Origin of the sequence: Aquimarina sp. EL_43 (assembly GCF_943422735.1) — a bacterium.
In the GTDB taxonomy this organism is placed as follows: Bacteria; Bacteroidota; Bacteroidia; order Flavobacteriales; family Flavobacteriaceae; genus Aquimarina; species Aquimarina megaterium.
The window spans coordinates 1,730,143-1,787,813 of sequence record NZ_CALSBR010000001.1; the positions used below are offsets into that span (position 1 = coordinate 1,730,143).

The window sequence follows — 57,671 nt, forward strand, 5'->3', positions numbered from 1 at the left end:
AAGCGGTTATGTATTGGATTATATTAATTCGAAAGATTTTATTCCTGGATTCATGAATAATCTTGAAATTTCTTATACATACATGCATTCTAATAATGCTGTAGAGCGGATTATCAAAGAACCTGATCTTTTGGCTTATGGAGAAACTATTATAAAACCTCTGTTTATCTTTATACCAAGGAGCATTTATAAAAATAAACCAAGAAGTATACTACATCAATATACTTATGCATTTTCTAAAGAGTATAGGAATAAAGGAGGCTCTTGGACAATCTCTTTTCAGTCGGAGATGTTCTGGAATTTTTCTTTCTTTGGAATTTTTGTTGGAGGTTTCTTTTTTTATGTGTTTAATATTATTTATCGTCAAATCTTAAAACTTATTAATAATAACAACATTATTAATTATATCCCATTGTTATATTTTTACGAAATACTATTAGTGTTATTTAGAGGTTCGGGAATCGATATGTTTTTAATATTCGTGATCATTTCATCAACTTTCTTCATGTTACTGAAATTAAATTTAAAATTGATACATGGTATTGTTAGAAAAGAATAATATAATTGTAACTACTTTATTATGCTTAGTGGCCTTTACATTACCTTTTGGATTTGTTAAAAATATCAATTCTATTTCGATAATATTATTGTCAATTTACGCGATATATATATCAATAACACAAAAAAAAATAGTAATTAATAAAAGTGCATTACAGGTATTGCCTATAGTATACTTCGTTTTCTTAGTTTTTTCTTTGACATATTCTGAGCATATTTATCAAGGAGTAAAACAAATAGAAAAAAATCTTTCTTTTTTGTTATTTCCTTTGATATTTTGGAGATTAGATAAATTTATTACTCAGACTACAAAAGATAGAATACTTTTGTCATTTGTAATAAGTAATATAATAGCCTTATTGATTTGCATATTTTATGCGACAATGGTTTATTATCAAAAGTCAGATATTAATCTTCTTATCAAGGGTTCTTTTTACTTTACAGAAATACTAGATATACATCCTACATATTTTTCGATGTACTTGGTGTTATGTATATGTGTTCTTAGGACATACTTATACAATACCAAATTAAAACTTAACATGGTTAGAAAAATTATTACAATTGTAATAATGATTTTTCTATTAGTCTCTATACTACATTTAAGAAGTAGAAGCGCAATATTGGGATTGATTTTAATAGGGGTTGTTTTGATGTGCAAAAGAATGATATATATGTATAAGAGTAATCAAAAAGTATTTTTAGGGATGCTTTTAGGAGGAATATTACTTTTCTTTTTCTTGCTCTTTTCTACTAGTGTTAAAAATAATTTATTAGAATATGCACAAGGGTATTTAAAAAGAGATACCAGTTGGGCATTAGAAGAAAGGTTAGATGGTTGGAGTGCTTCATTAGAGGCAGTTTCAGAATCGTATATTTTTGGCTATGGAATTGGAGATAGCCAAAAGGTTAGAGATAAATATTTTTATATTCATGGATTTGACGTTGGAATTGATAATGAATATAATTCTCACAATCAATATATTGAGATTCTTATTATTGGAGGAATATTTGGTCTTATCTTATTTTTAAGCATGTATTTTAAATTGATATTACTATACCTTAAGACATTTAATACGAATATTTTATGCTTTTTTCTACTACTCTTTGTGATTATGATCACAGAATCTATATTGGTGAGACAACATGGGATCGTCTTTTTTTCTTTTTTTTATATGTTATTTAATATAAGAATCGATGAGAAGAAAGGTTAAGTTTTATTTCATTTTATTTATTCATTTCACAATGTTTTCTCAGAAGAATTCTGAGGTAAAGAATTTGTTTAAAGAAAACTTTGTGATACGAGCTTTTGAATATAGTAAACAACACTATTTTGCTAGGTTAAGCTATAACAACCAAACTATTTATATTCAAAATTTAGTTCACCCCGATAAGAGAACTATAATTTTTTCTAATTCTAACAAAGGGGTTAAAACATTAGATTTTAGTTATGATGAAAATTATTTGATAAGCGGTAGTAATATAGGCACAATTGATGTTTGGGATATAAATAGTGGTAAGTTAAATAGAAGTATTAAGGTTCATCATGGTTCGGTAAATCGAGTTAAATTTTTACAAAAGGAATTATCTTTTATTAGTATCGGAAACGATGGGAAACTTTTTTGGACTAGCTTAAAAGAAGATGATAAACCATTTCTTATAGGAAGACATGAAGGTGTTATTAGAGATTTTGATGTTTCATGGGATGAAAAATATTTAGTAACTATTGGCAGTGATAATGTGTTGATTTTTTGGGATTTAAAAAATAAACAAATAATAAAATCATTAAAAATAACGGATGGGTCACCTTCAGCCGTTAGATTTTCATTAATATCCAATGATATTTTGGTTGGTAATGTTGAAGGGGTATTAAGTATATATAATAACGATCTACAAATTCAAGAAAAAATTAAAATACATGATAATGTAATTACGTCAATATGTTTACTTCCTAATGACCAATTCATCACTAGTAGTTTTGATGGTAGTATAAAAAAAATAAGGAAACAAGATTTTGACACTAAGGTTGTTTACAAAGCAACCTCATATATTATAAATGCAGTTGTTAAAAATAATATACTAACTTTTGCTAATAGAGAAGGAGAATTATTATCTCTAAAATTGACTTTGAATAATGATCTCAAAAATTAAAGAATATGTGACCTCAAAAGTTCTCTCAGATGATCTTTTGAGAAAATTTATTAGCGGTGCTTTTTGGTCCGTTTTAGGCAATGTTGTTGTTAAGGGCCTTTCTTTAACAGCTGGATTATTTGTAGCGCGATTTTTAGGAAGTATTAGTTTTGGTGAATTATCGATTATTAAATCAACATTGTCTGTATTTGGCCTTTTAGCTTCCTTTGGCATAGGATTTACAATTACTAAAATAATAGGTGAGAATGTTGAAAAAAATGTTGAAGAAGTAGGAGAAGTTATTTCTGCAACTAATATAATTATATTGGTTTCAGGCTTTATTTTTGGATTAATTTTGATAATATTTGCTCCATTTATATCAATATATTTGTATAAAAACGAAGCTATTATACTTCCATTGAGACTTTCAGGAGTCTTCCTTTTTTTTAATGCTATTAATATATATCAATTGGGTTTAATATCTGGTCTTCAATTATTTAAAGGCCTTGCTAAAATAAATGTTATTTTAGGTATTATTTCATTCCCTGTAATTTTATTATTTACTTATTTCTTTGGTTTACAAGGTACTCTTTTAGCAATGGTTGTTAATGCAACAATTGGGTGTTCTTTAAATTATTACCTAATTAAGAAAGAACAAAAAATCTTAGGAATAAAAATTCTTTATAAAAATTTAAGCAACAGAATAAGAAAAATTCTTAATTTTTCTTTACCACTAGCACTTAGAGAAATAATATATTCTTCAGGAAATTGGATCACGTATTATTTATTGTTAGAAAAATCGGGTTTTGGAGAAGTTGGGATTTTTAATTCTGCAAATCAATTATCCCAAATTATTTTGTTTTTACCCGGCGCTATACTAGGTGTTTCATTATCAATGCTCTCTACGCATAGAGGGAATGAAAAAAATTATGCTTCTTTAATAAAAAAGAGTTTATTGATTAATTTTGTAATCGTTGTTGTGGTTGGAATTTTTATCGCAATTTTTTCAGGATTGATTTATGATTTTTATGGTAATTCTTATGAAGGAGGGAGAGAAGTATTATATATTTTAATTTTATGTACTATACCAATGTCTTTTATAAGTGTTTTTGAACAAATTTGTATTTCATCTTCAAAACCAAACTTGGTAACAATATTTACTTTTATAGGGCAATTGTCCATTATAATTTCGGTAATTATTTTATTCTATTTTACTAAAAAAGCTGTATCCTTGGCGTACTCTTATTTAATTGGTTATTCTACATTTGCAATTGTAATGTATCTATTTTTAAAGAAGAAAAAAATATTAGTCTATTAATAAATTTAATTGACTGTTTTATGATTTAAATTTTATATAAATGTGTGGTATTTTAGGTGTACATAATTTAAGCAAACAAACAAATTATAAGCTTTTTGAAGAATCTCTTAGTTATATTAAGCATAGAGGGCCAGATTATGATCAGGCAAAACAAATTGACGAACATGTCATATTAGGACACACAAGGCTCTCGATTATCGATTTGTCTGAGGCTAATCATCAGCCATTTTCAATTGATGACAGATACACTCTTACTTTTAATGGAGAAATTTATAATTACATAGAAATAAAAGAAGAGCTTAAAGCAAAAGGCTTTGTTTTTAGAACCTCTGGAGACACTGAAGTTGTTTTACAATCTTTTATTTGTTGGGGAGAGGATTGTGTAAGTAAGTTTAATGGGATGTGGTCTTTCGCGATATATGATAAATTAAAAAATAAACTTTTTTGTTCAAGAGATCGATTTGGAATAAAACCATTCTGTTATTCTTATTCTGAAGATGAATTTATTTTTTCATCTGAAATTAAACCAATACTGAAATATAATCCGAATTTAAAAACACCAAATTACAATGTTATTGCAAATTATTGCTATAAGGGTTTAGGTGCACAATCAACACAAACATGGTTTGAAGGAGTTTATAGACTTTTACCAGCTCATAATTTGATTTGGGAAAACGGAAAACTTAATATCTATAAATATTGGGATTATCCAAAAGAAACAAATAAAACTTTATCATATGACGATGCAAAATTAGAGTTTGAAAAACTCTTTAAAGAATCTGTTAAACTAAGAATGCGTAGTGATGTAGAAGTAGGTAGTACTCTAACATCAGGTCTTGATTCTTCCTCTATAGTTGGAGTAATTAGTAAGATGGGATATAAAGGAATTAATACTTTTACCGCTTATAGTAAGTCTGACGAATTTACTCAAAATGATAAAAGTGTATATAAGGAAGGAATAGATTTAGATGAATCTAAGGTTGTAAAAAAATTAAATAAGGATTTTGAAACAAAACCTAATTTAATAAATGTTTCTTTTCAAAATTATGTAGAAAGACTTACAGATATAATTTACTTTTTAGAATCTGGACATTCTTCTCCTGCAACTGTAGCTATTCATCAAGTTTATAAAGATGCGAAAACAAAAATTAAAGTACTAATGGAAGGGCAAGGTGCAGATGAACTTTTAGCAGGATATGTTATAGATATTGCACCTTATCACATTATAGCTTTAGTAAAAAAAGGAAAGCTTTTAAGAGCTTTTAAGGAGTTTAAAGTTTTTAGTAATATTTATTCTGTAAAATATCTGTTTTTGTTGTTTTTAAGATCATTTGATAATAAAAGATTGAACTTTTTGAAAAATTTAATTCAAGGAATAGATATTTTTAATAATGATCGATTTTCATTCTCTTACTTGAAAGAAAATAAATCAAAAATTAATGAATTGGATGATAGTGTTAACAAAGTTTTGTATGGTCAACACACCAACGGATTAGTAAATTTATTGCATTATGGAGATGCTTTATCGATGTCACAAGGAATTGAAAGTCGACTACCATTTATGGATTATAGATTAGTTGAATTAGCATTTAAATTACCGTATGATTTTAAATTTAGTGGTATGAAAGGAAAACTAATTCAAAGAGAAGCTTTGGAAAATTATCTCCCAGAGTACATTTCAAAGTCCTTAATAAAAATTGGATTTGCAATACCAATGGATAAGATTATTAATACATCAAAAGAAATAGAAGATATTCTGGTAAATTATAATTATGACAATTTTTTTAACAATAAAAATATTTCTAAAATGCTTACTCTAAATAGAACAGGAAAGAAAAATTTTTCTTCAATGCTTTTTAAGATTTTGTCAGCAAAATTATGGTTTAAAATATTTATGGAAGAAGAAGGATTAAAAATACCAAAAAGTAATTAGGAGTATTTGATTGGTACAGTATATTATAAAAATTGGATGAAAAAAGTTCTGATATTACAAAACACAATTTTACATTATAGGAAAGCATTATATAATGAATTGTCCAAAAACTATGATGTAACTATTTTACATTCTGGAAAAGTTAGCAAAAACCAAGATGATTATTACAATGAAATAGTATGTAAAAACAAAAAAATAGGACCTTTCTATCTTCAAACTAAAGTTTTGTCTGAGGTTAGGAAACATAAATACGATGCTATTATTTCAATGTTTGATATAAGATGGATATGCAATATTGTAGCAATGTATACTCATAGAAGACAAGCAAAATTCATATGGTGGGGTGCTTGGATTACAGATAATAAATTAGCTAATAAAATAAGGTTATATCTAACAAACAAAAAACACAATAGCATTTTATATACCGAAGATGCTAAAGAAAGTTTTGTAAAACTTGGAGTTAATAAAAACAAACTTTTTGTAGCAAATAACACCTTCGATGTTGGAAAACGAAAGAAATGCTATTTGCATGAAAACAAAAATAGCATATTGTTTGTAGGAAGCTTGAACGAAAGAAAAGAAAATGATGTCTTGATAAAGGCATTTAATAGTATAAAAAATGAAATAAGAAAAGATATTAATTTGGTTTTTGTGGGAGATGGGAAAGAGGAAGATTATTTAAAAGCCCTTGTACAAGAATTGCAATTGAATGAAAGAGTTATTTTCATAGGAAGAATAAATGATGCAGATAGATTAATTGATTTTTATAAAGAAGCTATTGTATCAGTTTCCTTTGGCCAAGCTGGTTTATCGGTACTTCAAAGTTTTGGGTTTGGAGTTCCTTTTGTAACTAAGAGAAATGCCATTAGCGGAGGTGAAAAAACCAACATAAAGCATGGTGAGAATGGTTTTTTCTCCGAAGATAATATTACGTCCTTAGAAAGTATTCTGATTAGACTTATTAATGACATAGAATATTCAAGAAAATTAGGGAAGTTTGCGTACGAATATTATACAAATTTTTGTACTATTGAAAATATGGCAAAAGGAATGGTTTCAGCCATCGAAAATTAGCAAATAAGCCCTAAAAAATATTTTTTAACTTAAAAAACTTATAAATGAAGGTATTAATATTAGCAGGTGGTCTAGGGACAAGAATCTCTGAAGAAACACATCTTAAGCCCAAACCTATGATTGAAATAGGAGAAAAGCCAATACTGTGGCATATTATGAAAAGTTATTCCTATTATGGATACAATGATTTCGTAATTCTACTTGGATATAAAGGGTATATAATTAAAGAATATTTTATGAACTATTTTATTCATCAATCTGATATCACAGTAGATTTATCAGAGAATAAAACTGTAATACATAAAATTAATGCAGAACCTTGGAAAATAACTTTATTAGATACGGGATTAAATACGATGACAGGTGGAAGAGTATTAAGAGCTAAAGATTATATTAATGATGAACCCTTTATGTTAACATATGGTGATGGAGTTTCAGATGTTAATATAAAAGAATTAGTTTCCTATCATATGTCTCATAAAGGGAGTGTTACTATGACATCTGTACAACCCGACGGTAGATTTGGGGCATTAAAGATAGGTGAGAACAATGAAGTTAATGAGTTTTTAGAAAAGCCCAAGGGTGATGGTGCTTGGATTAATGGAGGATTTTTTGTTTGTGACCCCAAAGTTCTTGATTATATAGATAATGATGAGTCTATTTTTGAAAGAAAACCTCTTGAAAAACTTGCGAAAGATGGAGAATTATATGCTTATAAACATAGAGGTTTTTGGAAACCTATGGATACTTTAAGAGATAAAAAACAGTTAGAAGAGATGTTTTCAACAGGTAAAGCACAATGGAAAAAATGGTAGAACTTAAAAACCTTTTCAAAGGGTATTATCAAGGTAAAAAGGTTTTTATAACTGGTCATACAGGATTTAAAGGATCTTGGATGAGTTTATTGCTTAGTAAATTAGGAGCAGAAGTATATGGTTATGCATTAGATCCTTACACAGAACCAAATTTATTTGAAAGTGCTCAAATAGGTGAGTTAATTACATCTTATATTGGTGATATCAGAGATTATTCAAATTTATTTGATAAGATGAATGAAGTTAAGCCTGATGTTGTAATACACATGGCAGCTCAACCTTTGGTAAGAGAATCTTATAGAAAACCTTTAGAAACTTATGAAGTAAATGTAATGGGGACGGCGAATTTGCTTGAAGCAGTTCGACAAGTTGGAGGAGTGAAAGTAACACTAAACGTTACAACAGATAAATGCTACGAAAACAAAGAATGGTATTGGGGTTATAGAGAAAATGAAGCTTTAGGAGGTAAAGACCCTTATTCAAGTAGTAAGGCATGTTCCGAATTAGTTACCTCGTCATTTAGAGACTCTTTTTTTAATCCTGATGATATAAAACTTCATAATATGTCTTTGGTCTCTGCAAGAGCAGGTAATGTAATAGGTGGAGGTGATTGGTCTGATGATAGATTAATACCAGATTTTTTAAGGGCTATTATTAATAATAAAAACATTGAAATTAGAAATCCAAATGCTATAAGACCATGGCAACATGTATTAGAATGTTTGTCTGGATATTTAACTTTGATTGAAAAAACATCAAATAATCGTGAAAAATATTTTGGTGCCTGGAATTTTGGACCAGATGAATCTAATTGTAGGAATGTAGAATGGATTGTTGGTAAATTATGTGAGTTGTGGGGAAATTCTGCATCCTATAGTATTACTCCAGATAATATTTATCATGAAGCTAATTATTTAAAGTTGGACTGTTCTAAAGCTAAAAACGAACTTAATTGGTTTCCTAAATGGGATATTGATAAAACTTTAGAAAAAACTGTAGAATGGAACAAATCTTTTATGGAAGAAGGAGATGCAAGGAAAGTTTGTTTCCAACAGATTGAAGAATTTTTTATAAATACAAAATAAGATTTGAAGTTAAACCTCTTTTTAGAATAATACTAATGTTTGTGCCTGGTAAAGTATTTTTGTATGTGTAAAAATATTTGACTATCTAAAGTAACTTAGTAATTGAAATGTTTGAGTATTAATTGATTTACAAAAAAATCAAAATTAATGGTAAGTGATAATCTAAAAATGGAAAGATCTATTTTTATTATAGGTGCATCTTCAAAATTATCTCAATCAATAAGAGAAATATATAGCGAAGATAAAATATGCGATGTTTATCGGGATACTTATACAAGTTGGATTGGTGAGAATTCACAAAATATTATACAAACATTTTTTGAAAATAGGATTTCTAATAATAGTATAATATTTATTACTGCTGCCATTTTAAATCCAAAGACCCCTTTTCAAGAAGTGTTTGATATGAATTACAACCTACCAGTAAATATCATAGAGTCTTTAACAGAATATAATCCTAGAATTGTGACTTTAGGGACAATTTTAGAAAAGCTAGGTCCGTCAAATAACAACTACGTTAGTAGCAAAATAAAATTATCAACCAAAATAGAGTCTCTGATTAAGAAAAATTTACGCATTACCCATTTTAGATTACATACACTTTATGGAAAAGGTTATCCAAATGAGTTTATGTTTTTGGGACAAATTTTTTATGCTATCAAAAACAAAACTGATTTTCATATGTCTTCTGGAGAACAAATTAGGGAATATCATCACTATGATGATGTTGTTTCATCAATTAATACTTTTTTAGACAATGAAACTAGTGGTATTGTTGAAATTACATTTGGAAATGGAATGGCAATTAAAGATTTAGCAATTAAAATATTCGATTTTTTTGAAAAAAGTGAATTATTAAAAATTGGATCGAAAAATCTAGACTTTAAAGAAAAATTTCAAAATGATTACAAAAAAAATGAAGATATAAAAATTGATTTTAAAGAACCAATAAGTGGAATCACAAAATACTTAAAAACAATAATTTAATTGTGATATTGAAAATATGGATCAAACTAAACAATCAACAATAAATAAAAGCTTAACTATTGCTATTCCCACATACAATAGATGTGTTTTTTTAGATGAAAACCTTAAAAGAATTCAAAATCAATTCAATGATAATATTGATATATTGATTTGTGACAATGCAAGTACTGACCAAACATCAGAAGTTGTCCAAAAATACTTGGATCAAGGATTACCGATACGATATTTTAAAAACACTGAAAATTTTGGTTGGGAGAAGAATTTTGAACTTTGTTTCAAAAGGTCTATAGGAAAATATACTATGCTTATCGGAGATGATGATTTTATTGTTGAAAACGGAATAGACTTAATTTTGAGATCTATTGATAATGAAAAAATAGACTTGCTTTTTTGTAGAGCCTTTGGTTTTGATAAGCTTCCTCCAGAAAATAAAAATAAATTTAACTCTCCCGCAAAGCATTACGATCTCGAATCGTTTTTAGAAAAAACAATACTACAATTTAGATTATTATCTTCGTATGTTATTAAATCTGAATATATCGAATCTAGCGGTAGTTTTACGGGTAATTTTGCACATCTTCATGTTATTTTCAATGTGTTGCTTAAAGGATCAAATTTTTCTATTATAAATGACAAGATTATTGCCTGTAAAAAAGATAATTCAGATTTTGACCAGAGAACAAACTTCAGTGATATATATATGAAAGAATTTTTTGAATTATATAGGAGTTATTTATCGCAAAAAGTTTCGGCTCGTAATAACGAATCTGTAGAAAGAATAATGTTATACGAATATTATCCAAAATACATATTTAAAATGAGGATAAATATGCTAAAAAATGACCCGAAACTTGAAGAAAATTTCGTGAAAATTTTTAGTAATCATAAATCCTATAATTTTTTGAATTTTGTTTTTCTTAAGAAAAATATCTTAACCACTATTATACTATTTCTAATAATTCTCTATTATCAAATTATACGAATCATTAGAGGATACTAACTATATTAAAGACAACATGAGTTTTAAAAAGATTATACTGAAAATTAAGGAAAAAGGCTTAAAAGGTTTAATTAACGCCATTATTAGCAAGGTAAAATACAATATACATAAACCAAAAATCATTCTTAACAACACTTATGAAACAATTAGTTTAGGTACAGATTATGGAGCAAAAGTGTTTGTTGAAAGACCCGACCTTCAAAATTCAATAATTGTTAGTTGTGGTGTAGGAGAGGATATTTCTTTTGATATTGAATTTGCAAAAAAGTACAATGCAACTATAGTAATGTTAGATCCAACGCCAAGAGCTATAGATCATTATGATCAAATAATTGATAGAATTAGAAGCCAAAAAGATAATGGCTCTACTCAAGATATGACTAATAATGAATTGCTGAAAATTTACGACTTGTCAATGATTAATGAAGAACAATTGATTCTTGAAGAATTGGCATTATGGACTGAAAATACAATGTTGAATTTTTATCTGCCAGTGAATAAATCAAATGTCTCTCATTCATTAGTTAACTATCAAAACGACTATAAACAGGGCGATGAATATGGTCATATAAAGGTAAAAACTACTACCTTAAATGAAATAATGGAAAAATATAAAATTAATAATATCGAACTATTGAAACTTGATATTGAAGGAGCAGAAATAGAAGTTCTAGAAAACATGTTGGATAATAAGATTTTTCCAAACCAAATATGCGTAGAATTTGATGGTTTAAACGTCCCTTCTAAAAGAGCTAAAGAAGATTTTGAAAAAATTGATAAGATGCTTAGGTCAAATAGTTATGAAATAATTTATTATGATGGATTGGCAGATTTCACCTACTTACTTAATACTAAAAATAAAAATTAAATGAGTACAAATATTGTATGCACAAACTGTGTAATGGACACTACAGATTCAAAAATAGTTTTTGACGAAAATGGAGTATGTGATCATTGTAATACATACTATAAGGATATTTTACCCAACTGGCATACTGATGAAAGAGGAGATAATGCTCTTAAAGAAATAGTTTCTAAGATTAAAAAAGAAGGCAAGGGAAAAGATTTTGATTGTTTAGTAGGTATGAGCGGCGGTATTGATAGCTCTTATCTTTTATATATGATGAAAGAAAAATATGGCCTTCGCCCTTTGGTCTTTCATGTGGATGCAGGATGGAATTCTCAAATAGCAGTTAATAACATAGAACGTTTAGTTGATGGATTAGGGTTAGATTTATATACTGAAGTAATCAATTGGGAAGAAATTAAGGATTTACAATTAGCCTATTTTAAATCAGGAGTCTCACATATAGATACACCACAAGATCATGCTTTTTTTGCAACCATGTATAAGTTTGCATCAAAACATAAGATTAAACATATTCTTACAGGAGGTAATTATTCGACCGAATGTGTAAGAAACCCATTAGAATGGATGTATTATCAATCAGATTCAATTCAATTAAGAGATATTTATAAAAAACATGGTACCGGAAAACTAAAAGATTATCCGGTAACTAATATCTTATGGTATAAAGTGTATTTACCCTATGTAAAAGGAATCAAACTAATTAGACCATTGGATTATATTCCTTATCATAAAGAGGAAGCTATGCAGCTTTTGGTTGATAAATACGGATATCAAAAATATCCACAAAAACATTTTGAATCTCGTTTCACGAGATTCTATGAAGCATACTGGTTGCCCAAAAAATTTGGCTATGATACCAGAAAAGTGCAATTTTCTAGCTTAATACTTACAGAGCAAATGACAAGAGAAGATGCTCTAGAAGAATTAAAGAAACCAGCTTATAATCCCGAAACAATAAAACAAGATTTTGAATTTATAGCTAATAAATTAGGGATATCAGTAGAAGAGCTGCAAGGCTATATGGATGCTCCTAATAAAACGTATAAAGATTATAAATCGCAAGAAAGCATTTATAATATTGGAGCAAAGATAATGCGTCTAATAGGATTAGAAAGAGGAGGTAAAAGATGATTAAAATAGTTAATTATGGTTCAGGAAATATTCAAGCCATATTAAATATCTATAAGCAATTAAACATAGAATGTCTTGTAGCTAATACACCTCAAGAATTACAAGGTGCTACTAAACTAATCTTACCTGGTGTTGGAGCTTTTGATGAAACAATGGATCAATTAATCAAATCTGGATTTAAAAAAGAGTTAGATCGCATGGTTTTAGTAGAGAAAATTCCTGTAATAGGAATTTGTGTTGGTATGCAAATTTTAGCAAAAAAAAGTGAGGAAGGACAATTAGATGGATTAGGTTATATTGATGGAGTAGTTAAAAAATTTGATAGTAATAAATTTACAGAAAAACCATATTTACCACATCTTGGTTGGAATAGTATAGAACCAGTTAGAGAAAATGAAATTTTTGAGAATATAGACTTTGATCACGGCTTTTATTTTTTACATACCTATTATTTTTCTTGTAATTCAACAGAAGATAGACTTGCTAGTACTCAATATGGGGGTGAATTCTCTTCGGCCGTTAATCATGATAACGTTTTTGGGATGCAATTTCACCCAGAAAAAAGCCATAGTAATGGAATTCAGTTGTTTAAAAACTTTGCTAACTTGTAAACTATGTTAAGATCACGAATAATTCCATGTTTATTGGTTAGAAATAAAGGATTGGTAAAAACAGTTCAATTTAAAGATTCTAAGTATGTTGGAGACCCTATAAATGCTGTAAAGATTTTTAATGAAAAAGAGGTAGACGAATTAATTGTTTTAGATATTGATGCAACCAAGGAAGGGCGAGAACCTGATTTTCAAATGATTCAAAATTTGGCTAATGAATCCAGAATGCCACTTTGTTATGGAGGAGGAGTAAAAACGGTAGAACATGCCAAACAAATTATTCATTTGGGTGCAGAAAAGGTAGCGTTAAGTTCTGCTGTGATAAATAACCCAGATCTGGTTATTGATATAGCAAAAGCAGTTGGAGTACAAAGTGTAATAGTAGTTTTAGATGTCAAGAAGAAAGGCCTTTTTGGGAAATATCAAGTTTTTACCCATAATGGCACCAAAGCAACAGGAAAAGACCCAAAAGAATTAGCATTACAATTTGAAAAATTAGGAGTAGGTGAAATCGTAATTAATTCTATTGACAATGATGGGATGATGAAAGGATACGATGTAAAATTGATAGATTTAATTAGATCTGCCATTAATATCCCTATGACAGTATTAGGTGGAGCAGGAGAACTGACTCATATCAAAGAAATTATCAAAAAATATAAAATTATTGGTGTAGCTGCAGGGAGTATATTTGTTTTTAAGGGTAAATATAAAGCAGTACTCATAAATTATCCTAATCGTTCTGAAATTAAAGAATTATTAAAATAAATAACATAAAACTATACTATTGAAGTAACATTTTATCATGATTGCACATAAACCTGTGATAATATATTCATAATATTAACCACATAGAAATAATGAAAACAATAAAGCTACTCTTCGCAATTTTACTATGTATTAGTTGTAACAATGACGATGATAAGGTGGAAGTATCAAATAATAAACCACCCGAAGAAATAGAAACTGAGCAACCTCCTATTAATTATAGTTCTATTGTTAAATTGCGTAGAGAACATGTAGATACTATCGAACCTCGTTTTGCAATATGCAGGCAGTTGTATTATTATAATAATTTACCGTTTAGCGATACAACGTGTATAACCAATGATAGATATAAATATAAACCAAAAGAATTTGTTTATAATGAAAATAGATTATTTGTTGGCTATAAGCAATATAATAGTGATGTTTTGTCTTATGACGGATTAGGAAGGTTGATTGAATATTGGATACATTATTATTCTAGAGTAAATGAAACTAGCAGTAAATATCACCATAAAGTTTCTTATGACGATAATAAAAAAATAGGTTTAGATTCGATATGGGAAACTTACAGAGATCCTTTTAATTCAGGAAGCAATTACACTAATAGGTTAAAATATATTAATAAATATTATATGAACGACAAAGGATTAATTTATAAAATAGAGAAAAGATTAGTAGGATTTCCAAACTATCTTAGAGAAGATCTCGTATTTTATGATACTAATTTAAATCTTCAAAAAATAAAATATAGTGGAGGAAACAGTATAGAGTACACCTATTATGATGAGGAATATAGAAGACCTTTTTTTTATGAATTTCACTATTTAGGAGAAAACTTCAATAATTACTTTCTTATCAATGATTTTAAAAACATTATCCCAATGAAAAGAAAAGGGGATATGTATATAAAAACAATAAAACATTTACCAGCTGACACTGAAAACGGTGAAATTTTGACTTATGAATATAATTATGAATTTGATAGTCTGAAGTTTCCAACAAAGCTTACGTATTATGAATCTGGTGTTGGTGAGATTACAGAAGAGTATTTTTACAAGGAGTAAATTTTAATACTATTAACATTGTAGTCTTAAAAATAAATAAAGTAAAGGTATAACTTAAATCGTTATATCCTCTTTTTCAAATAGAGTTAAAGACAACAAACATCTAAGTTATTTAATAAATTATAGCCCGAAACGGGCTAGTTTATTTGATTAAACATTAATTTCGCCAAAATCTTTAAAAAGACTAGAAAATAAAGATGAAACAAATCATACAAGACCTTAAGAACGGAGAAACTATATTAGAAGAAGTACCAGTGCCAATGGTAAAATCAGGGCATGTGCTTATAAAAACTACCAAGTCATTAGTTTCGCTAGGAACAGAAAGAATGTTGGTAGAATTTGGCAAAGCTAATTTTATCCAGAAAGCGCGTCAACAACCCGATAAGGTAAAAATGGTCTTGGATAAAGTAAAGACAGATGGTCTAAAACCAACTATGGATGCTGTTTTTAATAAACTTAACCAACCACTACCTTTAGGATATTGTAATGTAGGTGAGGTTGTTGCTGTAGGTAGAGGAGTTACAGAGTTTAAAGTTGGCGATAGAGTGGCCTCTAATGGAAATCATGCAGAATATGTAAATGTTCCTAAAAACTTAGTAGCTAAGATTCCTGATAATGTAACCGACGAGGAAGCAGTTTTTACAGTAATTGGATCTATTGGTTTGCAAGGTATCAGGTTATTAAACCCAACTTTTGGAGAAACAATTGTAGTTGTTGGTTTAGGATTGATAGGTTTGGTGACCGCAGAGTTGCTTTTAGCAAATGGGTGTAATGTAATTGGTTTTGATTTTGATCCTGAAAAAGTAAAAATTGCCAAAGAAAAAGGAGTCATAGCAATAAATCCTAGTGAAGGTACAGATCAGGTAAAATTTATAGAATCATATACCAATGGTATTGGTGCAGACGGAGTGATCATTACAGCATCAAATAAAAGTAATGAAATTATTTCGCAATCTGCCAACATGTGTAGAAAACGAGGTAGAGTAGTACTTGTTGGAGTTATTGGATTGGATATAAGTAGAGCCGACTTTTATGAAAAAGAAATTTCTTTTCAGGTATCCTGTTCGTATGGACCAGGAAGATATGATGAAGAATATGAGCAAAAAGGAAATGATTACCCAATTGGCTATGTACGATGGACCGAGAAAAGAAATTTTGAAGCTATATTAAACTCGATCTCTAAAGGAACTCTGGATGTTAAACCATTGATTACAGAACGAATATCTCTCAAAAATTATCAAACCATTTATGGAGATATGAAAAATTCGAAGTCTATTGCTTCTATTCTTGAGTATGATAACACAGAGGAGCCTACATCTAATATTTCAATTACCGAGAAATTATTTGAAGGTAAAAAAGGGGTGATAGGTATTGTTGGAGCAGGAAACTTTACAAGTGCAGTAATACTTCCTAACCTGAAAAAACTGAAAGCTAATATGAAATATATAGCGAGTTCTGGAGGGTTATCGTCAACCATAATGGCAAAACGTTTTAGCATTGCTAATTCAACATCAAACTACAAAGAAATACTAGAAGATAATGACGTAGATTTAGTGTTTATTACAACACAACATCACATGCATGCTCCAATGGTCTTAGAAGCTCTTAAATCTAAAAAAAGTGTTTTTGTAGAAAAACCATTAGCACTTACAAGTATAGAGCTTGAAGAAATCATAACAGAATACAATGTTCAAAATGTAAATGTTTCTGTTGGATTTAATAGACGTTTTGCACCTTTAGCAAAAAAGATGAAGAAGCTTTTAGGAAACGATAATACACCAATTAATATTGTTGCTACAATGAATGCTGGTTTTATTCCCGCCGACGTTTGGGTACATGATATGGAAGTTGGTGGCGGAAGAATCATTGGCGAGGCATGTCATTATATCGATTTATGTACTTATTTTGCAGGTAGTAAAATAACTGCAGTATGTATGAATGCAATGGGCTCGAATCCAGAAGAAAATACAGATAATGCCAGTATTCTTTTGAAATATGAAAATGGAACTAATGCAGTAATCAACTACTTTGCAAATGGAAGTAAATCCTATTCCAAAGAACGTGTTGAAGTGTATTCTCAAGAGCGCACTTTAATAATGGATAATTGGAGAAAACTAAAAGCCTTTGGTTTTAAAGGAGGTAAAAATACTTCTTCAAAACAAGATAAAGGCCATTATAATCAGTTTAATGAACTTCTTGAGCAACAATATAATGGTGGAAACGCAATTATTCCTTTTCACGAGATTATAAACACAACAAAAGCTTCATTCGCAGCAATCGAATCTTTAAAAACAAATAACTGGGTTAAAATATGAACAAAAAATTAGTGAAGTTTTTGGATTCTACTTTTTATGCAAAAACAGAAGATAGGTGGGACGATAAAATTTTTAGAAAAGAGATTTTGGATGCTATAAAACCTAGTTACATAGTTCTAGATGTAGGAGCAGGAAGAGGAAGGATTTTAGAAATGAATTTTAAAGGCTTGTGCGAAAAAATTTATGGGATTGATCCTGATGAAGGAATATTTGAAAACCCGATAATTGACAAAGGGTATTTGGGTTTAGCAGATTCTATGCCTTTTTTTGAAGATAATTATTTTGATTTGATTTTTTGTGATAATGTATTAGAACATGTAGAAAACCCTACACCGTTCTACAATGAGATATATAGAGTGCTTAAGGATAAAGGTGTTTTTTTGTCAAAAACACCAAACAAATACCATTATATGCCAACAATAGCACGTTGTACACCAACATCTTTTCATAAGTTTTATAATAAAATGAGAGGGAGAGCGTATGACGATACTTTCCCAACATTTTATAGAGCAAATACCAAAAAAGCATATAAGAAATTTGCAAAAGCAAGTAAGCTTAAATTGACCTCTACCAAATGTTTCTCAGGACGTCCTGAGTATTTAAGAATATTTTTTATTACTTATATTTTTGGTATTATCTATGAAAGAACAGTGAATTTCCTTAAATTAAATTCCCTTAAAGCAATTGTAATATCAAAAATGGAAAAGTAGGTAAGCATAGTAATAGACAATACTTTTCTAATTTTTATTAATATCAATCTTAAAGCAGAGAAACATATATTTATTAGTTTGGGATCACTAAAACAAGGTAAACAAAAAGTAATATTATTTGCTCAGACAGTAAAACACCTTCGATTTAAGCAACTATATTACCAGGCATATTATTTAATATGCAATAGATTTTTTAAAAAGAACTATACCAAAAAACTACATAAAGAAATTCGAAGTTTACTTTGGGATGACACGTTTTTCTATCCAAATAGTTATGAAACTAAAAATAACTTTACTTTTCTCAACCTAACACATCAGTTTTCTGGTAAGATAGATTGGAACTATTCAGGATTTGGAAAACTTTGGACATATAATTTAAATTATTTTGATTTTCTAAATCAAGAACAAATTACTGTAAATGAAGGTTTATACTTAATTAAAGATTTTTTAAAAAATGATGTTGATTTAAAAGATGGAAAAGAACCATATCCAATTTCTTTAAGAGGTATTAATTGGATTAAATTTTTATCAAAAAATAAGATTTCTGACACACAAATCGATCAAACCTTATACAATCATTATGAAACATTAATTCATAATTTAGAATATCATTTACTTGGAAATCATTTACTCGAAAATGGATATTCATTATTATTTGGAGCATATTATTTCAAAGATGAAATTTTATATAAAAAATCAAAACAAATTTTGAAACAAGAGCTTACCGAACAAATTTTGGATGACGGAGCGCATTTTGAACTCTCACCGATGTATCATCAAATTTTATTACATCGTTTGTTAGATTGTATTCATCTTGTTCAGAACAACTTTTGGAAAGAAGATAACTTGTTACTTTTTCTGAAAAAAAAGGCAATTCAAATGACTTCATGGTTAGAAGAGGTAACATATCAAAATGGAAATATACCAATGGTGAATGATAGCACATATGATATTTCGCCTACTTCTGGGCAACTATTTGAATATGCTAAAAGACTTAATCTTCATTGGAATAAAGGTAATCTTATGGATTCTGGCTATCGAATGTTTAGGAACAATAACTATGAGTTGTTTGTAGATGTTGGTAATATAGGACCAGATTATCAGCCGGGTCACGCGCACTCAGACACTTTTAGTTTTGAATTATATGTAAAAAACAAACCAATACTAGTTGATCCAGGAATTTCTACTTATGAGAAAAATGATAGAAGATTAAAAGAACGAGGAACAAAATACCATAATACAGTAAAAATTGGAAATCAGGATCAGACACAAGTTTGGGATGGATTTAGAGTAGCAAAAAGAGCAAGAATTGTTAATCTAAAAGAAAAGGAAAATATGCTTGAAGCTACTCATAACGGTTATAAAAATTTTGGAATTACCCACACTAGAAGATTTTTGTCTAATGATTATAAAATCTTAATAAACGATATAGTTTCTAAAGAAATTAACAAAGAACAGATTGCTTTTTTTCATTTTCATCCAGATATAAAGGAATTAGAGATTTCAAACACCCAAGTATATTTACCAAAGGAAAATATTGATATAAAATTTGACAAAGAATTGCTCAAAATTGAAGAAGAAAACTACGAGTATGCTTTGGGGTTTAATAAAAGAGAAACAGCAAAAAAAATAAAAGTGTATTTTAAAACCACTTTGTCAACCACCATAAGCATATAAAATATAATGAAGTTACTTTTCCTAACTGATAATTTTCCTCCAGAGGTTAACGCTCCTGCAACCAGAACTTATGAGCATTGTAGAGAATGGGTAAAAGAAGGAATTGATGTTACTGTAATTACATGTGCTCCTAATTTTCCTTTTGGAAAAACGTACGATGGATATAAAAATAAACTTTATCAAACTGAAGAGATAGATGGAATTAAGGTAATAAGAGTATGGTCTTTTATGGCTCCGAATAAAGGGTTCATATTACGAATAGTAGATTTTATAAGTTTTTCAATAACTTCATTTATGGTAGGGTTATTTCAGAAAACAGATATAATAATAGCAACTTCACCACAATTTTTTACAGCCATGAGTGGAAGAGCATTATCATTTTTCAAAAGAAAAAAGTTTGTTTTAGAGATTAGAGATTTATGGCCTGAACAAATTTTAGCTTCTACCAATTTAAAGAGAAATGCTTTTATAAAATATCTAGAATGGGAAGAACTTAAATGTTATAAAAGAGCAAATCTAATTGTTACAGTTACAAATTCTTATGTAAATACGATAGTAAATAGAGGTATTAGTAAAAGTAAATTTGAAATAATTAAAAACGGAGTAGATAAAAATAAATTTAAACCCCTTAAGAAAGATAAAGAATTACTTAAAAAGTATAACTTGCATGATAAATTTGTTATTGGTTATATAGGCACTCATGGATTGAGTCAAAATTTATCTTTTATAATAGATGGAATTTTTGAATTTAATAAAACTACCCCTAAGACGAAACAAGACACGTGTTTTTTGTTTGTTGGTGAAGGAGCAGAAAAAGAAAAAATCAGAAAAAAGACTGAAGATCTTAATATTCAGAATGTTATTTTCGTTGATCAGATAAAAAAAGAAGAAATGCCAAAATATCTGTCGTTATTAGATATTTCTTTGGTACCACTTAAAAAAGCCGAGTTATATTTTTCAGTAATTCCTTCAAAAATATTTGAGCTATCTGCAATGAATATTCCTATTTTACTTGGAGTGGACGGAGAGGCTAGAAAATTAATAGAAAAATATAATTGTGGTTTATTTTATGAACCAGATAGTACCGAAAGTTTTTTAAAACAACTTAATGTGCTTATTTCTAACAAAAATGATATAATATCAAAATATAAACAAGGTTGTGAGATGTTATCTTTAGATTATGACAGAAAAAGATTAGCATTAAAACTATTAAATAGAATAGAAAAACTAAGATGATGAGAATAATAATATTAACGCAATCTGATCCATTTTATTTAGCAGAAAATATTGATTATTTAGTTAACAGTTTACCCAAGAATAGTGAAATTGTATCTACTGTTATATTTGATGTCTCTCCATTTGGGAAAAAAGAATCGTTTTTAAAAAAAGCAAAAAAGACGTTACATATTTTTGGGATTCGTTTTTTTACTTATTACAGTTTAAAATTTGTGCTGAACAAGTTTAATCCGAAAAAAGATGTTTATAAGGTTTTAAAGAAACATAAAATCCCTATTGTTACCTTAGATAAAGGGATAAATCATGAAGAATCTTTAGAAAAAATAAATGTACTTAACCCAGATTTGTTGATTTCGATTGCGGGTAATCAAATATTTAAAAGCGAATTAATTAATTTGGCACCTAAAGGATGCTTAAATTTACACACTGCATTGTTACCAAAATATAGAGGATTAATGCCTTCTTTTTGGGTACTGAAAAATAATGAAAAGGAAACAGGAGTTTCAGTTTTTTTCGTTGATGAAGGAATAGATAGTGGTCCAATAATTACTCAAAAAAGAATTCCTATTACAAAGAATATGACTCAGAGTGAGCTTATTACAATCTCGAAGAAAATAGGAATGGATGCAATAATTGAGTCAATTGAGAAAATAGAGTCAAATAATTATCAATTAATAGAAAATAGCGAGAAGGGCAAAACTTATTTTTCTTTCCCCACTAGAAAAGATGTAAGTGAGTTTTATAAGAATAATAAAAAATTCTTTTAAATGAGTATTATATTAACTTTTGATATTGAAGAATGGTTTCATGTTTTAGATAATAAATCAACTAAAACACAGAAAGAATGGGGGAATTTTGAAAATAGAATTCATGAGAACATGGATCGTATTCTTAAAATACTATCAGATAATAATTTAAAGGCAACATTTTTTTGTTTAGGTTGGATTGCGAAGAAATACCCTTCAATTATAAAGCAAATTGATGATTTAGGATATGAGATAGGAACTCACTCTCATATGCACCAATTGGCATATGAAATGAATAAAAATGAGTTTAGAGAAGATCTTAAAAAATCAATAGATTTATTACAAAGTATAACAGGAAAAAAAATTGAATCGTATAGAGCACCTGGTTTTTCAATTACTTCAAAAAACTTATGGGCATTTGAAATTTTGCATGAAGAAGGAATTAAAAATGATTGCTCTATTTTTCCTGCAAATCGAGCACATGGAGGTGTACCCCATTTTTCTTCAAAAGAACCTTGTATCATTAAATATGATGGAGTTTCTTTAAAGGAATTTCCAATAAATGTATCTAATATTTTAGGTAAAAAAATGATTTTTTCAGGAGGAGGATATTTTAGACTTATGCCATATTGGTTAGTAAAAAAAATGACGGATAGAGCGGATTATGTAATGACATATTTTCACCCTAGAGATTTTGATTATAATCAGCCGATGATTGAGGAGCTAAATTATATTAGAAAATTTAAATCGTATTATGGATTAAAAGATTGCGAACCTAAACTTAGAAAGTGGATTAATGATTATAAATTTGTTGATTTGAAAACGTATTCTGATGATATAAACTGGGAGGAGAAAGATGTTGTTGTTTTAAAATAAATGTAATGAATGAGATTTGTAAGAGAAGAAAATCTTCAAAAATTCACCAAAGACCTGATAGAAAAAAATGCTGATGTTTATTAAGAATTAAATTTTAATCTAAAAACTTTCTCTACTTTTACCATATTTTCAAAATCTATCATTGAGTTGAATTTTCTAGAAACAGCAATATTAATTTTTATAGGATCATTTTTAGTGACATATTTAACAATACCTAAAATCATTGGAGTTGTTTCTTATAAGAGGTTGATGGATGCTCCTAATGAAAGGAGTTCTCATAAAACCCAAACACCAAGTTTAGGAGGAATAGCCTTCTACTATACGTTAATAATAAGTTTGTTTTTTATTAATAGTTGGGATACTAATAATGAAATAATACATATCATTCCTGGGCTTACGATTTTATTTATTATCGGGCTAAAGGATGATTTGGTTGTTTTATCACCGGGTTCTAAATTAATTGCTCAACTTGCTGCAGTCTCTTTTGTTGTTGCTAATAGTGGTTTTACAATACATTCTTTAAACGGCTTTTTTAACATAGAAGAAATACCATATTATATTTATTTTCTTATTGGAGTATTTATTATGGTAACAATAATAAACTCATATAATCTTATAGATGGGATAGATGGTTTAGCCTCAATTGTAGGAATAGTTATTTTAATTATTTACACAACTATCTTTTATTTAACTAAGGAATATTTTTATGCTTTGATAACAATTAGCTTAAATGCCTGCTTACTTGCATTTTTTGGGTATAATGTGTCATCGACAAAAAAAATATTTATGGGAGATACCGGATCATTAATTGTCGGATTTGTGATTAGTATTATGACGTTAAAATTTTTAGCTCTAAAACCATCTTCTTCTGCAGAATTACCATTCTTTTTGGAAAATATTCCATTGATTGCAATAAGTATTCTTATTGTTCCACTTTTTGATACAGCCAGGGTTTTTGCTATTAGAATTGCAAATAAGAAAAGTCCATTTTCACCTGATCGCAATCATACCCATCATGTTCTTATAGATTATTGGGGTTTATCTCATAAACAAGCTAGTTATTTAATAGGTGGATTTAATATAATTTTTGTAGTATTATTTATTGTTTTAGGTAGTACGACTAAGAATTTATGGTTATTCATAACGTTGTTAGTTAGCATAATAATTTTGAGCTTTATTTTTTTCAGATTTAATTATAATTTTACTTCATTGAAGCAAAAGATTCTGTTTAGAAGAAAAGTAAAAGCTATGAAAGAAAATTTGAAACCCAAAACAAAAAAGGATAAAGACAATAAATGAAGATAGCAGTAATAGGTTCTGGATATGTTGGATTGGTTACGGGAACCTGCCTTGCGGAGACGGGAAATGAAGTTGTGTGTATCGACATAGATAAGAATAAAGTTCAAAAATTAAATAACGGAGTTGTTCCAATATATGAGCCACATCTTGATATATTATTTGATAGAAATATAAAAGCAGGAAGACTAAAGTTTACGACTTCTCTCGAAGAAGGCTTAGAACATGGTGAGGTTATCTTTTTAGCATTACCCACTCCAGAAGAAGAAGATGGCTCTGCAGATTTATCATATGTTATTGGTGTTGCAGAAGATATAGGTCGGTTGCTTAATGAGTATAAGGTAATAGTAGATAAGAGTACTGTTCCGGTTGGGACAGCAGAAAAAGTTCGAGATACTATTGCAAAGTATACAACATGCGATTTTGATGTAGTTTCAAACCCTGAGTTTCTAAGAGAAGGCTTTGCAGTAGATGATTTTTTAAAACCTGAACGAATTGTTGTGGGGTCAAGCTCTGATAGGGCAATAGAGCTTATGAAAAAATTATATAAGCCTTTTGTACGATCTGGTAACCCTATAATTGTGATGGATGAAAAATCTGCAGAACTTACTAAATATGCAGCAAATTCTTTTCTGGCAACCAAGATTACATTTATGAATGAAATCGCAAATTATTGCGAAAAGGTTGGTGCAGATATCGATAAAGTACGAATAGGAATAGGAACAGACTCTAGAATTGGAAAGCGTTTTTTATTTCCAGGTATAGGATACGGAGGTTCTTGCTTTCCTAAAGATGTAAAAGCACTTCATAAATCAGGTAAAAATTCGCAATATGATTTTAAAATTCTGGATGCAGTAATTAGAGTAAATGATAGTCAGAAAATTGCATTATTACCAAAGATCAACACATATTTTGATAATGATTTGTCTAACAAGACATTTGCAATATGGGGCTTAGCTTTTAAGCCAGAGACAGATGATATTAGAGAAGCACCTGCATTATATCTGATTGACGAATTGCTGAAAGAAGGAGTACAGATTAAGGCATTTGATCCAGAGGCAATGAAAAATGTAGCTCATAAATATGGAGATAAGATTGATATGGTCACTACTATGTATGAAGCGGTTCAGAACGCAGATGCACTAATCATTTGTACAGAATGGAGTATTTTTAGAACTCCGGATTTTGATAAAATAAAAGAAGGACTAAAAAGACCTTTGATTTTTGATGGAAGAAATCTTTATGACATTGTCGATATGGAAAAAGAAGAGATTTCCTATTTCTCTATAGGGAGGAAAGATATTAAATTATAACTATGCAAAAAGTTTTAATTACAGGAGCAGCTGGTTTTTTGGGATCTCATCTCTGTGATCGGTTTATTAAAGAAGGTTTTCATGTGATTGGTATGGATAACCTAATCACAGGTACGCTAAAAAATATTGAACACCTGTTTAAACTAAAGCATTTTGAGTTCTATCATCATGATGTGACCAAATTTGTTCATGTTCCTGGTACATTAGATTATATATTACATTTTGCATCTCCTGCTAGTCCTATAGATTACCTTAAGATTCCTATTCAAACATTAAAAGTAGGGTCTTTGGGTACGCATAATCTTTTAGGTCTTGCAAAAGAAAAAAATGCTAGAATTCTTATTGCATCAACTAGCGAAGTTTATGGTGATCCTTTAGTGCATCCACAAAGTGAAGATTATTATGGTAATGTAAACGCTATTGGACCTAGGGGTGTATACGATGAAGCAAAACGTTTTCAGGAGTCAATTACAATGGCATATCACACCTATCACGGTTTAGAGACAAGAATTGCACGTATCTTTAACACGTATGGCCCAAGAATGAGATTAAATGATGGTCGAGTAGTACCAGCATTTATCGGACAAGCATTAAGAGGTGAAGACTTAACTATATTTGGCAATGGATTACAAACTCGATCCTTTTGTTATGTAGATGATTTGGTAGAAGGAATTTATAGGTTACTTTTTAGTGAGTATGTATATCCCATAAATATAGGTAATCCTGATGAGATTAAAATCAAAGATTTTGCTGAAGAAATTGTAAAACTTACCGAGACACACCAAAAAGTAATTTATAAACCATTACCAATTGATGATCCGTTGCAACGACAACCAGATATTGGTAAAGCAAAAGAAATTTTGGATTGGCAACCAAAAATAAGTAGGTCAGAGGGAATGAAATTAACTTTAGATTATTTTAGGAGTTTCTCTACAGAAGAATTACAAAAGAGTGAACATAGAGATTTTCAATAAAACCTTTTTCGTCGATCCATTATCATAATAGAACTCTTTAAAAATCGTTAGCTATCTCATAATACATCTTATAAAAAGTGCAACTAGTTAAGATAATAAACCAAGCAACCAACATGTTTTATAAAGAAGATCATTGGGTTGTAATGATCTTTTGGAATAGCTTGTATATTGCCTTTTTTTTATTACCATTAGGGATCAATCTTCCAACTCCATTTTTTATAATTTCGATCATTTTTGGGATCGGTATGATGTTTAGAGCTGAAAAGAAATTTGTTCTGGATAAATCATTATTACTTTTTCCGTTATATTTTATTGTGATGTCTTTTGGATTGATTTATACTGATAATTTGATCAGTGGATTCGATTTGGTACAACGATCTCTTTCATTATTATTATTTCCTTTAATTTTTCTTTTTGTTAAAGAAGATGCTGCTACGGTAAAAAAACTATTTGACTTTTTACTTATGGGGCTAATTGTCTCATTTTTCATTAATGTTTTTAAGGCAGGTAATAGCTTAACATGGCATATTATTGATGAAAAAGAAAGCATAGAAATTCTTGTGTTTATAGAGGGAATTGTAAAAAATTGGCATTATTTTTTTGTAGGATCTCTATTTTCCAGATCGGTTAATGCTAATTATATTTCTATATATATATTATTGGTATTAAGTTATTACCTTAAAAACAAGTTGAAATCTCGAATACAGCTAGCAGTAGTTATTCTTTTATTTCTATATCTTTTTTTATTGGCTTCAATTGCGGCTTATCTTATTTTGTTTGTGATGTCGATATTATTGATTTTTGATATTAGGGATAAACAAAAGAAATATACCATGACCATTATTTTTTTGATGGGATTGTTACTGTTTTTAAATAATCCTAGGGTGTTTGATTTTTATTCCAGAATAAAAGATTTTAGTAATGTAAGAGAATATTATGATACCACAGCATCAGAAAAATCAAGACTGTTGGCATGGGATGCCAGTATCAAATTGATTAAAGATGCTCCTGTATTTGGTTATGGAGTTGGAGATGCAAACGATGTTTTGGTTCAAAAATATAAGGAGTTGAATTACATTCTTAATTACAAAAGCAAGTATAATGCCCACAATCAGTTTCTACAAACGTATTTACAAACAGGCATTGTTGGGTTTGGGGTTTTAGTGTGTATTTTTGTCATATTGGCAATGCGTATGAAAAGAAGTAGAAATGAATTTTCAGTCTTTTTGATTCTTTTTATATCATTAATATTCGAATCTATGTTAGTTCGATTTAATGGTATTGTATTCTTCTCTATTGTTACTCCTTTGCTTTTAAAAAAGAGAAGTATTTTAAGTAGTAGGATTATTCGCAATGATGGCAGTGAACAAAATTAAAATAAGATATGGTAGCATCTGATTATTAGATGCAAGATCGTTTTAATTTGAGAAGCACATAAAAAAATCATGAGTTTTTATATAGAAAGAATTAGCTATACAACTACGAATAAACTATTTTTGAGCTCATAAAAACAAGCCATAATACATCATGAATATTTTAGTACTCGGATCAGGAGGTAGAGAACATACATTTGCTTATAAAATTGCACAAAGTCCGATTTGCGATGCCTTATTTGTTGCACCTGGTAATGCAGGAACGGCTGGTATAGCTACTAATGTAGCTATTGCAGTTACAGATTTTCCTGCGATCAAAAACTTAGTGTTACAAGAGCACATTGAAATGGTTGTAGTTGGCCCAGAAGACCCATTGGTAAGAGGAATAAGTGATTATTTTGCTGAAGATAGCCAATTGAAAGATGTTGTAGTTATTGGTCCATCAAAAGAAGGAGCACAATTAGAAGGAAGTAAAGAATATGCCAAAGAGTTTTTAATAAGACACAATATACCTACAGCAGCATATCAAAGTTTTACCGCAGCTACTGTTGATGATGGAAAACAATTTTTAGAAACTTTACAGGCGCCCTATGTGTTAAAAGCAGATGGTTTGGCAGCAGGAAAAGGTGTATTAATTCTTCATGACATAGATGAGGCAAAAGCCGAACTTGAAAATATGCTAACCAACAAAAAATTTGGTGCAGCGAGTGAGAAAGTTGTGATCGAAGAATTTCTTGATGGTATAGAGCTTAGCGTTTTTGTACTTACCGATGGTAAAAATTACTTAACCTTACCAACAGCCAAAGATTACAAACGTATTGGAGAAGGAGATACAGGATTAAACACAGGAGGTATGGGGGCTATCTCACCAGTTCCTTTTGTAGATGATATACTTATGACCAAAATCGAAGAACGTATTATTAAACCTACTGTAAAAGGATTAGAAAAAGAAAATATAGATTATAAAGGTTTTATTTTTATCGGGCTTATTAAAGTAGGCGATGATCCAAAAGTAATTGAATATAATGTACGCATGGGCGATCCAGAAACCGAGGCAGTCCTACCGAGAGTAAAGACAGATTTAGTACAATTATTTCAGCATGTTGGAAATCAATCACTGGATAAGGTCACTCTCGAGTTGGATAAACGTAGTGCCGCTGCCGTAGTAACTGTTTCTGGAGGATATCCCGAAGCTTATGAAAAAGGAAAAGAGATTACAGGAATAGATACGATTACAGATTCTATTGTTTTTCATGCAGGTACATCTCTTAAAGGTAGTAAAGTAGTTACTAGCGGGGGGAGAGTAATGGCTATAACCTCATTAAATGAAGATTTTAGAAAGGCTGTTAAAACATCATATCAAAGTATAGAAAAACTTAATTTTGATAAAATGTATTATAGAAAAGACCTGGGATTCGATTTGTAACGAGCATCGCTTTGATATAAGACAATTAAAAAGGCGTTTAATTTATTATAAATTAAACGCCTTTTTAATATTAAATACCTGAGAAATCTTAAGAATTACTTCTTAATCACAAGGTTTTAGTTTAGAAATGAATGTGCAGTAGGATCTCTATTCTCCTCATTATTATCATTAAATTTCTTTAATTCCTTCATCCAATATATAAAAGCAGCAAAACCAATAAACATAAACGCCCAATTAAGCATATTAGCACCAAACCAGCTTTCTAACTCTAATGCTCTAAACCAGTCAAAAGGAATAAATAATATGTCTACAAAAAGGGATGCTATTGCTTCAAAAAAATCTTTCATAACTTGTTCTATATTTTTTTTGTAAAAAGTCTAAAGAGGTAAACTAAAAACTTTTTATAAATTAGTTCAATAATACCTAAAGACAATACCATACTATTGTCTGGTGCAAAAATATAAAAAATAGTAGTGTTATCAAGCTTTTTTAGTAAATCAAAACCCATTAATTACATTGCTGTGGCATTGTATATGAGTATACTGTTTGGTATTGCCCATTATAGAAAGGGTTTTGAGGTAGAAAGTAGTCATATCTTGCTAACAGCTACTGGTATTTTTTTGTATATTTTACCAATGTTAGCTCTTAATTTTGTGGCACAAAAAAACAACCTTACCAATAAAGGTACATTTACAATACTTTTATATGCTTTTCTTACCGCAATATTACCAAATTCTCTAACCAGTTTTCCTATTTTGTTAGCAAATGTATTTGTATTACTAGCGCTACAAAATATCCTACATCTGCGAAATGAAAAAAATATTAAGGCCAAAATTTTTAATGCATCAATCTTCATCGGCTTAGCTTCGTTAGCTTATTTTTGGAGTATTGGGTTTATCATTTTGGTTTTTTTAGGAATATTGTTTTTCGATCCCAAAAACTATAGAAATTGGATTATTCCTTTTATTGGGATTAGTATGATCTATGTGTTTGCAAATTGTTTTACACTGTTATTTTATGATTCGTTTTTTGCAATTGCAACTTATGTTGATCCGATATCATTTTCGTTTCATACTTATTTTATAAAAGAACACCTTTTCTCTGTAGGGATAATATCTATCTGTATTGTATTCTTTTTCTCAATATACCTTATCAAGTTTGGTAGAAAAACAGCGAATACAAAACCTATATTACGAGTTGTTATTATCTATTTGATTGTGGCGATTGTAATAGCAGCTATTGCACCAAGAAAAGATACTTCTGAGTTGTTTTTTATAGCAACACCTCTTTCTCTTATTGGTACTACATATCTCGAAATGAATTATCATCAATTTGCTAAAGAAATTAATATTTGGGTATTCATCTTGCTTCCATTTACAGTATTATTGTTCTAAATAATATATGATAAGAGCTTATAGCGTATTACAATCCTCGTTAGAAACATATTATACCTAACTCAACCATATAATTTTTGTTGAGGTAGATTGAATTATCATATGCTAAATACTATTGCAAAATATAATACCTTTGTACCTGCCGAAAAAATAAGGTTGCGCACATATGATTGTTCTGTATATTTTGAATTAATACAGTTAAAACTGATTTTGGAAGAATTGGCTTTAACAACAAATTGCGAGTAATTCGACGCTCATAAAACACAATATAGAAAACATATGAAGATACTTTATAGAATATTTACAATTTCAGAAAAATAATAGCACAGATGTTTACCGATAAAGCAAATTCCATTTTTAAAGAAGTTATAGAAAAATACCATGTGATCGATAGTGTTGATCAAGAGTTTTCAAATCCATATGATAGTAAATCACAAGCAATAGAGCATTTGCTATATCGAAAATGTTGGATTGATACCGTACAATGGCACTATGAAGATATCATACGAGATCCAGAAATTGATCCAATTGCAGCCTTAAAGCTAAAACGACAGATTGATGCTTCTAATCAGGATCGAACAGATATGGTAGAATATATTGATAGTTATTTTTTAGAATTGTATAAAGAGATAACGCCAAAGTCAAATGCTACCATTAATACAGAAAGTCCTGCATGGGGAGTAGATAGATTGTCTATTTTGGCATTAAAAGTATATCATATGCATGTAGAAACGATTCGCGAAGGGGCTACAGATACTCATAAAGCAGCATGCCAAAACAAGTTGAATGTATTACTAGAGCAACAAGTAGACTTGTCTACCGCTATTGATACATTGTTGAATGATATCGAAAACGGGGATAAATACATGAAAGTGTATAAGCAAATGAAAATGTACAATGATGATGAATTAAACCCAGTATTACGTGGCGGGAAGTAATCTAAAGAAATCTAAAAATTCTGAAACGAACGTTCTGGTGATTCGCCTCTCGGCTATGGGTGATATAGCAATGACAGTTCCTGTTTTAAGAGTTTTTAGAGCTACCTATCCCGATGTAAAACTAACAGTACTTACCCGAAAATTTTTTGAACCCATATTCTCTGATATTGAAAATCTAGAGGTGTATTATGCAGATGTAAATAATAAACATAAAGGCTTTATTGGGCTTACGCGATTATCCAATGAATTGCGTAAACAAAATATAAACGCTGTTGCCGATATGCATAATGTATTACGCTCTAATGTACTTAAAACTTTATTTTTGTTACGAGGGATAAAAACAGTTCAAGTAGATAAAGGTCGCGCAGATAAAAAAGCATTGACTCGATCAAAAAATAAGGTATTCAAACAATTAAAAACAACACACCAACGGTATGCTGATGTCTTTTCTGAATTAGGCTATCCTATTGATCTCACAACTCATAAATTCCCGAAAAAACAATCGTTAACACCAGAAATTCTTTCTATAACCCAAAATTCAACAAAAAAATGGCTGGGTATTGCACCATTTGCACAATATGATAGTAAGACCTATCCATTAGCATTAATGATTGAGGTAATCGAGACCTTGGATAAAGAAGATAGGTATGAAATTTTCCTCTTCGGAGGAGGTAAACGAGAAATGGATATTCTAAATAATATAGAAAGCAAGTATAAGAATGTAACCAATATCGTTGGGAAACTATCTTTTGAAGATGAGCTAAAACTTATAGGTAACTTAGATGCTATGGTATCAATGGATAGCGGTAATGCACATTTAGCAGCAATGTACGGAGTGCCAACAATTACACTATGGGGAGTAACGCATCCGTTCACTGGTTTTATGCCTTTTGAGCAACCTATGGAACGTGCTGTTTTACCAAATTTGGCAAAATATGACCAGATTCCAACTTCAATTTATGGTAATAAAGTACCTCCCGGTTATGAAAAAGTGATGCATACCATAAAACCAGAAACCGTGGTAGACGCGATTAACAAATTATGATAAAATTGCCGTTACGGGCATTTTGAATATCACATGACTACTTTTCTAATAAGGATTGTCGATTCTATTATACATCATCAAAATCAACAGTAATCGAAGCAGTGGTTGGGTGTGCCTGGCAAGCCAAAACTAGTCCTTCTTCTATTTCTCCATCGGTAAGAATGCTATTCTTTTCCATTACAGCATTGCCTTCGGTGATTTTGCAAATGCAAGAACTACACACTCCTCCCTGGCAGGAATAAGGAGCATCAATATCCTGGTCTAGCGCTGCATCAAGAATTGTTTTTTTCTGATCCATAACAAAACTAAACTCCTCATCATCTACCAATACTTTAATATTCGATTTTCCTTCAAGATTAGTATCTATTTCTGTTGCAGAAGCACTACTAGTAAAGAGTTCAAAATGGATGTTATCTTTGGTAATGCCGTTGTCTTGTAAAATTGAAGTTACTGTATTGATCATTTCTTCGGGACCACATAGATAGAATGAAGTAAAAGAAATGTCTTTAAATTTATTTTTTACGACATAATTTACAGTTGACTTTTCTATTCTTCCAAAGTGTGCGTTATCTTCCTGACTTCTACTATATATAAATTCTATAAATAGACGATCAGAATACTTTGCTTGTAATTCTAATAATTCTTTATGAAAAATAGTCTCTTCTGGAGTCTTATTTCCGTAAACCAAAACAAAACGACTATTGGGTTCTTCTTCAAGAACAGCTTTGATCATACTCATTACGGGAGTAATACCACTACCTGCTGCAAAAGCAGCATAAGAATTATTTGCTTGGGTATTAGGAGTAATTGAGAAATTACCTTCGGGAGTATGAACTTCGAGTACATCGCCCTCTTTTAATTTGTTATTCGCAATAACCGAAAATGTACCTCCGGATATTTCTTTAACAGTCACTTTAAGAATATTACTTTTTGGAGAACTACAAATAGAATATGCTCTACGTACTTCTTTTCCTTCTACTTCGGTTTTGATAGTAATGTATTGACCTGGAATAAAAGAATAGGCACTCTGTAATGTTGTTGGTACTTCGAATGTTATAGAAACTGCCAGGGGAGTTTCTCGAGTAATATGTTGTATGGGTAATTTATGAAAATCTGACATTGTATTGTACTAAAAAACCTAATTTGAAAACTTCAGTATTAAGAAGAATTCAAAGTAGACAGTTGTATGGGTCCGATAATATATCGGAATCTCATTTTTTAAATTTGTGACAAAAATAGTAAATGCAACCAGAGAAGATAGCCTTTACGAAAAAATTTAAGCAGTTCTTAATTGTTTTTTGTAACAAAATCTCATTTTTGATTACTAAATAGTTAAATACATCTTAACTATGTTTACCCGCTTCATCAATTTACAATGGAAATCTTTTTGGCGATCAGCTTCTTTAACCTCTGGATTATTTATGAAGTTCTTTATGGGGTTTTGGGCACTTTGGTTTATTGTGATGATGGCTTCGGGAGGAATCGGTGCCTTTTTTTTAATTAAAGAAGAGTTTAATCTGGACCCTCTAGAAACCATAAACAGGTTTTTAATATATTGGCTAGTAGTCGATTTATTGTTTAGATATGCCTTGCAAAAAATGCCGGTTATTAATATTAAGCCTCTGTTGATCCTTCCTTTCAAGAAAAGAAAAATCGTTTCTTTTGCTTTTGGAAAAACAGTATTTTCATTTTTTAATATTATTCATGCTTTCTTTTTTATTCCATTTTCTATTGTATTGATTGGAAATGAATATCCAGTATTTGATGTGTTATTATGGAATATAGGATTGGCTGCATTAATCTACAGTAATAATTTCCTAAATATTATTTTAAACAAAAAAGACAACCTTATATTTATCATAGGAGGTGTTTTGGCAATTCTAGGAGGATTACATTATTTTGAATATTTTGATATTACAACATATACAACTCCATTTTTTAAAGGATTATATGAAATTCCTTTTTTGATATTGATTCCTATAGCGATCCTGTTGTTTTTAATAACCATATCGTTTCGATCCTTTGTAACCGACCTGTATCTGGATGCAGGATTAGCTACTAAAACCAAAAATGTAAAAACAGAAAATCTGGAGTGGTTAGATAGATTTGGTAAAACTGCAACCTTTCTTAAAAATGACATAAAACTCATAAAAAGAAATAAGCGAGCCAGGTCTACAGTTTTGGTGAGTATTCTATTCTTATTTTACGGATTGTTGTTTTTCACAGGATCTGTAGAGGCATATGATGGACCCGTTTGGAGAATTTTTGCTGCCATTTTTGTCACCGGTGGATTTCTATTAAGTTTTGGACAGTTCGTACCGAGTTGGGATAGTTCGTATTACCCATTAATGATGAGTCAAAATATTCGCTATAAGGAATATTTATCTTCTAAATGGTGGTTAATGGTAATTGCAACATTGATCTCTACGGTATTAGCATCTGGGTATTTGTATTATGGATGGGAAGTATATCTTGCTATCGTGGTAGGGGCGATCTATAACATAGGAGTGAATTCTCATGTGGTACTATGGGCAGGAGCCTATGTAAAAACACCTATTGATTTAACCAGTAACAAAAATGCATTCGGAGATAAGCAAGCCTTTAATGCTAAAACCTTACTACTATCATTGCCTAAAATGGTTTTACCTATGATATTATATGCAATAGGTCATTATGCGTATAGCCCTTATGCAGGATATGCTCTTGTAACTGTTGCGGGTATTGCAGGATTCGCATTTAAAGATGCAGTTTTTAATAAAATAGAAAGGATTTATAGAACAGAGAAGTATAAAACGATCTGGGCGTACAAACAAAAAAAATAAGAAACATGATATCAGTACATAATCTAACTAAAACATATACCGGAAATACCGTACTTAATATTGAATCTCTAGAAATACAGAAAGGAAAGAGTTTTGGTCTGGTGGGTAATAACGGAGCAGGAAAAACAACTTTATTTAGTGCTATATTAGATCTTATTCAACCGACAACAGGGTATATCGAAAATAAAGGAATTAAAGTTAATGAAAGTGAAGAATGGAAATCGGTTACTTCAGCATTTATTGACGAGACATTCTTGATAGGGTATCTTACTGCAGAAGAATATTTTTATTTTATAGGAGAACTTCGTGGGCAAAATAAAGCCGATGTAGATGCGTTATTATCTGGTTTTGAAGACTTTTTTCATGGTGAGATTTTAGGGCAAAAAAAATACTTAAGAGACCTCTCTAAAGGGAATCAGAAAAAAGCAGGTATTGTAGCTGCACTTATTGGTAATCCAGAAGTAATTGTTCTAGATGAACCCTTTGCGAATTTGGATCCAACTACACAAATTCGATTAAAAAAAATAATTAAAGAACTATCTACAGATCCTAATATTACAGTTTTAGTGTCTAGTCATGACCTAATGCATGTTACAGAAGTATGCGAGCGAATTGTAGTGCTGGATAAAGGACAAGTAGTAAAAGATCTTTCTACATCAGAAGAAACACTTAGAGAGCTTGAGGCACATTTTGGTGAAGAAGAATAAGAAAACATGCTATCTTTTATTGTATTTAAAAGATAGCATGTTTGATTAGTTACATTTTACCCATCTGCCACTGCTGCCGGTTTCATCCCATTTGTGAGCATTTCCTCCTTCGCAATTAGGAAATCCAGTAGCGCAACGTTTTGTTTCTGTGATTGTAACAACATATTTTTTTTCACAAAGCCAAAGACAACTCCAATGTTTTTTACAAGATACATCTGTATAAGTACGCTCTCTGGTTGTTCCACAGTCATCCGTTCCTCCACAAACCCAACCTCCTGTATGATCTTCAGAAAACTCTACATTTACAAGTTTGTCTGATATTGTATTGTTTTTAAAACTAGTGAGCATAAAAACAAAAATTATAATTGCTGTTATGGATAACAAAGCGGGCTTAATTGTTTTTTTCATTTCTTGTGGTTTCATAATTATATTATTTTAAAAGTTAATAAAAGAAGTTTAGGGACAATTTGAAGATGAAGAAAACCCTATAAAGACGTTTCTATACTCATCGGTTGCTATTTCCATTCCTCCACAAAAATGGTATTTTCTATCTTCTCTATATTTAGTACAAACGCCAAGCAAACAAGAAGAACAAAATTCACGCTGAGGCCTCCAACCAGTGGTGCAATCCATATTTTCTAAGGTAGGTTTTTTTAAGTTGTTGGCATTTAGATTTTCTAATGGAGTCATTAAGAAAATGGATAATAAAATTGCACATAATAAGACAAGCGAAGTTTTTATGAATTTCACTTTTGATGCTAAGAAATACTTTTTCATGATTTGTTGTATTTAAGTGATTAATAAATTATTATTCAGCATAAAATTATTGACCAATCATGATTTATGACATATAAAAAACCTTGTAAAACGTTAACTTAAATTATTCTTTACTCTTTCTTTTATTTAAGTTTCGATATTTAGAGGGTGTTGTAGCGGTATGCTTTGTAAAGGCCTTATAAAAAGTGACCTTATTATTAAAACCAGACTCTGTAGCAATAGCTTCTATTTTATAAATGTTGTATGCAGTGTCTTTCAATAATTTTTGAGAATATGTTACCCTATGTTTGTTTACGTAATCATTAAAACTTTCTTGAATAAATTCAGAAAAAGTCTGTGAAATTTGATAAGGTTTCACATTAAGTTCTTCAGCCAAATACCTAATGGTGAGGTCATTTTTTAGAAATATCGAATCATAAATAAATAGATTGGTAATTTTCTTTTGAATTTGAACCATATCGTCATGATCCAATGTAGAGTTCGAATATTTTTTTTTAATCTCTTTCAGAAATTGAGGATTTTTATAGAGAATAATCCCAACAACAAAAATCATGATGTTGTTAAACAAATAATAGTAAGCAAATTGACGCCAGCCATCAGCGAATAGAGTAAGGAATGAAATAATCAGAGTAGAACAGATGTATATAATCGCAAGTGTAAATAAATATACTAATACGTTTGAAGAGAGTTTGGCCTTGTTTTTTTTGGTTATATAAATAATGGCAATTGCGTATAGTAGTTGATGAATGGCCCTGGCGTAATTTATTGGCATAATTTGATCTAAAAAACGTTCTCTCATATATTGTAAACGTTCTTCATTGGGTAACATTAAAATGTCTATTATGAGAATATATGTAATTACGAATGCTATAAAATGTAAACTATCAATTTTTGAATATCGGTTTTTGTCATAGATAAAAGAATGAAAATGAAACCATAAAAAAGGACCATAAAGAAAACCCATATCAAAATAAAACCACCCTAAAAACTCGGGATAAATTATAGATAGTTTACTGGTTCCATAAAGAAATACTAATATTTCCAAACCAAATATTCCCGAAAAAAAAGCAATTGTCCAGCTTTTTAGGTTTTTAGAATGTTTGAAGAAAACTCCACCAGAAATAAATAGAATTATGAATGCCTGTATGAGAAGAAAATACCTTATGATGGTCATAAAAAATGGATTAACTACTCTACTTTTTTGTTAGTACCAATACAACACTTTGGAAAAGAGAATAGCAAGAAGTCTTTCGATATTAAAAGAAAGATTATTAGAAGATGTGTTCTTTATTTTAAAGGGTACCAAAAAAAATTGTTTTCAGCACCCTGTTATTTTTGGATTAATTAGAAAAAAGTATTTAATTCCAACATGTGCCACCTGGCTGTAGACCTGGATAAGAATCTAAAAAGCATAATTCTACGGCATAACAACATCCCTGACCCCCAGGGCAATCTTGATGACTGGTACAAAGCCTGTGAGCACCACCCATAATTTTTTGCTGTTGCTTTTTGTTTAGTGCCTTACCTAAGTTTAACAATTTTGATTTCATAATAAGAGTTTTAAGAGATTTTTGCCTTAAACATTTATAGACACTTAAGACATGAGTCTAAAATTTTGATAGGATAATAGTCTATAAAAATCACAATGAATTTATTGAATAATTTTTACCTAGAAAACAAATCACGATCATATTTAACATTTTGATAATCAATAAAATGTTGATGTTGTGATTTCCTTAATTTTGGATATAATATTTTGATCAATAATCGATATAGTAAAAAAAGAGAGCTTAAGCCGAGAAAAAGATGTTAACAACCGGTTTTTTAACGAAAGAAATGTATTTTTACAACGCACACATAATTTTTGTGTACAATCAACACACTAAAAGTCAAGTTTTTTAGTTATCACACGTATAAATTTATCTGGTTTGGGCAGAAAATTATTAAAGATCGCACTGATATTGCTTTTGGCAATTGTAGGATTTGCTTGTTCTCGTAAAAAGGACAAGTTTATAAATCGTACATGGCATGATGTTACTACAAAAAATAATACGCTATATAATGGCCGATTGGCTTTTGATATAGGTAAGGAAGATATCATTCAGTCTTATAAAGACAATTTCTGGGAGTTACTACCCGTAGAAAGGATGATTGTAAGTGAAGATGTTAGACTTCCTAATGAGGTGCTTAATAAAAACTTTGATAAGGCAGAGGAAAAGGCTGTAAAAGCAATCCAAAAACATAGCATGCTTATTGATAATAAGGAACGTAACCCTAAAATCGACGAAGCATTTTTGCTATTAGGCAAAGCTCGTTATTTTGAACAACGTTTTGTGCCGGCATTAGAAGCTTTTAACTACATTTTATATAAATATCCCACAAGTAATACGATCAATCATGCCAAAGTATGGAGGGCCAAAACTAATCTTCGCCTTGATAATAACGATAAAGCGATAGAGGATCTTACTCGAATGATCGAGCAGGAGTTTATGAAACCTCAGGATTATGCCGATGCTGTAGCTATGATGGCTCAGGCGTATATTAACTTAGAAAGAAAAGACTCTGCTGTTACTTATATTACCAAAGCTGCCGTTCATACCAGAAAAAATGAAGAGAAAGGCAGATATTTGTATATAAAAGGACAATTATTAAATGAGTTAGGCTATAAGGATAGTGCAAATTACGCTTTTGATCAGGTTATTGAACTTAATAGAAAGGCGCCCAGAAAATATATGATGAATGCCTATATGGCAAAAGCTCGAAATTTTAATTATGAGAATGGCAATAAAGAAGAGTTTCTTGAATTATTAGCTGATCTTGAAAAAAATCGAGAAAATCGACCGTTTTTAGATAAAATATACAATCAAAAAGCAGTCTATTTTAAAACTTTGGATTCTATTGATCTGGCTGTAGCATATTATAATAAATCATTACGAACAAAGTCTGAAGATAAATACTTAGAGTCCCTTAATTATTATACTCTTGGAGATATTAGTTTTGATAGAAAAGAGTATGCTATCTCTGGAGCGTATTATGATAGCACACTTCAGCGAATGATTGTAGATTCAAAACGATATAGGGTACTAAAGAAAAAGAGAGACAATCTTGAAGATGTTATTTTATATGAAGGTATTGCCAAAACAAATGATAGTATTCTTACTGTTTTGGCCATGTCGCCAGAACAAAGAATAACGTATTATGCAGAGTATACCAATGCGTTAAAAACAAAAGCTATAGAAGAAGAAAAAGCTGCAGAAATTGCCAGAATAAAGGAAAACTTACCTGTAGAACAAAGGTATAGACAGCCAGGTTCTGGATTTGGAACAGATACTAAAGGGCCAAAGGTAGAAGGAGGAATCTTTTATTTCTATAATCAAACTACTGTAGCTTATGGTAAAACTGCATTTAAAAGAACATACGGGAACAGAGAATTACAAGACAATTGGAGAGTTTCAAGTATTTCTAATCCAGGTGCTGTTTCTGCAATAGAGGAAGAGAAAAAGGATGAATACTCTATCGATACCGATCCAACATTTGATCCGCAAACCTATATTGCTCAATTACCGACCGATCCTTCAGCTATAGATAGTCTTCAAACTGATCGTAATTTTGCCTATTATCAACTAGGAGTTATATATAAAGAGAAATTTCAGGAATATGGATTAGCTATAGATAAATTCGACAACCTATTGCAGAGCAATCCCGAAGAACGATTAATTATTCCTTCTAAATATAATTTATACAAAATCTATTTGGCACAAGGAAACACCTCGAGATCTAATGCAATGATGCAGGATATTATTAATAATCATGGAGAATCGAGATATGCCAAAATTCTTCAGAATCCTGATGAAGCATTAAAAGATGATGAAAACAGTCCTAAATCTATATATAATAGGTTGTATAGGGATTTTCAGAACCAAAAATATGCGTCTGTAATAAAAGAAAGCGATGAGATGATTATAAAATTTGGAGGAGATGAAGATTTTTTACCCAAATTCGAATTATTAAAAGCTCAGGCGATAGGACGATATAGGGGATTTGAAGCCTATAAAGAAGCACTTAATTATGTGTCTCTTAATTACCCTCAAAGCCCAGAAGGTAAAAAGGCACAGGTGATCTATCAGGTTACGATTCCGCAAATTCAGGATAATGCATTTTTGACTAATACAGACGAGCAGAATAACCATAAGTTGATTTATGCATTTTCTGCTTTTGGAGACAATCAAGCACAAGCATTAAAAGAACAAATAGAAGCCATTATCAAAGAACTTCGATATGAGAAGATGAAAGTTTCCTTAGATGTATATAATAAAGATCAACAATTTGTAGTTGTACATACAAACGGGAGTAGATTAGCAGCAGAAGGATTTGGAGAATTATTGTCTTTGGGTAAGACCGAAGACACCCGTGGTGTTGATTTAACAAAGTGGAACAGGAAAAAGAAATATTATGAAAAAGTAGAGGCTGCGTATTTTACGATAGCATCTCCAAATTATCGAGTACTTCAGATTCATAAAAATCTTGAAGAATATGCTCAATCAGAACCAGAATTAGAAACCGAATAATCATTTAATCCCCCTTATATATTATGTTTTCAGACAATAAAAAAGGAAGAGACTACGGCAGTACGACCGATTTCTCTCGTAACCAAAACAAAATCTCAGAAGGAACTAAAATCGTAGGAGATGTTATTTCTGAAGGTGGTTTTAGAATTGAAGGTACTATCGAAGGAACTTTTAAAACTACTGGCAAAGTAGTAGTAGGAACATCAGGCTTTATTAAAGGTACGTTAGAGTGCTCTGATGCAGATTTCGAAGGTAAGTTCTCAGGAACTCTTAACGTATCAAATACCTTATCTTTAAAACCAACGGCACATATCGAAGGCGAAGTTACTGTGGGTAAATTAGCTGTTGAACCAGGAGCAAACTTTAATGCATCTTGTTCTATGAAAGGTAATGTGAAATCTTTGAGCAAGCCTAGTGAACAGAAAACTTCACAATCGCAAACAGCACAAGGACAAGGAAAATCAGCTTAGATTAGAAGTTTGTATTTGCAGTATTAAGTTTTCTCTTGATTGAGTGAATACAAACTTCTAATATAAAAAATGTAACTATAGATAAAGGGCATGAAAAATATCAATTTCATAAGAACACTTACTAAAAAAATAGTTACAGGACACCAAAAAGGGAGTCTCCTTATAGAGCTGAAGGAGAAGAAAACTTCTCTTTAGTAAATAATCTCGAACGATTTAGTGATTACTTATTCTGGTCATGCTATTAGAGACGAGATCAGACAATAGATTTTCTGTATATTAGAATGTTTATTTAAAACGATGTTTTTTCTTAATAAAAGAAACCTTGAAAAATAATAATCGGGGTAAGAAAACCTTTAATAAATATATTGCCCTTACAGGAATAGCTTTCCAAATGGGAGCTACCATATTCCTATGTGCTTATGCCGGAAAAAAACTAGATGCCTACTACGAATTGGACAAACAATGGTTTACCATGGGGTTTATTCTTTTTGGGGTAACCGCTTCTATCTATCTGGTGATTAAGCAACTCAATCGGATTAATAAATCGGATTAATTACTTATTAGATTTTTAAATTTCTTAAATGTTTAGAAAATTTAGATATTTGAAGAGTTTATTTTTTTGAATAAAGAATTTTAATACGCTAATGGGAAAGAACGTATTCCGTTTTTTATTTCTTTTCACTATTGTAATAGCAGGCAGTTATTTGATCCATATGAGCATCATAAATGCCTTTTTACTCGAAAGAAATATTAATATTATCAAGCTTTCATATATATTCAATAGCACATTTACCTTTGTGTTTACTTTCATTATACTGTTACTAAGTAAAAAATTTAAAGACCAACTTGGTTTTATTTTTATGGCAGGTAGTCTTATAAAAATAGGAGTTTTTATTGCTATCAGTAAGCTTAGTGATTTCGAAATCAATAAAAATGTCTTTCTCGATTTTTTTATAGCCTATCTAATCTGTTTAATCCTCGAAGTCTATTATGTCTCGAAGATTTTGAATTCTGATAAATAATTGATTTTCAGAAACTTAATCATTTTACAATAATCTTAAACTTATTTAGTCAAAATAGTTTAAGAATCTAACATAATTATGTACATTTGCACCGAAATTTAGGAACCGAAATTTTACGCGTAATGCAAAAACATACTGTAGTTAAAATTTTATTGATTTTTAGTCTGGTCTTTACGACAGGAAACTTATTTGCCAAAGAATCCGAGAAAAAGGAAAATGAAGGAGAAGGAGGTTTAAAAGAACGAATCAAAGAATTTATAGATCATCACCTTCAAGACTCATATGATTTTACATTGTTTTCTGATGAAGAAGCAAACAAGCATTATGGCTTTCCTTTGCCTGTGATTTTATGGGATAATGGACTAAAAGTTTTTTCTTCCTCTAAGTTTCATCATGGTGAAACTGTTGCAGAAGTTGATGGTAATTATTATAAATTATACCATTCCAAAATATACAAAACAGATGCATCGGGAACGATCAGTTATGATGAAGATCATCATGCTACTAATGCAAAACCACTTGATTTTTCGATTACCAAAAATGTAGTAAGTATGCTATTAATTAGTTTACTTATGTTTTTTATGTTTAGAAGTCTTGCAAAATCATATAAGAAAAATAATGGTATTCCTACAGGTGTAGGACGTTTCTTAGAGCCTTTGGTTTTGTTTATAAGAGATGATATTGCTATCCCTAATATTGGTGAACATAAATATAAGAAGTACATGAGCTTTTTGCTTACCGTTTTCTTCTTTATTTGGTTTTTGAACCTTTTAGGAATGACTCCTCTGGGAGTAAATGTTACAGGAAATATTGCAGTAACTTTTGCATTGGCATTAATCGTGTTTTTAATCACTAATTTAACAGCGAATAAAAATTACTGGGGTCACATTTTCTGGATGCCAGGCGTGCCAACTTTTATGAAAGTTGTTTTAGCACCTATAGAATTGTTAGGAGTTTTTATCAAGCCATTTTCATTAATGATTCGTTTGTATGCAAACATGACTGCAGGTCACGTGGTACTAATGAGTATTATCGGAATGATATTCTTGTTTAAAAACTGGATCGGTGGTCCATTATCATTTGGATTAGCTTTTGCACTATCAATATTAGAATTATTGGTTGCAGCATTACAAGCTTATATATTTACGATGTTGTCTGCGTTATACTTTGGTATGGCAAATGAAGAGGCACATCACTAGAATTTGAACGTTTAATTTTTAATTATATAATTATGGAAATTCCAGGAATTGTTGGAGCAGGTTTAATCGTAATAGGTGCTGGTATTGGTATCGGTAGAATTGGTGGTCAGGCGATGGAAGCTATCGCTCGTCAGCCAGAAGCTTCTGGTAAGATACAAACAGCTATGCTTATTGCAGCTGCACTTATCGAGGGTATTGGATTTGCTGCGTTATTCGCATCTTAATTTACAAACAACAGCTATAACGGTTGGTTATAGCTGTTGTTAATTAGATTTTTTAAAATTAAACACTAAAGAAATTAATATAATTAATAATGGAGAAGTTAATAAATGATTTTTCGTTTGGTCTGTTTTTCTGGCAGATTTTAATCTTTGTAGGTTTACTATTATTATTAAGGAAATTTGCATGGAAACCTATTTTAGAGGCTGTTAGTAACCGTGAAGAAGGAATCAAAAATGCATTAGAATCTGCAGAAGAGGCAAGAAAAGAAATGCAAAACCTTCAGGCAGATAATGAGCGAATCTTAAATGAAGCGAGAGCAGAACGTGATGGGATGCTTAAAGAAGCTAGACAGCTTAAAGAAAATATGATTTCAGATGCTAAGTCTGAAGCGCAGGCAGAAGCCGATAAAATTGTAGCACAAGCACAAGCTACTATCGCTAGTGAGAAAAAGGCAGCAATTGCAGATCTTAAGAATCAGGTAGCAGGACTTTCTGTAGAGATTGCAGAAAAAGTAGTAAGAAAAGAATTATCTGGCAAAGGGAAACAACTAGAATTAGTTGAGTCTATGTTAGAGGATGTTACTTTAAATTAAACTAAATGAGTAGAGCAGCAATACGTTATGCTAAAGCAGTTTTGAGCTTGGCTCAGGATAAAAAAGCTACTGAAGATGTTCAGAAGGATATGCAAAGTATTATCGCGACAATTAGCGATAGCGCCGAGCTCAGAATGGTGTTAAATAGTCCGTTGATCAAAAGTGAAGTTAAACTTGCTTCATTGCGTGAGATTTTTAAGAGTACTGGTGAGATTACACAAAAACTTTTTGATGTATTAATCGAAAATAAAAGAGTGAATCTGTTAGACGATGTAGCTAAGCAATATAGTATTTTGTTTGATGAGTTAAACAATACTCAGGTTGCAAAAGTAACTACAGCAGTACCATTAGATAAAGGGTTAAGTGCTAAAGTTTTGGCTAAAATTAAAGAATTAACAGGTAACGAAGCTACAATAGAAAATGTAATCGATGAAAGTATTATCGGTGGATTTATTCTTAGAGTAGGTGATTTACAGTATAATGCAAGTATAGCAAATAAGCTTACAAACTTAAGAAGAGAATTAAGTAATTAATACATACGTTTATAAATTTAATAATAAGAGGATGAGTGTTTATACTCTTTCTTTCAAACTATTATAAAATGGCAGAAGTGAATCCTGCTGAAGTATCAGCAATATTAAAACAACAATTATCTGGATTTGAAGCATCAGCTTCATTAGAAGAGGTAGGAACAGTATTACAAATAGGGGATGGTATCGCTCGTGTATACGGATTGTCTAATGCTCAATATGGAGAATTAGTACAATTCGAATCTGGTTTAGAAGGTATCGTACTTAACTTAGAAGAAGATAATGTTGGGGTAGTACTTTTAGGTTCTTCAACCGAAGTTAAAGAAGGTGCAACTGTAAAACGTACACAACGTATCGCATCTATTAATGTTGGAGAAGGAATCGTAGGTCGTGTAGTGGATACATTAGGTAACCCTATCGATGGTAAAGGTGCAATCGAAGGAGAAACTTTCGAAATGCCATTAGAGCGTAAAGCTCCTGGTGTAGTTTTTCGTCAACCAGTAAATGAACCTCTTCAGACAGGGATCAAATCTATCGATGCGATGGTACCAGTAGGACGAGGACAACGTGAATTAGTTATTGGTGACCGTCAAACAGGTAAAACGACGGTTTGTATCGATACTATCCTTAATCAAAAAGAATTTTATGATGCTGGTGAACCAGTATACTGTATTTATGTTGCCATTGGGCAAAAAGCATCTACAGTAGCAGGTATCGCAAAAGTATTAGAAGATAAAGGAGCAATGGCATATACAACTATTGTAGCGGCTAATGCTTCAGATCCTGCTCCAATGCAGGTATATGCTCCATTTGCTGGTGCTGCGATCGGAGAATATTTCCGTGATACAGGACGTCCTGCTCTAATCATCTATGATGATTTATCAAAACAAGCGGTAGCATATCGTGAGGTATCTTTATTATTACGTCGTCCACCAGGTCGTGAGGCTTATCCTGGAGACGTTTTCTATCTTCACTCTAGATTATTAGAGCGTTCTGCAAAAGTAATTGCAGATGATACTATTGCTAAGGATATGAATGACCTTCCTGATTCTTTAAAAGATAAAGTAAAAGGAGGAGGATCATTAACTGCATTACCAATTATCGAAACGCAAGCAGGTGATGTATCTGCATATATCCCTACAAACGTAATTTCGATTACAGATGGTCAGATATTCTTAACATCAGATTTATTTAACTCTGGTGTACGTCCGGCAATTAATGTGGGTATTTCTGTATCTCGTGTAGGAGGATCTGCACAGATTAAATCAATGAAAAAAGTAGCAGGTACGCTAAAATTAGATCAAGCACAGTTTCGTGAATTAGAAGCATTTGCTAAGTTTGGATCTGACCTTGATGCGGCTACCTTAAACGTAATCGAAAAAGGAAAGCGTAACGTAGAGATTCTTAAGCAAGCACAGAATGATCCATATACAGTAGAAGATCAGATTGCAATCATCTATGCAGGTTCTAAAAACCTATTAAGAGATGTACCTGTAAATAAAATAAAAGAATTTGAAAGTGATTATATAGAATATCTTAATGCCAAGCATAGAGATACACTAGATACTTTAAAAGCAGGAAAATTAACAGACGAGGTAATCGATGTGTTAATGGCTGCTTGTAAAGAAATTTCAGCAAAATATAAAAACTAGTATTAAAGTACAGCGTATTAGATTCTAATACGCTGTACTTAATAAAATAAAGTTTACTATTTAGAATGGTGTTGATCTAGAAAGTGCTCATTACTAACTACTCAATACTCAATACTAAGAAAAATGGCAAATTTAAAAGAATTACGTAGTAGAATTACCTCTGTATCTTCAACGATGCAAATTACAAGTGCCATGAAAATGGTATCTGCAGCAAAGTTGAATAAGGCACAGATGGCGATTACTGCAATGCGTCCTTATGCAGATAAACTTACCGAGCTATTGCAAAGCTTAAGTGCTTCGCTAGAAGGAGATAGTGCAAGTACATATGCAGAAGAACGTGAAGTGAATAAAGTGTTGATAGTAGCAATTGCTTCTAATCGTGGTCTAGCCGGTGCTTTTAACTCTAATATTGTTAAAGCTGTAAGAGAGCTATATCAAAATGAATACGCAGGTAAACAAGTTGATTTTGTTACTATAGGTAAAAAAGTTAATGATGTTGTTTCAAAAACACATACAGTAGTAGCAAATAAAAGCTCGGTGTATGATGATCTTACTTTTGCTAATGTTGCGGATATCGCCGAAGAATTAATGGAGCTGTTTACTAATGGTTCTTGCGATAAGATCGTTATTGTGTATAATAAATTTAGAAATGCAGCTTCTCAGGATGTTACTACAGAGCAATTCTTACCAATTGTGCCAATAGAAAGTGATAAGAATGTAAATCTAGATTATATCTTCGAACCTTCTAAAGAAGAAATTGTAGAGCAATTAATTCCTAAGTCACTTAAGACGCAATTGTATAAAGCAATACGAGACTCATTTGCATCAGAACATGGAGCACGTATGACAGCGATGCATAAAGCAACAGATAATGCTACAGAGCTTAGAGACGCGCTTAAGTTGTCATATAACAAAGCAAGACAAGCTTCTATTACTAATGAAATTCTCGAAATTGTTGGTGGTGCCGAAGCCTTAAATAACTAATTGTAGTTTAATATTAATTCAGTCTGGCTAGAATTATTATAATAAAATACCAAGACCTCATAAGTTTTCTTATGAGGTTTTTTGTTTTTTCAACAGGTGTTTTGCCTATTTCCCTATCTTTAGTGAAACTAAAATTACCAGAACTATAGTTTTTGGTATCAATTTTGTTTTTAAATGCTTAAAATATCAAAAATGATAAATTTGAGAACAATAAGTACAACAATTGGTATTTTATTAATACTGATTACACATATACAATGTGCCAGCAGTCAGCAAATAGATATGAAAACACCGATAGTCATTAAAGATGTTTATTTTCAGAAATGGGTAGCTGGCGTTGAAGGCGGAGGTTCTGGTTTTATGCTATATATAGAAGTTAATTCGACATCAGATGTGCAATTAGAGTATGCGTATTTTAAAGGTAAAAAGATAGAACTGGGACATAAAACTAATGAACTTGTATATGTAGGTCATCATACTTATCCTTCTAGAAGACAAGATCTGATTATGAGTGACGATCCTAAGCAAGAGTTTAAGAACCAGTTGCCGGCAGTTGAAAAAAAGCCTCCTTTCGAACTTAAAGCTAATGAGTGCATTGTTGCGTATACCAAAAAGGGTAAAAAAGGGTATTTTAAATTAAATAATGTACCCGAAAAAGAAGAATAATAAGTTGAATTGCTGTACTATTTTTTTGCCCAGTACACCTATTTTTAATACTATTGGAAATTGTAAAGAAAAACTAGTCATGTATTGCATTTAAAATGACAATACGTAACTAGAAATACCATTTTTTGAATAAAAGAGAATAATCAACACTATAAATCTATAAATAGGAAATGAAAAAAGTAATTACTTTATTGGTGTGTACAATACTAATGTTAGGAAGTTGTGCCGACGCTAAAAAGGAAAAAACAGAATTGAAAAAGGAAGCTTCTTTGTCTAAGTATGAAGAAGAGTCACATTCTTTTGCACAGCCAAATAAAGCCGCAATAAAACATTTAGATTTAGATATAGATGTTGATTTTGAAAAAGAAATCATTAACGGAAATGCCACTTATCAAATAGAAAACAACAACGCTTCAGAAGTCATTTTGGATGTTAAGTTTTTGGAAATTGAAAATGTAAAGGCAGATGGGGTTGATACCAAGTTTGTATTAGGAAGTTTTGATGAATACATGGGGCAGCCACTAAAAATTGATATTCAAAACACTACAAAAACAATAACAATTCAATATAAAACTACGAATAAGACTGAAGCATTACAATGGTTAAGCCCACAACAAACTGCCGATAAAACACATCCTTTCTTATTTACACAGGGGCAAGCAATATTAACTAGAACTTGGATTCCTATACAGGATAGTCCTCAGATAAGAATAACGTATAATGCTACAGTAAGTGTTCCATCAGATCTGATGGCAGTGATGAGTGCAGAAAACCCAAAAGAGAAAACAGAAAATGGAGAGTATCGATTTAGAATGAAACAGCCTATCTCTCCGTATCTCATTGCACTAGCAGTTGGGGATATTGAGTATAAGGCGATTAGTGAGAGAACAGGAGTCTATGCTGAGAAATCTATGGTAGATGCCGTTCATAATGAGTTTTCGGATATGGAAAAAATGGTTGTTGCGGCCGAAAAATTATACGGAGAATATGCCTGGGAGCAATTTGATGTGATCGTATTACCACCAAGTTTTCCTTTTGGAGGAATGGAAAACCCACGTTTGACTTTTGCTACCCCAACACTAATAGCAGGAGATAAAAGTTTAACATCTGTTATAGCACATGAATTGGCACATTCATGGTCTGGGAATTTGGTTACTAATTCAACTTGGGATGATTTTTGGCTTAATGAAGGGTTTACAGTTTATTTTGAAACCCGTATTATGGAAGAATTGTATGGAGTAGACAGGGCAAATATGTTAGCATTAATTAGTAGACAAAGTTTGGATGATGAAATAGAGGGTTTTAAAGCAACACCAGATGAGACTAAATTAAAACTGAACTTAAAAGGGCGAAATCCTGATGATGGAATGAATAGTATTGCCTATGAGAAAGGATACTTATTTTTAAGAACATTAGAAGAAACAGTAGGGCGTGAAAAATTCGATAAATTCCTTAACAATTACTTTCAAACACATGCTTTCTCTACCATAAGTACAGAGAAATTCCTTGTTTTTTTGAATGAAAATTTATTGAGTAAAGAGAATATTAAATTTAATGCAGATGAGTGGATTTATAAAGCAGGTGTTCCGAATAATGAAGCGATTGCAAAATCAGACAAATTTGATAAGGTCTTAGAAGCGTTAACACAATTTATCGCAGATAATAAGGTAGATGTAAAAATTACCGAAAATTGGACAACTCAGGAATGGGTATATTTTGTCCGTAATTTTCCAAAAGATATAAATAAAAAACATTTAGCCATGTTTGATAAAGCTTTTGATCTAACGAATGCAACCAACTCTTATATTGCAATGGTTTGGTACGAACAATCCATAAATCATGATTACCATGGTAATCATGTAGATAAAAAAATTGAAGATTTTCTTATTACTGTAGGACGTCGTTGGTATGTTTCTACTATTTTTAAAGCGTATCAACGAAACAATAAAACAAAAGAAGCATTACTTATTTATGAGAAAGCGCGACCAAACTATCATTCTGTCACTGTAAATACTATTGATGATATTTTAGGTGTTAAGGAGTAGTGTTTAGTAACGAACTCGTTTAAGTTTTTTGGCCAATAGAAAAAAACTTAAACGAGTTTGTTGGTAAGAAAAACGGGTCAATACGTAAGACAAAAAAATTGTATTTTTACAGTTATAAGTACACCACCAATTGAGCATATTTCAAAAACTCTTTAAGCAAACTTTTATCTATGGGCTGGCAACAGTGCTTCCTCGTATGTTGTCTTTTTTGTTAGTCCCTCTGTATACAGATCTGTTGCCAACAGGAGAATACGGTAAGATTTCTATTATATTTTCGTATTTCGTATTATTCAATGTTATACTGGCTTATGGTATGGAAACCGCTTTTTTTAGATTTTTTAATAAAGAGTCTGATAAAGATGCAGTAGTAAGTACATCTGCAATATCTTTGGTGATCTCATCATTTTGTTTTTTTGTTTTAGCCTTGCTATTTAGAAACCAAATAGCAATACTTACCGATATAAGAGTTGATTACATTACTTTAGTAATTTGGATCCTTTTATTAGACGCTTTAGTAATTATCCCCTTTGCATGGCTAAGAGCAAATGAAAAGCCAATGCGCTATTCATTGATTAAAATTCTAAATGTAATCGTTAACCTGGGGCTGAATGTCTTTCTATTACTCTACTTAAAGACATTATCAAAAGATTTTTCGATACTAAAGAGTATCACAATAGAGAATTATGAGATCAATTATATCTTCGTTTCTAATTTGATTGCGAGTGGATTAACATTAGTATTATTGATTCCTTTCTATAGTAAGATTAAGTATCGTTTTAACCGAGTGCTTTGGAAAAAAATGATGAACTACGCTTTTCCGATTCTTATAGCAGGAGTTGCATACTCTATTAATGAAACGTTTGATAGAATTTTGTTGGATTACCTGTTGCCAGAAGATGTAGCTGATCATTTGGTAGGCGTATATTCTGCTTGTTATAAACTAGCATTGTTTATGACTTTGTTTGCTACAGCTTTTAGATTAGGAATAGAACCATTTTTCTTTAACTACTCCGAAAATAAGAATGCTCCCGAAACCTATGCCAGAATTACTAAATACTTTGTGGCTTTTGGGGCGGTTATTTTGCTTGGGGTGGTCGTTTTTGTACATTTATTAAAAGGTTTCATCATAAGAGATCAGGCATATTGGGAGGCCGTTAAAATTGTTCCGATAATTTTATTAGCCAATCTCTGCCTTGGGATATATCATAACCTTTCTGTATGGTATAAAATTACCGATAGAACTAAGTTTGGAGCCTATATTTCTGTAATAGGGGCTATAATTACATTAGTATTAAACTTTATTATGATACCAAAATATAGTTACCTTGGATCGGCTATAGCAACACTAGCAGCTTATGGATCTATGATGATGTTATCATGGTATTATGGCAAAAAATATTATCCCATTCCTTATAACCTTAAGAAGATAGGAATGTATCTTTCTATATCCATTACCTTTTCGATTTTATCATTTTATGTTTTTGATAGTAATTATATAATTTCTATCCCATTGTTACTTGGGTTTTTAGTAATTTTGTACGCCTCAGAAAAGAAAGAATTAAAACAAATTTTAAAAAGATAAGTCCGGTTAAAATTTTGACTCTTGCCGCTTATGGCATAGTAGTCTAGCTTTTTTACAGGATAATAGTATGTCAATATGCAGATAAAAATAATTAATCAATCATCTCACGATCTACCTCATTACGAAACTATTGCTTCGGCAGGAATGGATCTAAGAGCACATATAACAGAATCAATAACGCTAAAACCACTAGAGCGTACAATTGTAAAAACCGGATTATTTATAGAGTTACCGGTTGGGTATGAAGCACAAGTGCGTCCACGCAGTGGATTAGCAGCCAAAAAAGGGATTACAGTACTTAATGCACCAGGAACAATAGATGCAGATTACCGGGGAGAGATTGGGGTAATTTTAGTAAATCTGTCGAATGAAGATTTTACTATTAAGAATGGAGAACGAGTGGCCCAAATGGTAATTGCAAAACACGAACGAGCAGAATGGATCGAAGTAACAGAATTATCAGAAACAACTAGAGGAGAAGGAGGATTTGGAAGTACAGGAGTTAAATAGAATAACAATCATCATAAAACCAATTTAAAATCGCATGAAAATTATAGTACCAATGGCAGGAAGAGGATCTAGACTAAGACCTCATACGCTCACAGTTCCTAAACCATTAATTCCGGTTGCCGGAAAACCAATAGTACATCGGTTAGTATCAGATATTGCTAAAGTTTTAGGAGAACCAGTTGAGGAAGTAGCCTTTGTATTGGGTGATCCCGCATTTTTTGGAGATGATGTAGTAGAAAGTTTAACCATATTAGCAGAAAGCCTAGGAGCAAAAGCATCTATTTATAGACAGGATCAACCCCTGGGAACAGGGCATGCTATTATGTGCGCCAAAGAATCTTTGTCTGGACCCGCAGTAATTGCTTATGCAGATACACTAATTAGAGCAGATTTTAACCTCGATAAAAATGCAGACTCTGTAATTTGGGTAAAGCAAGTAGACCAACCAGAAGCTTATGGCGTCGTAAAACTAAACGATAATAACGAGATTGTAGAATTAGTAGAAAAACCTAAAGAATTTGTGTCCGACCTGGCAGTAATAGGTATATACTATTTTAAAGATGTGGCAGTTCTTAAAAACGAATTGCAGTATGTTCTGGATAATAATATCATTAATGGGGGAGAATACCAGATTAATGATGGAATTAAAAGAATGATGAGTAACGGAAAAGTATTTGTAACCGGACAGGTAGATGAATGGATGGACTGCGGAAACAAAAATGTTACCGTAGAAACAAATACAAGAATGCTTGGGTTTTTACAGAAAGATGGAGAACATTTGGTTAGTAATGAAGTTACACAAGAAAACTCAACTGTTATAGCTCCATGCTATTTGGGTGAAGGAGTAACATTAAAAAACGCGACTATTGGACCTAATGTTTCTATAGGAAATGGGTGTACAATCGAGAATGCGATAATCAAAAATAGTTTGATTCAGACCAAAACTGTCATAAAAAATGCTAACTTAGACAATGCTATGATTGGAAACAATGCTGTTTATGATGGAAACTTCACTACAGTGAGTATTGGAGACTATTCTGTTTTGGAATAATTTATGATGCAATATCAGTATTGCAGAACACAGTTTATGATTAACTATTGGAAACATATATGTCTTTTATTTCTATTCTTTTGGAGTGGGAGTACTATGGTTCTATCTCAGGATATAGAGCCTAAACAAGAGATAAATATAGACGATCTAGGAAATGTTTCTGACGAATTTCAAGAGAATTTTTTTGAGGCGCTAAAACAAAAAGCGATTACCAATTACGATAAGGCAATTGAAGCCTTAGAGAAATGTATAAAAATTGACCCTAAACCCGATTTTTTATATTTAGAATTAGGTAAGAATTATTTAGAGCTAAAACGATATCAGGATGCAGAAGATAATTTCGTAAAAGTATTAGATGCTAAGCCCAATAACAGGTTTCTTCTCGAGCTTTTGTTCGAAGTTTATTTTCAACAACGAAAATATCAAGAATCGATAGGAGTAGTAGAAAAGTTAGTTGCATTCAATCCCATGTTCAAGGAACAGTTGGCGAATTTGTATTTTCTAGAAAAACGATATGAAGAAGCATTAATCGCTCTGGATGAATTAGATGATGAATTTGGAGCCGATGATTATCGCAATAGGTTACGAAAAAGGATCTCCTCAAAAATTATTAATCCCAATAGTCAAATTAGTAGACTAGAGCAAAAAATAAAAGAAAAACCTAAGGTAGAGCAGAATTATTTAAACCTGATCTATCTGTATAGTAAGGATAATCAAAAAGAAAAAGCATTTGAAACGGCTAAATTACTATTAAAGAAAAAGCCAAAATCAGAATTCGTACATCTGGCACTGTATAAATTTTATCTTGAAGAAAATAATTTTGAACAAGCTATTAGTTCGATGAAGATTGCTTTAAAAAGTAATAAAATAGATGTCGAATCAAAATATAAAGTGATTAACGATTTTTTACCGTTTCTAGATAAGAATCCTCAATACGAATCTCAATTAACAGATGTTGTTTCGTTGCTCTCTAATGGTCAGAATAATGGAAAAGTCTTTACAGAGTTAGGCCATTATTACTATAAAAAAGACAAAAAGGAGCAAGCACTCAATTTTTATGAACGAGGAATTAAAAGTAATGCCAATGACTTTGTATTGCTAAAAAGAATATTACTATTACAACTAGATTTAAAGCGATATGAAAAAGTAGAAATAGGAAGCGAATTAGCTTTAGAAATGTATCCTGCACAACCTATTTTCTATTTGGCCAATGGCGTAGCATTAATTCATCTCGAAAAAGCGGCAGAAGCTATCGAGATTCTTACTATAGGTATAGATTACGTAATAGATGACCTAAAGATGGAATCAGACTTTTACCAACAAATAAGTGAGGCATATCGCAACTTGGGAGATACTACAAAAGCTTCAGAATATCAACAAAAAGTAAATCAACTTCAGAAAAAATCATAAGCGGGTAATGAACAGAATATTTTATCTATTGTGCATTGCTATGATGATGCTTAATTCTTGTAAAGGAACCAAAGCGGTAAGTGCGTCGGGAATCAAAAAACTAAATGCAGAAAAAATAATTGCAAATCACTACAATCGATCTTTTAATTTTAAAACACTTAATACTCGTATAAAAGTAAGATACGATGATGGCAAACAATCTTATAGCCCTAATGCTACACTGCGAATAGAAAAAGATAAAACCATTTGGATTAGTGTAAAGATGTTGGGTATTACGTTGGCAAAGGCGCTAATAACACCAGAAAAAGTAAGCTACTACGAGAAAATTAACAACACCTATTTTGAAGGAGATTTTAAATTGCTAAGCGATTGGCTGGGCACAGATCTGGATTATAATAAAGTACAGCAGATGCTTTTAGGACAAGCATTGTTTAACTTAAGAAACGATAAATATAAATCTTCAATAACAGGAAAAGGGTATCAATTACGACCTAAGACAGAATTAGCACTTTTTGAACGTTTGTTTTTAATACATCCCGATACCTTCAAAATGTACTCGCAACGATTAAAACAACCTATCGAAAATAGAGATCTAACGATTAATTATAAAAGCTATCAAAAAGTAGGAAATCAGGATTTTCCGAAAGAAATCTATATTGAAGCGTTGCAGGAAAAAGAAAAAACCATGATTGAGATAGATTATAAAACGGTAGATTACAATGCTAAGGTGAGTTTTCCGTTTAAAATACCATCAGGGTATAAGCAAGTCACTATTCAATGAGGTTTTTAAAGATTATATATTTCGTAGGTTTATTATTGGTTTGTAGTCCATCTTTTTCTCAAAGTAGCAAACAACAACAGCTCGAAGAAGAGCGCCAACGACTTAGAGAAGAGATTGAACAAATGAAAGAGCTACGTGCTAATAACAAGCGTAAAGAGCGTTCTGTTCTTTATGAAGTAGAAACGATCAATTCACAGATAGGAACACGTAAAAACCTAATAAAAATTACGAATCAACAGGCTAATTTATTGACTCGGGAGATCAATACGAATTTTAAAAAAATAGAGGCGTATCGTAAGGAACTTACAGCACTTAAAAAGGATTATGCTAAGATGATTTCAAAATCATATAAGAGTAAATCCCATCAAAGTAGAATTATGTTTTTACTTTCTTCTTCAGATTTTTCTCAAGCCTATAAGCGATTACAATATATGAAACAGTATAATGAACATCGCAAAGAACAGGCAGATCGAATAGAAAACAACACAAGAGAACTTCAAACTTTAAATACAGATCTGTCGAGACAAAAAAAAGAAAAGCAAGTACTAATCGAGGAGAATCGCGAAGAACAGAATAAGCTTAAAGCAGAAAAAAAGGAGCAGCAAATTTTGATGACTTCTATTCGCAAAAAACAAGGTACCTACACAAAGCAAATCAAAGAAAAAGAACAACAAGCTAGTGCTATTGATAAAGCGATTGAGAAGTTAATTAGAGAAGCAATTGCTAGAGCTAATAAAAAAGCAGGTAAAAAAGTAACCAAAAAGGGGTCTGCAACCACATTTGCACTTACTGCAGAGGCCAAAATATTAGCTGATAATTTTACATCTAATAAAGGAAAATTACCTTGGCCTGTAGGAACAGGAAGAATAACAAAGAAATTTGGGCGTCAGCCTCATCCTACGCTCCCTAATATACAAATTAATAGTAGTGGGGTAGAAATTGAAACGAGGTCGGGAGAACCTGCGAGAGCCATTTTTGAAGGAGAAGTAATCGCCATACAAAAACTTAAAGGAGCGAGTCGTTTGATACAAATACGACATGGTAATTATATCACTACCTACTATAATATTGAGAATATTAGTGTTAAAGAAGGGCAAAAAGTATCAACAAAACAAGCAATAGGTGAGGTGCGCACCAACCCAACAACTGGTAGAGCGATTATGAAATTCTTAATCTACCAAAATGCAAAACGATTAAACCCTCAAAGTTGGATTTATAAGATGTAATTAAGTAGGTAGAAACTATTTTTATATCTTTATTCTTTGCATTCTTACTTACTAGTAAGTATATTTGAAAACTATGTCTGATAAGAAAATAGAAATAATAGATCTGGCAGAAAAACTAATTAGAACTAAAGGATATAATGCCTTTAGTTATAAGGATATATCTGTGCCATTACAAATAAAGAATGCTGCGG

General features: G+C 30.9%; 55 protein-coding genes (2 of these 55 only partly in view). 49 read left to right on the forward strand and 6 right to left on the reverse strand.

Annotated elements, in window-relative coordinates; genetic code table 11:
* The 26 genes from NNL09_RS07800 to purD form a co-directional block, all read left to right on the forward strand.
* On the forward strand, positions 1 to 559 hold the final stretch of the coding sequence (locus tag NNL09_RS07800; protein WP_196911038.1) for a hypothetical protein. Its footprint begins 827 nt before the window's first position; only the last 559 of its 1,386 coding nucleotides appear in the window; the start codon falls outside the window, past its left edge; its stop codon occupies positions 557 to 559.
* Between the two features lie 571 nt (positions 560 to 1,130).
* Positions 1,131 to 1,772 (forward strand): O-antigen ligase, encoded by a 642-nt coding sequence (locus NNL09_RS07805; RefSeq protein ID WP_231389215.1) that lies wholly within the window; start codon positions 1,131 to 1,133, stop codon positions 1,770 to 1,772.
* 64 nt (positions 1,773 to 1,836) lie between these two features.
* A complete protein-coding gene (locus tag NNL09_RS07810) occupies positions 1,837 to 2,709 on the forward strand; it encodes a hypothetical protein (protein WP_196911036.1) in 873 nt (290 codons plus the stop codon).
* Positions 2,693 to 4,006 carry an oligosaccharide flippase family protein gene (locus NNL09_RS07815; RefSeq protein ID WP_196911035.1) on the forward strand — a complete coding sequence of 438 codons (1,314 nt, stop codon included), beginning with the start codon at positions 2,693 to 2,695 and terminating at the stop codon, positions 4,004 to 4,006. The genes NNL09_RS07810 and NNL09_RS07815 overlap by 17 nt, the downstream gene beginning before the upstream one ends.
* A 40-nt stretch (positions 4,007 to 4,046) precedes the next feature.
* Positions 4,047 to 5,939: an asparagine synthase (glutamine-hydrolyzing) gene (gene asnB, locus NNL09_RS07820; RefSeq protein WP_196911034.1), complete on the forward strand. Its 1,893-nt coding sequence runs from the start codon at positions 4,047 to 4,049 to the stop codon at positions 5,937 to 5,939.
* 36 nt (positions 5,940 to 5,975) lie between these two features.
* Positions 5,976 to 7,013: a glycosyltransferase family 4 protein gene (locus NNL09_RS07825; protein ID WP_196911033.1), complete on the forward strand. Its 1,038-nt coding sequence runs from the start codon at positions 5,976 to 5,978 to the stop codon at positions 7,011 to 7,013.
* Positions 7,014 to 7,057: 44 nt separating this feature from the next.
* Positions 7,058 to 7,828, forward strand: coding sequence for a glucose-1-phosphate cytidylyltransferase (rfbF, locus tag NNL09_RS07830; protein ID WP_196911032.1), 771 nt, complete (start codon positions 7,058 to 7,060; stop codon positions 7,826 to 7,828).
* Positions 7,813 to 8,913 carry a CDP-glucose 4,6-dehydratase gene (gene rfbG, locus NNL09_RS07835; RefSeq protein WP_196911031.1) on the forward strand — a complete coding sequence of 367 codons (1,101 nt, stop codon included), beginning with the start codon at positions 7,813 to 7,815 and terminating at the stop codon, positions 8,911 to 8,913. Before rfbF ends, rfbG begins: the two co-directional genes overlap by 16 nt.
* Before the next feature lie 168 nt (positions 8,914 to 9,081).
* On the forward strand, positions 9,082 to 9,900 hold the full coding sequence (locus NNL09_RS07840; RefSeq protein ID WP_196911030.1) for an NAD-dependent epimerase/dehydratase family protein: 819 nt from the start codon (positions 9,082 to 9,084) through the stop codon (positions 9,898 to 9,900).
* A gap of 16 nt (positions 9,901 to 9,916) precedes the next feature.
* A complete protein-coding gene (locus NNL09_RS07845; RefSeq protein WP_196911029.1) occupies positions 9,917 to 10,900 on the forward strand; it encodes a glycosyltransferase family 2 protein in 984 nt (327 codons plus the stop codon).
* 16 nt (positions 10,901 to 10,916) lie between these two features.
* Positions 10,917 to 11,768 carry an FkbM family methyltransferase gene (locus NNL09_RS07850; protein WP_196911028.1) on the forward strand — a complete coding sequence of 284 codons (852 nt, stop codon included), beginning with the start codon at positions 10,917 to 10,919 and terminating at the stop codon, positions 11,766 to 11,768.
* A complete protein-coding gene (locus NNL09_RS07855; protein WP_196911027.1) occupies positions 11,769 to 12,902 on the forward strand; it encodes an N-acetyl sugar amidotransferase in 1,134 nt (377 codons plus the stop codon).
* On the forward strand, positions 12,899 to 13,513 hold the full coding sequence (gene hisH, locus NNL09_RS07860; RefSeq protein WP_196911026.1) for an imidazole glycerol phosphate synthase subunit HisH: 615 nt from the start codon (positions 12,899 to 12,901) through the stop codon (positions 13,511 to 13,513). The genes NNL09_RS07855 and hisH overlap by 4 nt, the downstream gene beginning before the upstream one ends.
* Positions 13,514 to 13,516: 3 nt before the next feature.
* Positions 13,517 to 14,281 carry an AglZ/HisF2 family acetamidino modification protein gene (locus NNL09_RS07865; RefSeq protein WP_196911025.1) on the forward strand — a complete coding sequence of 255 codons (765 nt, stop codon included), beginning with the start codon at positions 13,517 to 13,519 and terminating at the stop codon, positions 14,279 to 14,281.
* A 92-nt stretch (positions 14,282 to 14,373) separates the two neighbouring features.
* Entirely contained in the window at positions 14,374 to 15,345 is a 972-nt protein-coding gene (locus NNL09_RS07870; RefSeq protein WP_196911024.1) for a hypothetical protein, read from the forward strand.
* Positions 15,346 to 15,542: 197 nt separating this feature from the next.
* Complete coding sequence (locus NNL09_RS07875; protein ID WP_196911023.1) at positions 15,543 to 17,660, forward strand: bi-domain-containing oxidoreductase; 2,118 nt, start codon at positions 15,543 to 15,545, stop codon at positions 17,658 to 17,660.
* A complete protein-coding gene (locus tag NNL09_RS07880) occupies positions 17,657 to 18,370 on the forward strand; it encodes a class I SAM-dependent methyltransferase (protein ID WP_196911022.1) in 714 nt (237 codons plus the stop codon). The genes NNL09_RS07875 and NNL09_RS07880 overlap by 4 nt, the downstream gene beginning before the upstream one ends.
* Before the next feature lie 78 nt (positions 18,371 to 18,448).
* The gene (locus tag NNL09_RS07885; protein ID WP_196911021.1) at positions 18,449 to 20,047 is read left to right on the forward strand and encodes an alginate lyase family protein; all 1,599 of its coding nucleotides are present in this window, start codon (positions 18,449 to 18,451) and stop codon (positions 20,045 to 20,047) included.
* Between the two features lie 6 nt (positions 20,048 to 20,053).
* Positions 20,054 to 21,283 (forward strand): glycosyltransferase family 4 protein, encoded by a 1,230-nt coding sequence (locus NNL09_RS07890; protein ID WP_196911020.1) that lies wholly within the window; start codon positions 20,054 to 20,056, stop codon positions 21,281 to 21,283.
* Entirely contained in the window at positions 21,283 to 22,050 is a 768-nt protein-coding gene (locus NNL09_RS07895; RefSeq protein WP_196911060.1) for a methionyl-tRNA formyltransferase, read from the forward strand. The genes NNL09_RS07890 and NNL09_RS07895 overlap by 1 nt, the downstream gene beginning before the upstream one ends.
* A complete protein-coding gene (locus NNL09_RS07900; protein ID WP_196911019.1) occupies positions 22,051 to 22,905 on the forward strand; it encodes a polysaccharide deacetylase family protein in 855 nt (284 codons plus the stop codon).
* Positions 22,906 to 23,052: 147 nt separating this feature from the next.
* Positions 23,053 to 24,204, forward strand: a complete 1,152-nt coding sequence (locus tag NNL09_RS07905; protein WP_196911018.1) for an MraY family glycosyltransferase — start codon at positions 23,053 to 23,055, stop codon at positions 24,202 to 24,204.
* On the forward strand, positions 24,201 to 25,514 hold the full coding sequence (locus tag NNL09_RS07910) for a UDP-glucose/GDP-mannose dehydrogenase family protein (RefSeq protein ID WP_196911017.1): 1,314 nt from the start codon (positions 24,201 to 24,203) through the stop codon (positions 25,512 to 25,514). The genes NNL09_RS07905 and NNL09_RS07910 overlap by 4 nt, the downstream gene beginning before the upstream one ends.
* Before the next feature lie 2 nt (positions 25,515 to 25,516).
* Positions 25,517 to 26,488 carry a UDP-glucuronic acid decarboxylase family protein gene (locus NNL09_RS07915; RefSeq protein WP_035096066.1) on the forward strand — a complete coding sequence of 324 codons (972 nt, stop codon included), beginning with the start codon at positions 25,517 to 25,519 and terminating at the stop codon, positions 26,486 to 26,488.
* A gap of 113 nt (positions 26,489 to 26,601) precedes the next feature.
* Positions 26,602 to 27,864: an O-antigen ligase gene (locus tag NNL09_RS07920; protein ID WP_025665421.1), complete on the forward strand. Its 1,263-nt coding sequence runs from the start codon at positions 26,602 to 26,604 to the stop codon at positions 27,862 to 27,864.
* 151 nt (positions 27,865 to 28,015) lie between these two features.
* A complete protein-coding gene (gene purD, locus NNL09_RS07925) occupies positions 28,016 to 29,287 on the forward strand; it encodes a phosphoribosylamine--glycine ligase (RefSeq protein ID WP_196911016.1) in 1,272 nt (423 codons plus the stop codon).
* Positions 29,288 to 29,403: 116 nt separating this feature from the next.
* Here the strand turns inward: purD and NNL09_RS07930 are convergent, their stop codons facing one another.
* Entirely contained in the window at positions 29,404 to 29,634 is a 231-nt protein-coding gene (locus NNL09_RS07930; RefSeq protein ID WP_025665419.1) for a hypothetical protein, read from the reverse strand.
* A 126-nt stretch (positions 29,635 to 29,760) separates the two neighbouring features.
* Between NNL09_RS07930 and NNL09_RS07935 the strand changes: the two genes are divergently transcribed.
* From NNL09_RS07935 to NNL09_RS07945, 3 genes are all read left to right on the forward strand, one after another.
* Positions 29,761 to 30,681 carry a DUF6427 family protein gene (locus NNL09_RS07935; protein ID WP_152538302.1) on the forward strand — a complete coding sequence of 307 codons (921 nt, stop codon included), beginning with the start codon at positions 29,761 to 29,763 and terminating at the stop codon, positions 30,679 to 30,681.
* Positions 30,682 to 31,010: 329 nt separating this feature from the next.
* Positions 31,011 to 31,619, forward strand: coding sequence for a DUF4254 domain-containing protein (locus NNL09_RS07940; RefSeq protein WP_196911015.1), 609 nt, complete (start codon positions 31,011 to 31,013; stop codon positions 31,617 to 31,619).
* A complete protein-coding gene (locus NNL09_RS07945; protein WP_254514223.1) occupies positions 31,606 to 32,664 on the forward strand; it encodes a glycosyltransferase family 9 protein in 1,059 nt (352 codons plus the stop codon). The genes NNL09_RS07940 and NNL09_RS07945 overlap by 14 nt, the downstream gene beginning before the upstream one ends.
* A 67-nt stretch (positions 32,665 to 32,731) precedes the next feature.
* On the opposite strand, the gene NNL09_RS07950 is transcribed toward NNL09_RS07945, so the two are convergent.
* Entirely contained in the window at positions 32,732 to 33,784 is a 1,053-nt protein-coding gene (locus NNL09_RS07950; protein WP_196911014.1) for a ferredoxin--NADP reductase, read from the reverse strand.
* Positions 33,785 to 34,013: 229 nt separating this feature from the next.
* Between NNL09_RS07950 and NNL09_RS07955 the strand changes: the two genes are divergently transcribed.
* Both NNL09_RS07955 and NNL09_RS07960 read left to right on the forward strand, forming a co-directional pair.
* Entirely contained in the window at positions 34,014 to 35,486 is a 1,473-nt protein-coding gene (locus tag NNL09_RS07955; RefSeq protein WP_025665414.1) for a DUF5687 family protein, read from the forward strand.
* Between the two features lie 5 nt (positions 35,487 to 35,491).
* Entirely contained in the window at positions 35,492 to 36,193 is a 702-nt protein-coding gene (locus NNL09_RS07960) for an ABC transporter ATP-binding protein (protein WP_025665413.1), read from the forward strand.
* Between the two features lie 45 nt (positions 36,194 to 36,238).
* Here the strand turns inward: NNL09_RS07960 and NNL09_RS07965 are convergent, their stop codons facing one another.
* From NNL09_RS07965 to NNL09_RS07980, 4 genes are all read right to left on the reverse strand, one after another.
* Positions 36,239 to 36,616, reverse strand: coding sequence for a hypothetical protein (locus tag NNL09_RS07965; protein WP_196911013.1), 378 nt, complete (start codon positions 36,614 to 36,616; stop codon positions 36,239 to 36,241).
* Positions 36,617 to 36,649: 33 nt separating this feature from the next.
* Positions 36,650 to 36,970: a hypothetical protein gene (locus NNL09_RS07970; protein ID WP_196911012.1), complete on the reverse strand. Its 321-nt coding sequence runs from the start codon at positions 36,968 to 36,970 to the stop codon at positions 36,650 to 36,652.
* A 103-nt stretch (positions 36,971 to 37,073) separates the two neighbouring features.
* On the reverse strand, positions 37,074 to 38,144 hold the full coding sequence (locus NNL09_RS07975; protein ID WP_196911011.1) for an AraC family transcriptional regulator: 1,071 nt from the start codon (positions 38,142 to 38,144) through the stop codon (positions 37,074 to 37,076).
* A 184-nt stretch (positions 38,145 to 38,328) separates the two neighbouring features.
* Positions 38,329 to 38,520 carry a hypothetical protein gene (locus NNL09_RS07980; protein ID WP_025665409.1) on the reverse strand — a complete coding sequence of 64 codons (192 nt, stop codon included), beginning with the start codon at positions 38,518 to 38,520 and terminating at the stop codon, positions 38,329 to 38,331.
* 378 nt (positions 38,521 to 38,898) lie between these two features.
* Between NNL09_RS07980 and NNL09_RS07985 the strand changes: the two genes are divergently transcribed.
* The 18 genes from NNL09_RS07985 to NNL09_RS08070 all read left to right on the forward strand — a co-directional run.
* Complete coding sequence (locus NNL09_RS07985; protein ID WP_231389209.1) at positions 38,899 to 41,538, forward strand: hypothetical protein; 2,640 nt, start codon at positions 38,899 to 38,901, stop codon at positions 41,536 to 41,538.
* 23 nt (positions 41,539 to 41,561) lie between these two features.
* The gene (locus tag NNL09_RS07990) at positions 41,562 to 42,008 is read left to right on the forward strand and encodes a polymer-forming cytoskeletal protein (protein WP_025665407.1); all 447 of its coding nucleotides are present in this window, start codon (positions 41,562 to 41,564) and stop codon (positions 42,006 to 42,008) included.
* Between the two features lie 322 nt (positions 42,009 to 42,330).
* Positions 42,331 to 42,561, forward strand: a complete 231-nt coding sequence (locus NNL09_RS07995) for an AtpZ/AtpI family protein (RefSeq protein WP_025665406.1) — start codon at positions 42,331 to 42,333, stop codon at positions 42,559 to 42,561.
* A 591-nt stretch (positions 42,562 to 43,152) separates the two neighbouring features.
* A complete protein-coding gene (atpB, locus tag NNL09_RS08000) occupies positions 43,153 to 44,229 on the forward strand; it encodes a F0F1 ATP synthase subunit A (RefSeq protein WP_196911010.1) in 1,077 nt (358 codons plus the stop codon).
* A gap of 32 nt (positions 44,230 to 44,261) precedes the next feature.
* Complete coding sequence (gene atpE / locus NNL09_RS08005; RefSeq protein ID WP_196911009.1) at positions 44,262 to 44,453, forward strand: ATP synthase F0 subunit C; 192 nt, start codon at positions 44,262 to 44,264, stop codon at positions 44,451 to 44,453.
* A gap of 89 nt (positions 44,454 to 44,542) precedes the next feature.
* Positions 44,543 to 45,043 carry a F0F1 ATP synthase subunit B gene (locus tag NNL09_RS08010; RefSeq protein ID WP_025665403.1) on the forward strand — a complete coding sequence of 167 codons (501 nt, stop codon included), beginning with the start codon at positions 44,543 to 44,545 and terminating at the stop codon, positions 45,041 to 45,043.
* Positions 45,044 to 45,048: 5 nt separating this feature from the next.
* Positions 45,049 to 45,576, forward strand: coding sequence for an ATP synthase F1 subunit delta (gene atpH / locus NNL09_RS08015; RefSeq protein ID WP_025665402.1), 528 nt, complete (start codon positions 45,049 to 45,051; stop codon positions 45,574 to 45,576).
* Between the two features lie 68 nt (positions 45,577 to 45,644).
* On the forward strand, positions 45,645 to 47,225 hold the full coding sequence (gene atpA / locus NNL09_RS08020) for a F0F1 ATP synthase subunit alpha (protein WP_025665401.1): 1,581 nt from the start codon (positions 45,645 to 45,647) through the stop codon (positions 47,223 to 47,225).
* Positions 47,226 to 47,348: 123 nt separating this feature from the next.
* Positions 47,349 to 48,209 carry an ATP synthase F1 subunit gamma gene (gene atpG, locus NNL09_RS08025; RefSeq protein ID WP_025665400.1) on the forward strand — a complete coding sequence of 287 codons (861 nt, stop codon included), beginning with the start codon at positions 47,349 to 47,351 and terminating at the stop codon, positions 48,207 to 48,209.
* Positions 48,210 to 48,410: 201 nt separating this feature from the next.
* On the forward strand, positions 48,411 to 48,875 hold the full coding sequence (locus tag NNL09_RS08030; protein WP_196911008.1) for a hypothetical protein: 465 nt from the start codon (positions 48,411 to 48,413) through the stop codon (positions 48,873 to 48,875).
* Positions 48,876 to 49,045: 170 nt separating this feature from the next.
* The gene (locus NNL09_RS08035) at positions 49,046 to 50,920 is read left to right on the forward strand and encodes a hydrolase/aminopeptidase (protein WP_196911007.1); all 1,875 of its coding nucleotides are present in this window, start codon (positions 49,046 to 49,048) and stop codon (positions 50,918 to 50,920) included.
* 130 nt (positions 50,921 to 51,050) lie between these two features.
* Positions 51,051 to 52,502 (forward strand): oligosaccharide flippase family protein, encoded by a 1,452-nt coding sequence (locus tag NNL09_RS08040; protein ID WP_196911006.1) that lies wholly within the window; start codon positions 51,051 to 51,053, stop codon positions 52,500 to 52,502.
* A 75-nt stretch (positions 52,503 to 52,577) separates the two neighbouring features.
* Positions 52,578 to 53,012 (forward strand): dUTP diphosphatase, encoded by a 435-nt coding sequence (gene dut / locus NNL09_RS08045; protein WP_196911005.1) that lies wholly within the window; start codon positions 52,578 to 52,580, stop codon positions 53,010 to 53,012.
* Between the two features lie 34 nt (positions 53,013 to 53,046).
* A complete protein-coding gene (locus tag NNL09_RS08050; RefSeq protein WP_196911004.1) occupies positions 53,047 to 54,063 on the forward strand; it encodes a sugar phosphate nucleotidyltransferase in 1,017 nt (338 codons plus the stop codon).
* Between the two features lie 36 nt (positions 54,064 to 54,099).
* The gene (locus NNL09_RS08055) at positions 54,100 to 55,473 is read left to right on the forward strand and encodes a tetratricopeptide repeat protein (protein WP_196911003.1); all 1,374 of its coding nucleotides are present in this window, start codon (positions 54,100 to 54,102) and stop codon (positions 55,471 to 55,473) included.
* A 7-nt stretch (positions 55,474 to 55,480) separates the two neighbouring features.
* Positions 55,481 to 56,254, forward strand: coding sequence for a DUF4292 domain-containing protein (locus tag NNL09_RS08060; protein WP_196911002.1), 774 nt, complete (start codon positions 55,481 to 55,483; stop codon positions 56,252 to 56,254).
* Positions 56,251 to 57,480, forward strand: coding sequence for a murein hydrolase activator EnvC (locus NNL09_RS08065; RefSeq protein WP_025665392.1), 1,230 nt, complete (start codon positions 56,251 to 56,253; stop codon positions 57,478 to 57,480). Before NNL09_RS08060 ends, NNL09_RS08065 begins: the two co-directional genes overlap by 4 nt.
* A gap of 73 nt (positions 57,481 to 57,553) precedes the next feature.
* Positions 57,554 to 57,671 carry the 5' portion of a TetR/AcrR family transcriptional regulator gene (locus NNL09_RS08070; protein ID WP_196911001.1) on the forward strand. It continues 431 nt past the right edge of the window, so only the first 118 of its 549 coding nucleotides appear in the window; it begins with the start codon at positions 57,554 to 57,556; its stop codon lies off the right edge, out of view.

Coding starts and splice junctions, on each gene's coding strand:
- NNL09_RS07910 (WP_196911017.1), top strand. CDS start 24,201: ATGAAGATAGCAGTAATAGGTTCTGGATATGTTGGATTGGTTACGGGA.
- NNL09_RS08035 (WP_196911007.1), top strand. CDS start 49,046: ATGAAAAAAGTAATTACTTTATTGGTGTGTACAATACTAATGTTAGGA.
- NNL09_RS07940 (WP_196911015.1), top strand. CDS start 31,011: ATGTTTACCGATAAAGCAAATTCCATTTTTAAAGAAGTTATAGAAAAA.
- atpH (WP_025665402.1), top strand. CDS start 45,049: ATGAGTAGAGCAGCAATACGTTATGCTAAAGCAGTTTTGAGCTTGGCT.
- NNL09_RS07975 (WP_196911011.1), bottom strand. CDS start 38,144: ATGACCATCATAAGGTATTTTCTTCTCATACAGGCATTCATAATTCTA.
- NNL09_RS07930 (WP_025665419.1), bottom strand. CDS start 29,634: ATGAAAGATTTTTTTGAAGCAATAGCATCCCTTTTTGTAGACATATTA.
- asnB (WP_196911034.1), top strand. CDS start 4,047: ATGTGTGGTATTTTAGGTGTACATAATTTAAGCAAACAAACAAATTAT.
- NNL09_RS07990 (WP_025665407.1), top strand. CDS start 41,562: ATGTTTTCAGACAATAAAAAAGGAAGAGACTACGGCAGTACGACCGAT.
- NNL09_RS07895 (WP_196911060.1), top strand. CDS start 21,283: ATGAGAATAATAATATTAACGCAATCTGATCCATTTTATTTAGCAGAA.
- atpE (WP_196911009.1), top strand. CDS start 44,262: ATGGAAATTCCAGGAATTGTTGGAGCAGGTTTAATCGTAATAGGTGCT.
- dut (WP_196911005.1), top strand. CDS start 52,578: ATGCAGATAAAAATAATTAATCAATCATCTCACGATCTACCTCATTAC.
- hisH (WP_196911026.1), top strand. CDS start 12,899: ATGATTAAAATAGTTAATTATGGTTCAGGAAATATTCAAGCCATATTA.
- NNL09_RS07900 (WP_196911019.1), top strand. CDS start 22,051: ATGAGTATTATATTAACTTTTGATATTGAAGAATGGTTTCATGTTTTA.
- NNL09_RS08055 (WP_196911003.1), top strand. CDS start 54,100: ATGATTAACTATTGGAAACATATATGTCTTTTATTTCTATTCTTTTGG.
- NNL09_RS07850 (WP_196911028.1), top strand. CDS start 10,917: ATGAGTTTTAAAAAGATTATACTGAAAATTAAGGAAAAAGGCTTAAAA.
- atpG (WP_025665400.1), top strand. CDS start 47,349: ATGGCAAATTTAAAAGAATTACGTAGTAGAATTACCTCTGTATCTTCA.
- NNL09_RS07890 (WP_196911020.1), top strand. CDS start 20,054: ATGAAGTTACTTTTCCTAACTGATAATTTTCCTCCAGAGGTTAACGCT.
- NNL09_RS07960 (WP_025665413.1), top strand. CDS start 35,492: ATGATATCAGTACATAATCTAACTAAAACATATACCGGAAATACCGTA.
- NNL09_RS07825 (WP_196911033.1), top strand. CDS start 5,976: ATGAAAAAAGTTCTGATATTACAAAACACAATTTTACATTATAGGAAA.
- NNL09_RS08050 (WP_196911004.1), top strand. CDS start 53,047: ATGAAAATTATAGTACCAATGGCAGGAAGAGGATCTAGACTAAGACCT.
- NNL09_RS07880 (WP_196911022.1), top strand. CDS start 17,657: ATGAACAAAAAATTAGTGAAGTTTTTGGATTCTACTTTTTATGCAAAA.
- NNL09_RS08060 (WP_196911002.1), top strand. CDS start 55,481: ATGAACAGAATATTTTATCTATTGTGCATTGCTATGATGATGCTTAAT.
- NNL09_RS07915 (WP_035096066.1), top strand. CDS start 25,517: ATGCAAAAAGTTTTAATTACAGGAGCAGCTGGTTTTTTGGGATCTCAT.
- NNL09_RS08010 (WP_025665403.1), top strand. CDS start 44,543: ATGGAGAAGTTAATAAATGATTTTTCGTTTGGTCTGTTTTTCTGGCAG.
- NNL09_RS07840 (WP_196911030.1), top strand. CDS start 9,082: ATGGAAAGATCTATTTTTATTATAGGTGCATCTTCAAAATTATCTCAA.
- NNL09_RS07805 (WP_231389215.1), top strand. CDS start 1,131: ATGATTTTTCTATTAGTCTCTATACTACATTTAAGAAGTAGAAGCGCA.
- NNL09_RS07955 (WP_025665414.1), top strand. CDS start 34,014: ATGTTTACCCGCTTCATCAATTTACAATGGAAATCTTTTTGGCGATCA.
- NNL09_RS07865 (WP_196911025.1), top strand. CDS start 13,517: ATGTTAAGATCACGAATAATTCCATGTTTATTGGTTAGAAATAAAGGA.
- NNL09_RS07950 (WP_196911014.1), bottom strand. CDS start 33,784: ATGTCAGATTTTCATAAATTACCCATACAACATATTACTCGAGAAACT.
- rfbF (WP_196911032.1), top strand. CDS start 7,058: ATGAAGGTATTAATATTAGCAGGTGGTCTAGGGACAAGAATCTCTGAA.
- NNL09_RS07845 (WP_196911029.1), top strand. CDS start 9,917: ATGGATCAAACTAAACAATCAACAATAAATAAAAGCTTAACTATTGCT.
- NNL09_RS07870 (WP_196911024.1), top strand. CDS start 14,374: ATGAAAACAATAAAGCTACTCTTCGCAATTTTACTATGTATTAGTTGT.
- purD (WP_196911016.1), top strand. CDS start 28,016: ATGAATATTTTAGTACTCGGATCAGGAGGTAGAGAACATACATTTGCT.
- NNL09_RS07815 (WP_196911035.1), top strand. CDS start 2,693: ATGATCTCAAAAATTAAAGAATATGTGACCTCAAAAGTTCTCTCAGAT.
- atpB (WP_196911010.1), top strand. CDS start 43,153: ATGCAAAAACATACTGTAGTTAAAATTTTATTGATTTTTAGTCTGGTC.
- NNL09_RS08065 (WP_025665392.1), top strand. CDS start 56,251: ATGAGGTTTTTAAAGATTATATATTTCGTAGGTTTATTATTGGTTTGT.
- NNL09_RS07965 (WP_196911013.1), bottom strand. CDS start 36,616: ATGAAACCACAAGAAATGAAAAAAACAATTAAGCCCGCTTTGTTATCC.
- NNL09_RS07855 (WP_196911027.1), top strand. CDS start 11,769: ATGAGTACAAATATTGTATGCACAAACTGTGTAATGGACACTACAGAT.
- NNL09_RS07920 (WP_025665421.1), top strand. CDS start 26,602: ATGTTTTATAAAGAAGATCATTGGGTTGTAATGATCTTTTGGAATAGC.
- NNL09_RS07875 (WP_196911023.1), top strand. CDS start 15,543: ATGAAACAAATCATACAAGACCTTAAGAACGGAGAAACTATATTAGAA.
- rfbG (WP_196911031.1), top strand. CDS start 7,813: ATGGAAAAAATGGTAGAACTTAAAAACCTTTTCAAAGGGTATTATCAA.
- atpA (WP_025665401.1), top strand. CDS start 45,645: ATGGCAGAAGTGAATCCTGCTGAAGTATCAGCAATATTAAAACAACAA.
- NNL09_RS07980 (WP_025665409.1), bottom strand. CDS start 38,520: ATGAAATCAAAATTGTTAAACTTAGGTAAGGCACTAAACAAAAAGCAA.
- NNL09_RS07970 (WP_196911012.1), bottom strand. CDS start 36,970: ATGAAAAAGTATTTCTTAGCATCAAAAGTGAAATTCATAAAAACTTCG.